General features: G+C 53.9%; 46 protein-coding genes (2 of these 46 cut by a window edge). 11 read left to right on the top strand and 35 right to left on the bottom strand.

All coding sequences use genetic code 11. From position 1 onward, the window contains the following. The 17 genes from sufD to dxs all read right to left on the bottom strand — a co-directional run. Nucleotides 1-881, bottom strand: the 5' portion of a protein-coding gene (gene sufD, locus AC1EKS_RS02380; protein WP_481008888.1) for a Fe-S cluster assembly protein SufD. It extends 301 nt beyond the left edge of the window; only the first 881 of its 1,182 coding nucleotides appear in the window; its start codon is at nucleotides 879-881; its stop codon lies off the left edge, out of view. Then, nucleotides 881-2,335, bottom strand: coding sequence for a Fe-S cluster assembly protein SufB (gene sufB, locus AC1EKS_RS02385; RefSeq protein WP_481008886.1), 1,455 nt, complete (start codon nucleotides 2,333-2,335; stop codon nucleotides 881-883). The genes sufD and sufB overlap by 1 nt, the downstream gene beginning before the upstream one ends. Before the next feature lie 37 nt (nucleotides 2,336-2,372). After that, the gene (locus AC1EKS_RS02390; protein WP_481008884.1) at nucleotides 2,373-3,065 is read right to left on the bottom strand and encodes a helix-turn-helix transcriptional regulator; all 693 of its coding nucleotides are present in this window, start codon (nucleotides 3,063-3,065) and stop codon (nucleotides 2,373-2,375) included. 191 nt (nucleotides 3,066-3,256) lie between these two features. Beyond that, complete coding sequence (locus AC1EKS_RS02395) at nucleotides 3,257-3,925, bottom strand: NUDIX domain-containing protein (RefSeq protein WP_481008883.1); 669 nt, start codon at nucleotides 3,923-3,925, stop codon at nucleotides 3,257-3,259. Nucleotides 3,926-3,956: 31 nt separating this feature from the next. Continuing rightward, nucleotides 3,957-5,621, bottom strand: a complete 1,665-nt coding sequence (gene murJ / locus AC1EKS_RS02400) for a murein biosynthesis integral membrane protein MurJ (protein ID WP_481008882.1) — start codon at nucleotides 5,619-5,621, stop codon at nucleotides 3,957-3,959. Then, nucleotides 5,618-6,532 carry a hypothetical protein gene (locus AC1EKS_RS02405; RefSeq protein WP_481008881.1) on the bottom strand — a complete coding sequence of 305 codons (915 nt, stop codon included), beginning with the start codon at nucleotides 6,530-6,532 and terminating at the stop codon, nucleotides 5,618-5,620. The genes murJ and AC1EKS_RS02405 overlap by 4 nt, the downstream gene beginning before the upstream one ends. Next, the gene (locus tag AC1EKS_RS02410; RefSeq protein ID WP_481008880.1) at nucleotides 6,533-7,462 is read right to left on the bottom strand and encodes a copper transporter; all 930 of its coding nucleotides are present in this window, start codon (nucleotides 7,460-7,462) and stop codon (nucleotides 6,533-6,535) included. It abuts the gene before it with no gap. Nucleotides 7,463-7,478: 16 nt separating this feature from the next. Then, the gene (gene steA / locus AC1EKS_RS02415; protein WP_481008879.1) at nucleotides 7,479-8,675 is read right to left on the bottom strand and encodes a putative cytokinetic ring protein SteA; all 1,197 of its coding nucleotides are present in this window, start codon (nucleotides 8,673-8,675) and stop codon (nucleotides 7,479-7,481) included. A gap of 9 nt (nucleotides 8,676-8,684) precedes the next feature. Then, entirely contained in the window at nucleotides 8,685-10,370 is a 1,686-nt protein-coding gene (gene recN / locus AC1EKS_RS02420; protein ID WP_481008878.1) for a DNA repair protein RecN, read from the bottom strand. 3 nt (nucleotides 10,371-10,373) lie between these two features. After that, nucleotides 10,374-11,207: an NAD kinase gene (locus AC1EKS_RS02425; RefSeq protein WP_481008877.1), complete on the bottom strand. Its 834-nt coding sequence runs from the start codon at nucleotides 11,205-11,207 to the stop codon at nucleotides 10,374-10,376. Then, nucleotides 11,200-12,066 carry a TlyA family RNA methyltransferase gene (locus AC1EKS_RS02430; RefSeq protein ID WP_481008876.1) on the bottom strand — a complete coding sequence of 289 codons (867 nt, stop codon included), beginning with the start codon at nucleotides 12,064-12,066 and terminating at the stop codon, nucleotides 11,200-11,202. Before AC1EKS_RS02430 ends, AC1EKS_RS02425 begins: the two co-directional genes overlap by 8 nt. Nucleotides 12,067-12,068: 2 nt before the next feature. Next, on the bottom strand, nucleotides 12,069-12,272 hold the full coding sequence (locus tag AC1EKS_RS02435; RefSeq protein ID WP_481008875.1) for a hypothetical protein: 204 nt from the start codon (nucleotides 12,270-12,272) through the stop codon (nucleotides 12,069-12,071). After that, nucleotides 12,256-14,808 carry an HAD-IIA family hydrolase gene (locus AC1EKS_RS02440; RefSeq protein ID WP_481008874.1) on the bottom strand — a complete coding sequence of 851 codons (2,553 nt, stop codon included), beginning with the start codon at nucleotides 14,806-14,808 and terminating at the stop codon, nucleotides 12,256-12,258. The genes AC1EKS_RS02435 and AC1EKS_RS02440 overlap by 17 nt, the downstream gene beginning before the upstream one ends. 234 nt (nucleotides 14,809-15,042) lie before the next feature. Beyond that, the gene (locus AC1EKS_RS02445) at nucleotides 15,043-16,104 is read right to left on the bottom strand and encodes an NAD(P)H-dependent glycerol-3-phosphate dehydrogenase (RefSeq protein WP_481008873.1); all 1,062 of its coding nucleotides are present in this window, start codon (nucleotides 16,102-16,104) and stop codon (nucleotides 15,043-15,045) included. A 53-nt stretch (nucleotides 16,105-16,157) separates the two neighbouring features. Further along, nucleotides 16,158-17,696 (bottom strand): FGGY-family carbohydrate kinase, encoded by a 1,539-nt coding sequence (locus AC1EKS_RS02450; protein WP_481008872.1) that lies wholly within the window; start codon nucleotides 17,694-17,696, stop codon nucleotides 16,158-16,160. 36 nt (nucleotides 17,697-17,732) lie between these two features. Then, nucleotides 17,733-18,695, bottom strand: coding sequence for a sugar-binding transcriptional regulator (locus AC1EKS_RS02455; RefSeq protein WP_481008871.1), 963 nt, complete (start codon nucleotides 18,693-18,695; stop codon nucleotides 17,733-17,735). A 146-nt stretch (nucleotides 18,696-18,841) separates the two neighbouring features. Continuing rightward, nucleotides 18,842-20,713 (bottom strand): 1-deoxy-D-xylulose-5-phosphate synthase, encoded by a 1,872-nt coding sequence (dxs, locus tag AC1EKS_RS02460; protein WP_481008870.1) that lies wholly within the window; start codon nucleotides 20,711-20,713, stop codon nucleotides 18,842-18,844. A gap of 96 nt (nucleotides 20,714-20,809) precedes the next feature. Between dxs and AC1EKS_RS02465 the strand changes: the two genes are divergently transcribed. Then, entirely contained in the window at nucleotides 20,810-22,606 is a 1,797-nt protein-coding gene (locus AC1EKS_RS02465) for a chloride channel protein (RefSeq protein ID WP_481008869.1), read from the top strand. Nucleotides 22,607-22,943: 337 nt separating this feature from the next. Here AC1EKS_RS02465 and acnA read toward each other — a convergent pair whose 3' ends face one another. The 7 genes from acnA to AC1EKS_RS02500 form a co-directional block, all read right to left on the bottom strand. Then, on the bottom strand, nucleotides 22,944-25,646 hold the full coding sequence (gene acnA / locus AC1EKS_RS02470) for an aconitate hydratase AcnA (RefSeq protein WP_481008868.1): 2,703 nt from the start codon (nucleotides 25,644-25,646) through the stop codon (nucleotides 22,944-22,946). 416 nt (nucleotides 25,647-26,062) lie between these two features. Beyond that, nucleotides 26,063-26,542 (bottom strand): ABC transporter permease, encoded by a 480-nt coding sequence (locus tag AC1EKS_RS02475; RefSeq protein WP_481008867.1) that lies wholly within the window; start codon nucleotides 26,540-26,542, stop codon nucleotides 26,063-26,065. 30 nt (nucleotides 26,543-26,572) lie between these two features. Next, nucleotides 26,573-26,761 (bottom strand): type II toxin-antitoxin system RelE/ParE family toxin, encoded by a 189-nt coding sequence (locus AC1EKS_RS02480; protein WP_481008866.1) that lies wholly within the window; start codon nucleotides 26,759-26,761, stop codon nucleotides 26,573-26,575. Continuing rightward, nucleotides 26,758-27,063 carry a type II toxin-antitoxin system RelB/DinJ family antitoxin gene (locus AC1EKS_RS02485; protein WP_481008865.1) on the bottom strand — a complete coding sequence of 102 codons (306 nt, stop codon included), beginning with the start codon at nucleotides 27,061-27,063 and terminating at the stop codon, nucleotides 26,758-26,760. Before AC1EKS_RS02485 ends, AC1EKS_RS02480 begins: the two co-directional genes overlap by 4 nt. A gap of 470 nt (nucleotides 27,064-27,533) precedes the next feature. Next, nucleotides 27,534-28,589 carry a hypothetical protein gene (locus AC1EKS_RS02490; protein ID WP_481008864.1) on the bottom strand — a complete coding sequence of 352 codons (1,056 nt, stop codon included), beginning with the start codon at nucleotides 28,587-28,589 and terminating at the stop codon, nucleotides 27,534-27,536. A 42-nt stretch (nucleotides 28,590-28,631) separates the two neighbouring features. Then, nucleotides 28,632-30,284 carry a class I SAM-dependent RNA methyltransferase gene (locus AC1EKS_RS02495; RefSeq protein ID WP_481008863.1) on the bottom strand — a complete coding sequence of 551 codons (1,653 nt, stop codon included), beginning with the start codon at nucleotides 30,282-30,284 and terminating at the stop codon, nucleotides 28,632-28,634. Nucleotides 30,285-30,286: 2 nt separating this feature from the next. Continuing rightward, on the bottom strand, nucleotides 30,287-32,455 hold the full coding sequence (locus AC1EKS_RS02500; RefSeq protein WP_481010180.1) for an APC family permease: 2,169 nt from the start codon (nucleotides 32,453-32,455) through the stop codon (nucleotides 30,287-30,289). A 47-nt stretch (nucleotides 32,456-32,502) separates the two neighbouring features. Here AC1EKS_RS02500 and AC1EKS_RS02505 point away from each other — a divergent pair, with 47 nt between their 5' ends. Both AC1EKS_RS02505 and AC1EKS_RS02510 read left to right on the top strand, forming a co-directional pair. Next, on the top strand, nucleotides 32,503-33,210 hold the full coding sequence (locus AC1EKS_RS02505) for a potassium channel family protein (RefSeq protein WP_481010182.1): 708 nt from the start codon (nucleotides 32,503-32,505) through the stop codon (nucleotides 33,208-33,210). Continuing rightward, nucleotides 33,211-33,912, top strand: a complete 702-nt coding sequence (locus tag AC1EKS_RS02510; RefSeq protein ID WP_481009588.1) for a potassium channel family protein — start codon at nucleotides 33,211-33,213, stop codon at nucleotides 33,910-33,912. Here the strand turns inward: AC1EKS_RS02510 and AC1EKS_RS02515 are convergent. The 4 genes from AC1EKS_RS02515 to AC1EKS_RS02530 are packed head-to-tail and all read right to left on the bottom strand — an operon-like array spanning nucleotide 33,909 to nucleotide 36,038. Next, complete coding sequence (locus tag AC1EKS_RS02515; protein WP_481009587.1) at nucleotides 33,909-34,649, bottom strand: DUF3159 domain-containing protein; 741 nt, start codon at nucleotides 34,647-34,649, stop codon at nucleotides 33,909-33,911. The two genes, AC1EKS_RS02510 and AC1EKS_RS02515, sit on opposite strands and share 4 nt — an antisense overlap. Then, the gene (locus tag AC1EKS_RS02520; RefSeq protein WP_481009586.1) at nucleotides 34,639-34,995 is read right to left on the bottom strand and encodes an OB-fold nucleic acid binding domain-containing protein; all 357 of its coding nucleotides are present in this window, start codon (nucleotides 34,993-34,995) and stop codon (nucleotides 34,639-34,641) included. Before AC1EKS_RS02520 ends, AC1EKS_RS02515 begins: the two co-directional genes overlap by 11 nt. Beyond that, nucleotides 34,992-35,726 (bottom strand): DUF3710 domain-containing protein, encoded by a 735-nt coding sequence (locus tag AC1EKS_RS02525; protein ID WP_481009585.1) that lies wholly within the window; start codon nucleotides 35,724-35,726, stop codon nucleotides 34,992-34,994. The genes AC1EKS_RS02520 and AC1EKS_RS02525 overlap by 4 nt, the downstream gene beginning before the upstream one ends. A 9-nt stretch (nucleotides 35,727-35,735) precedes the next feature. Further along, a complete protein-coding gene (locus AC1EKS_RS02530) occupies nucleotides 35,736-36,038 on the bottom strand; it encodes a DUF4193 domain-containing protein (RefSeq protein WP_481009584.1) in 303 nt (100 codons plus the stop codon). Nucleotides 36,039-36,206: 168 nt separating this feature from the next. On the opposite strand from AC1EKS_RS02530, the gene sepH reads away from it, so the two are divergent. Then, on the top strand, nucleotides 36,207-37,520 hold the full coding sequence (gene sepH / locus AC1EKS_RS02535) for a septation protein SepH (protein ID WP_481009583.1): 1,314 nt from the start codon (nucleotides 36,207-36,209) through the stop codon (nucleotides 37,518-37,520). 28 nt (nucleotides 37,521-37,548) lie between these two features. Here the strand turns inward: sepH and AC1EKS_RS02540 are convergent, their stop codons facing one another. Continuing rightward, nucleotides 37,549-38,718: an alkaline phosphatase family protein gene (locus tag AC1EKS_RS02540; RefSeq protein ID WP_481009582.1), complete on the bottom strand. Its 1,170-nt coding sequence runs from the start codon at nucleotides 38,716-38,718 to the stop codon at nucleotides 37,549-37,551. Between the two features lie 292 nt (nucleotides 38,719-39,010). Between AC1EKS_RS02540 and AC1EKS_RS02545 the strand changes: the two genes are divergently transcribed. Beyond that, nucleotides 39,011-41,380 carry a DNA gyrase/topoisomerase IV subunit A gene (locus tag AC1EKS_RS02545; protein WP_481009591.1) on the top strand — a complete coding sequence of 790 codons (2,370 nt, stop codon included), beginning with the start codon at nucleotides 39,011-39,013 and terminating at the stop codon, nucleotides 41,378-41,380. Nucleotides 41,381-41,453: 73 nt separating this feature from the next. On the opposite strand, the gene AC1EKS_RS02550 is transcribed toward AC1EKS_RS02545, so the two are convergent. Genes AC1EKS_RS02550 through AC1EKS_RS02560 form a run of 3 tightly spaced genes read right to left on the bottom strand, consistent with a single transcriptional unit; the run spans nucleotide 41,454 to nucleotide 45,692 of the window. After that, entirely contained in the window at nucleotides 41,454-42,437 is a 984-nt protein-coding gene (locus AC1EKS_RS02550; protein ID WP_481009581.1) for a hypothetical protein, read from the bottom strand. Beyond that, nucleotides 42,437-43,525, bottom strand: coding sequence for a GNAT family N-acetyltransferase (locus AC1EKS_RS02555; protein WP_481009580.1), 1,089 nt, complete (start codon nucleotides 43,523-43,525; stop codon nucleotides 42,437-42,439). The genes AC1EKS_RS02550 and AC1EKS_RS02555 overlap by 1 nt, the downstream gene beginning before the upstream one ends. A 40-nt stretch (nucleotides 43,526-43,565) precedes the next feature. After that, nucleotides 43,566-45,692 carry a DNA gyrase/topoisomerase IV subunit B gene (locus tag AC1EKS_RS02560; protein ID WP_481009579.1) on the bottom strand — a complete coding sequence of 709 codons (2,127 nt, stop codon included), beginning with the start codon at nucleotides 45,690-45,692 and terminating at the stop codon, nucleotides 43,566-43,568. A gap of 209 nt (nucleotides 45,693-45,901) precedes the next feature. Between AC1EKS_RS02560 and AC1EKS_RS02565 the strand changes: the two genes are divergently transcribed. The 3 genes from AC1EKS_RS02565 (at nucleotide 45,902) to AC1EKS_RS02575 (ending at nucleotide 49,935) form a co-directional block, all read left to right on the top strand. Next, nucleotides 45,902-47,026, top strand: a complete 1,125-nt coding sequence (locus AC1EKS_RS02565) for a hypothetical protein (protein ID WP_481009578.1) — start codon at nucleotides 45,902-45,904, stop codon at nucleotides 47,024-47,026. A 123-nt stretch (nucleotides 47,027-47,149) separates the two neighbouring features. Then, a complete protein-coding gene (locus AC1EKS_RS02570; protein ID WP_481009577.1) occupies nucleotides 47,150-48,460 on the top strand; it encodes a hypothetical protein in 1,311 nt (436 codons plus the stop codon). Between the two features lie 683 nt (nucleotides 48,461-49,143). Next, on the top strand, nucleotides 49,144-49,935 hold the full coding sequence (locus AC1EKS_RS02575) for a hypothetical protein (RefSeq protein ID WP_481010184.1): 792 nt from the start codon (nucleotides 49,144-49,146) through the stop codon (nucleotides 49,933-49,935). Between the two features lie 146 nt (nucleotides 49,936-50,081). On the opposite strand, the gene AC1EKS_RS02580 is transcribed toward AC1EKS_RS02575, so the two are convergent. Continuing rightward, nucleotides 50,082-50,315, bottom strand: coding sequence for a DUF7455 domain-containing protein (locus AC1EKS_RS02580; RefSeq protein ID WP_481009575.1), 234 nt, complete (start codon nucleotides 50,313-50,315; stop codon nucleotides 50,082-50,084). A 149-nt stretch (nucleotides 50,316-50,464) separates the two neighbouring features. Here AC1EKS_RS02580 and AC1EKS_RS02585 point away from each other — a divergent pair, with 149 nt between their 5' ends. Further along, entirely contained in the window at nucleotides 50,465-51,904 is a 1,440-nt protein-coding gene (locus tag AC1EKS_RS02585; protein WP_481009574.1) for a hypothetical protein, read from the top strand. Nucleotides 51,905-52,014: 110 nt separating this feature from the next. Here AC1EKS_RS02585 and AC1EKS_RS02590 read toward each other — a convergent pair whose 3' ends face one another. Next, entirely contained in the window at nucleotides 52,015-54,189 is a 2,175-nt protein-coding gene (locus AC1EKS_RS02590) for an RNA polymerase sigma factor (RefSeq protein ID WP_481009590.1), read from the bottom strand. Between the two features lie 260 nt (nucleotides 54,190-54,449). Here AC1EKS_RS02590 and AC1EKS_RS02595 point away from each other — a divergent pair, with 260 nt between their 5' ends. Beyond that, complete coding sequence (locus AC1EKS_RS02595) at nucleotides 54,450-55,520, top strand: polyprenyl synthetase family protein (RefSeq protein ID WP_481009573.1); 1,071 nt, start codon at nucleotides 54,450-54,452, stop codon at nucleotides 55,518-55,520. Between the two features lie 10 nt (nucleotides 55,521-55,530). Here AC1EKS_RS02595 and AC1EKS_RS02600 read toward each other — a convergent pair whose 3' ends face one another. Continuing rightward, on the bottom strand, nucleotides 55,531-55,872 hold the full coding sequence (locus tag AC1EKS_RS02600; RefSeq protein ID WP_481009572.1) for an Rv2175c family DNA-binding protein: 342 nt from the start codon (nucleotides 55,870-55,872) through the stop codon (nucleotides 55,531-55,533). A gap of 84 nt (nucleotides 55,873-55,956) precedes the next feature. On the opposite strand from AC1EKS_RS02600, the gene pknB reads away from it, so the two are divergent. Next, a protein-coding gene (gene pknB / locus AC1EKS_RS02605; RefSeq protein WP_481009571.1) for a Stk1 family PASTA domain-containing Ser/Thr kinase crosses the window boundary here: on the top strand, nucleotides 55,957-57,671 show its 5' portion. The gene runs 397 nt beyond the window's last position; 1,715 of the gene's 2,112 nt are visible here — the first part of the coding sequence; its start codon is at nucleotides 55,957-55,959; its stop codon lies beyond the right edge, outside the window.

The following is a 57,671-nucleotide window of genomic DNA, read 5'->3' on the forward strand; positions in this document are numbered from 1 at the left end:
TCAGTGTTAAACCCGTTTTTGCCGATTAGCACGTCCCCGATCCAAACCGCGTGTGCCTGCTGGCCTTGCAGCGCCCCCTTGTAATGCACATCCGAGCGGCAATTTTCAGCGCTGTGATTAACGAATAGGCGATGTTCCTGATGCTGCCGGGTGTCCGTGAAATAGACACCGTACATCTCCACATCCCCACCCGGTTTATCCAAGTCAATATCGGGACAAATCCGCACCAGGTCGCCGCCCAGAGTAATCGCAATATGCTTAAGCTTCGCGTCTTTTTCTACGCTCATGCGATGGTTACTGGCGTGAACTGCCGCTCTATCCCATTCTTGGATAGATACGAACTCTAGCTGCGCGCCGGATTCCACATCGATTTCAATCCCCTGGTTCAACTGGGCATTGCCGGTGTGTTCCAGGATTACCAAGGCTTTCGCATCTGGTTTCACGTCGATACAGATATGCTGGGCAGCTGGTTCCGGGTTTTCCCCGATCACTTTGATGCGTAGCGGTTCGCTGAGCTGCTCGGTGATCACTACGTTTACCAGGTCACGGTGATTGTTCCACTCCACCACGGCGGCGCGATCTCCCGGAGCCCCCACTTTTCCGTGAATATCGCTGCCGGTAGCTATTTCCACATAGGAGGAGGCGCCCAGATTTATCCGATTATCAGCCCCTAAGAGCTCTCCGCTGACCTCAACCCGGGGAGCTGCCCCCTCTAAAGTATCCGTGAGTAGCATCTTTATCCGGTCGAGAGGAGTGAATCGCCAATCTTCCTCGCGTCCGGTAGGCATCGGGATATCTGCAAGGTTAAACGAGGTGGGACGATCTGCCCGGGAAGGAGCCGCAACTACTTTATGGCCTGTCTGCTTTACCATCTCGGCCATTACCCCACCGATCCTTCCATTTGTAGTTCGATTAGGCGATTAAGCTCCAGGGCATATTCCATCGGCAGCTCCCGAGCAATCGGCTCGATAAAGCCACGGACAATCATCGCCATCGCCTCAGTTTCACTCAGTCCCCGGCTCATCAAATAAAAGAGCTGGTCAGCACTAACTTTAGAAACGGTAGCCTCGTGCCCCATCTCTACGTCATCGGTTTGAATATCCACATACGGATAGGTATCAGTGCGAGAAATCTGGTCAACTAGCAGTGCATCGCAAACCACGGAGGCCTTTGAATGTTTAGCCTCCGGCGTAATCTGCACTAGTCCCCGATAGGAGGAACGCCCACCGTTACGGGAAATAGATTTCGAGACAATTGAAGAGGAAGTATTCGGCGCCAGGTGCAGCATTTTCGCCCCGGTATCCTGGTTTTGTCCCTCACCAGAAAACGCTACCGACAGAGCTTCTCCCCGGGCGTTCTTGCCGGTCAAATAGACAGAGGGGTACTTCATATTAGTTTTTGACCCCATATTGCCATCTACCCATTCCATAGTGGCGCCCTCTTCACAGATCGCGCGCTGAGTCACCAGGTTATAGACATTGGTCGACCAGTTTTGAATGGTGGTGTAGCGCACCCGGGCATCTTTGAGACAGAAAATCTCTACAATCGCAGAGTGCAGCGAATCCGATTTATAGATTGGAGCGGTGCACCCTTCCACGTAGTGTACGTAGGAACCCTCGTCAGCGATGATCAGGGTGCGCTCGAACTGCCCCATGTTTTCGGTGTTAATCCGGAAATAGGCTTGCAGTGGAATCTCTACATGTACTCCTTTTGGCACATAGATGAAAGATCCCCCGGACCACACGGCGGTGTTCAGAGCCGCGAACTTATTATCCCCGGCAGGCACCGCTTTTCCGAAGAACCGTTTAAAGAGGTCTTCGTGTTTGCGCAGGGCAGTGTCGGTATCTAGAAACACTACCCCTTGTTTTTCCAGGTCACCACGGATTTGGTTATAGACCACTTCCGATTCGTACTGGGCAGCCACCCCGGAAACCAGGCTCTCGCGTTCGGCCTCGGGAATCCCCAGCCGGTCATAGGTCTTCTTAATGTCCTCGGGCAGATCTTCCCAAGAGTTGGCCACTTTGTCGGTGGAGCGCACAAAGTATTTAATCTGATCCATATCCAGATCTGATAGATCCGGCCCCCAGTTCGGCATGGGCTTGCGCTCGAAAATCTTCAGTGCTTTGAGGCGCCGCTTGAGCATCCATTCGGGCTCGTTCTTCTCGGCAGAGATAAAACGCACCACGTCCTCGTCAAGGCCGCGCCTGGCGCTTTGTCCCGCCGCATCTGAGTCGTGCCATCCGTACTCGTATTGAGTGCCGATCGAGTCGATAACGTGCTGGTCAGCGGCCTCTTTTTCCTCTTTTGTGGCAATCACCGGCGGTGATGATGTCATTTGTGTTTATATCCCTCTATTGTCGTTTCTTCCTGCCCTATTCTGTCATGTTCAACGGTTTACGGAGAATTTTGGGGGTAGGTAACGCTACCGGCACCGAAGTGGTGCACACATGTTCCCCATCCGCCAAAGTCGCCAACCGTTGTACATGCACGTCGAGTAGACGTGAAAAAGCTTGGGTTTCTGCTTCACATAGTTGCGGAAACTCCCCGGCTACTTCCTGTACCGGGCAGTTGCCCTGGCACAGTTGCACCGCAAAACCGCCGTTACCAACCTCGCGCACAGTAGCGGCGTATCCATCGGCTGTTAGAGCATCGGCGAGGGCGCGCGCGCGAGCCCGGGGATCTGGCCCGGCTTCTTTAATCAAGGGAGCGTAGCGCCGTTCAATATCGCGCGAGTGCGCAGCAGCAAAAGTATCGATTCCGCCCGGTCCGGCCACCTGCTCGATAAAACCGAGAGCCCGACTGGCCAGTTTGGAGTAATCTTCACTGAGTCCTTCGCGCCCTTTACCCGTCGCTATATAGTGACGAGCCGGGCGACCTCGACCCCGTTTAGCCTGGGAAGACGTTTCATAAACGGCAATCATCTGCCCGGACTCTAACGCAGTTATATGACGACGCACTGCTGCGGTAGTCAGATTAAGAATTTTAGCGAGATGGGCGGCAGTGACCGGCCCTTTTTCGACAATTAAATCCAAAACTGTTTGCCGAGTCGGTTCCGTTTCACTCACGCTTCCCCTCCTTAAAAATAGACCTTAATCAGTCTAGCGCATTTTAGAAACAGGTGTCTTGCAAAAATAACCAACGGTCGCCAAGTGTGGCGGGGGCAACATGTATACCAGGTGCACACGGGAGTGAAAACCCGCCTCCCCGCGGCAGATCCGCTGACTCTTACCTGTTCGCGTTTAGCGGATTTTTTTAGCTAGATTTCATTTTTGAGGGGATCGGGCGTGAAGGGGACGTCCGCTTCTCGCAGCCCTTCCCACCCCTGACGTAATGCGGCGATTGCCGCTAAAATCGAGGCCATCGCAGACGGGTTGTGTAAACTGCCCGCAAACAAAGCATTCCGCGCTTGCTCTAAAGTAAACCAGGCGGTTTTCATATCCCGTTCTTCCTCAACTGCTTCAAAGCGTTTACCAGTGGCAACAGAAATATCCCGGGCTAAGAAAACCCGTAGATGTTCGCTACTGCCTCCCGGGGAAGTAAAGAAATCCACTAGCACCTGCCAGGTTTCGGCCTCCAGATTGGCTTCTTCCCAGAGCTCCCGCCGCGCTGCCCCCAGACGATCTTCGCCCGCGTGATCTAAAAGCCCGGCAGGTACTTCCCAGAGAAAAGCGCGTACCGGATGACGGTATTGGCGCACCAATAAAATTTCCCAATCCGAGATATTTTGGGAACTTGGATCGGCGCCGGGAATCGGGCGCACCGCGGCAATCGCTACTGCTCCGGGGTGGGCTAGATAGTCACGGCGCGCAGCGGGCTCATCAGCATGTAGACGCACGCTATCAGTGACAAAATCGAATACTTTCCCCTGGTAGATCAGTTGATGATCTTCCACCGGGAAGCTAAAGTTTTCGTCACGCAGTTCCATGGTTCTCCTTTTCTTCAAGATTTGATAGCAGCTAATCGCTGCTTTCGTTGTCCGGGAGGGCCCCGCCTTTCGGCTCAAGTGGTGCAGTTTGTCCCGCCTTACTTCGTTTTTGTTCGCGAAGCTGTTGCAGCAGCAAGGGGCTCATAATCGCAATACTGGCTATTCCCGCGATCGCGGCCGCGGCGAAAGTTCCGACTATGTTTGGCCATAGTCCCATAAAATATCCGGACACAAACCAGCCGGCCACCCCGGCTACTAGCGCCAATAGCGCCGCTTTCAAAGCCGCCAGCGCTACGCCGCTAATTGCCTGCCGGCCGGCTAGGTGGCGCAAACCAATCAGCAGCCCCAACGCCCCTACGCTCATCCCTACTGATTGCGCGATTCCCAAGGCTAAGAGGATTCCGTTTGCCCGGCTACCAAGCAGTCCGGGCAGGGTTGCCCCCAGCATCCAAGAAAGTCCGGCGACGGTTAACCAACCACTAGAGGCGGCAATCACCGCTTGGCGAGCGCCTCCCAGAGCATAAAGTACCCGGGAAACATGGTAAACCAGCCCGTAGCCTACGATTCCGGGAGCCATAGCCACCAGCGCCCAAATCATCCCTGGTACCGGATTGATGCGAGTAAAAATATCGGTAACCGGAAGCGCCAAGGCTCCCAGCAGCGCCGACCCCAGCATTCCCACCACGGTCACCAGTCGGGTAGAGGCTGCACATTCGGGATTAAAGGCAGTTTTTCCTCCCCGGTGCAGCAGGCCAGACAGCCGCGGAAACATAGCGGTCGCGATCGGAACGGCTAGCACCGCATAGGGCAGCATATAGACCGATTGCGAATACTGATAGATGGGAAGCGAACCTTCCGCACCATAGGTGCGGGTTACCAAAATGATGACTAAGACTGAGAATTGCTGGGCGATTAAAGAGCCCACGCCGGCTCCTGCCAGTCGCAATGCCTGACGCCCGCGTCCTTCCCCTAATTTCAAAGTGGGACGCCAACGAATCCCCAGGCGGTAGATAGGGATAAACAAGGGCAGGCTCATCGCCGCTACCCCGGCAGTCGTCCCCCAACCAAGAATCAAAATGGCATTATGCGCCACCTGGGCAGGATCGGCAACCGAAGGGGTGAGATAACCAAAAATCGCATAGGTAGAGATAACTACCAGGGAGTTTAAGAGCGGCCCCAAAGCAGGTAGCAGAAATTTTTCGTGCGCCTGCAAGATTCCGGTGCCTACTACGCACAACCCGTAAAGCGGTACTTGTAGGGCAAACATCTGTAAGAAAACACTGATTAGGTGGGCTTGCAGCTGAGGATCTACCCCTTGTGGACAGGGCATTACCTGCCCGATCCAGGGAGCCAGTAAGAATACAGCCAGCCCGACCGGAGTCAGCAGCAATAACGCCCAGGTGATCAGCGCAGATGAAACCCGCTGAACCTCTTTATGTATCCGATCGGCGATGGGACCGGCCAAGATAGGAATGGTTACTCCCGCGAGCGCTCCCCCCGCCACTACCTCAAAAAGTACGGTAGGGAGCTGATTAGCGGTGGAGTAGGCATTAGCAAAAGCGCCAGTACCTACCCAGGCTGATTGGGTGAGCCAGCGACCGAAACCAAAAATTCGCGAGAGTAAAGTAAGGACGGAGATTAACCCCACCGCCGAAGCTAAGGCAGGCAGCTTCCTTTTTACCCTCGGGTTGTTCAACGCTTACGTCCTAATTGATCAATAGTTCGCAACCCCGGAGTATTCGCGATTACTCGGGAAAACGAAATCTTTTCACTAGCGGCAGTAAGCGCTACTATCCCGAGGACTCCGATCAGTTTTCCTGGGGTGCCGGTCTTTTGCGCCCAAGCTGATCCCAGCAGCGCCCCCAGCGCATTAGCTCCGGTATCGCCCAGCATTTCTCGCTCCCCCAGATCGGCAGGTAAAGCCAGCAGGCTGGTAGCCACGGCCCCGCCAGCTAAGGTAGCCTCCACCGCTTTCGAGCTGGTCAACGGAAGGGAAGCTAAGGCCGCCACTTTCAGGCAGCGTCCCGGACGCAGATCAAATAGATTCGCCAAGTTAGCGCTGCCCGCAATCAACATAGTGTCTAGGATCCAGGATGCTAGCCCGGTTTCCCGGGAGCGGCCAATCCCAATAGCTCCCAGGGCGGCACCCGCGCCAATCCCCACAATTTTTAAGGCACCAGTAGTAACTTCTCCCTTAGAAAGGGCTTGCAGATGTCCATGGAATCCCTTGGGGACAGCTGGTTTGTCTGCTTTTGCTTCTGCGCCCTGCGAGGATGATTCGGCAAGCTGTTCTGGCTGTTCATCCGAGCTATTTCCAGAATTATCGCCCAGATCAGCGCGGGTATCATCTAAATAGCCTAGGGCGGCACCAGCTGCCACCGGCAGCACTGTTCCCACCTGCGCGGCGCGATCTCCCGCGAGACAGGCTCCGGTTGCTAAGCAAGCAGCTGCAACTTTGATTCCTCCCGTGAGAGATACGGTTTCCCCGTGAAAATTTTGCCGTTGATACCGCTTCTGGTTCTGGGGGGAAAGATGGTGAAGCAAGTATTTTCTAGCTAAGAAAAACCCTGCTCCTGCGGCTAGAGCTCCCCCGATCGCGCGTGCCACTTACTTTGCCTCCACTCCAGCCGGCGAAGGAATCGGGGGAATAAGCTGAGTAGCATAATGCTCGGTGCCATATGCCTGGTTCGTGCCGCCCTCATCAGCTAAAAGCGCAAAGGGAGTAGAAACTTTACTCATCACCGACCCGATAGCGTCGATCGTGGTAACCGCTAGTTTTTCTGCGCGAATTTGGGCGACATAGTCGCTTTCGTTCTTAGCGCTGCCCACAATGACCGTCCCTTTAGGAAAGGCCGCATTGATACCTTTCACGAACTCTAAATCTGCTTTGTCGGACGGCTTCTGGTTCTCTTTTTCGTTGCTTTCCGGACTCGCTACCACTATCAGCTGCACCGGTTCCGTTACCGCCGAAGCGGTAATCAAAGGGGTATCTCCGGCCGAAAGGTTACTCACCAGTGCTTGTATCTCTTTATCTGCACTAGTGAGCCCCATCCCTAGAGCGGTTGCCAATACTTGTTGGGAGGAGACTTTGGCATCGACCTTATCGCCCAGTTTGCTAGCTAAAGTCGAAGCCAAGGTATCCCGATAAGACTGAGAATCTTCGTTAAACCAGGAATCCTTAATGGTAACTGAGTTGGCAATAGCGGCTCCCGCCATCTTTAACTGAGCGTTTATTCCGTTCACGGCCTCATCGCTAACCCCAGGCATTTTCACTATGGCGATTTTCTTGCCCGTCAAGGTGCCCGGAGTTACCTTGCTTGCTAAAACTCCTATATATTCATTGGAATTATTTGCCTGTTTAACTAATTCCTCATTAGTTGTCCGCAGCTCAGATTGCTGCTTGGACAGTACTGTAACTTGCCCCGAGAGGGTGTCTGAAATTTTACCTTGTAGGGGGCCAGCTCCCAGCACCACCCCCATCGTGAGCGCAACCAGTACGGCCATCAGTGATACTAAATGGTAGCGAAAATCAATCATTTCTCTCCTGCCTTCGTTAGCCCTTTAGTGAGGGAGCAACCCCGAATAGTTGCCGGAAAAAGTCAATCAAATCATTTAGATAAATACCCGCAATGCCATAAAACGTCTGTCCCACCGGGGTTACTGCCAGCGAAATCGCCACTGCCCCCACCCCTACCAGTACTAGTAACAGAGTCTGCCAAGTAGATATCCGAGGCTGGTAGAGTCGCGATACCCCTTTGGCATCCACCAGTTTCGACCCCACCCTAAGGCGAGTTAGGAAAGTAGATGCCATCCCCGAGCGGCCCTTATCCAAGAATTCCACCAAAGTTGCGTGAGTTCCCAGGGCCACGATCATTTCCGCACCTTTATCATCGGCTAGCAGCATGGCCACGTCCTCGGAGGTACCGGTGGCGGGGAAGAGTACGTGAGGGATGCCCTCTCTTTTCAAGCGTTCGGTGCCGGGAGCTTTACCGTTGCGATAGGCATGAACCACGATTTCTGCTCCGCAGCGCAAAGCCTGGTCAGATACGGAATCCATATCGCCAATAATCATATCCGGGGTATATCCCTGTTCCAGGATGGCGTCGGCTCCCCCATCTACTCCCACTAGCACAGGTTTATATTCGCGGATATAGGGTCGCAGAGAACGTAAATCTTCTTGATAGTGGTACCCGCGCACCACGATTAGGGCATGTTTACCTGCGAACTTGGTTTTCACCTTGGGGACTCCCACCCCATCTAGGAGTAGATCGCGTTCGCGGCGCAAATACTCCATAGTGTTGGCCGCGAATGCTTCTATCTGGGTAGAGACCCCTTTCCGCGCCTCTTCCAGGTCAGCAGCGATAGTTCCGGGAGTCTGCAGTACCCCCTCTGCCACCAGTTCTCCCTTTTGGTAGACCGCATTACCTTCCACGGTAACCTTGCTACCTTCCTTCAGGTTCATGATCCCGCTGCCGAGATCGTCAATCAAGGTAATGCCCGCATCTACGATAATTGAAGGCCCCATGTTGGGGTAGCGGCCGGTAGTGGACTTGGCGGCGTTAAGGACCGCGCTCGGGGCCGCCGCCACCAAGGTTTCTGCCGCAATCCGGTCAATATCAGCATGGTTAATAACCGCAATTTCACCGGCCTGGAGCCGCTGGGTCAGGTGCTTGGTTTTCTTATCTACCCGCACCCGGCAGCTAGAAGCTGGTTCTGCTGCGGTCTTTCTGCTCCGTCTAAAAAGTCCCACGGGTCAACATTACCCCACGCGACACGCGCTAATCAGTTCCTGAGCATGCTCGAGGGCAGATTTAGAGTCCGCTTTGCCGGCCAGCATCCGCGCAATTTCACGTTCTCGCTCACTACCTGCGACTTCTCTCACCTGAGCAGTATCGTTATTTTTCGACACTACCAGTTGTTTATCTGCCCAGGCTGCTACTTGCGGAAGATGGGTTACTACTATCACTTGTGCATGTTTTGCCAACCTAGCCAGGCGCTGGCCCACCGCGAGCGCAGTTGTACCTCCGATCCCGGCATCTACTTCATCAAAAATAAAAGTATGAGTACCTTTAGCTAGAGATTTAGCGGCGAGAGTAACCTCCAAAGCCAACATAATCCGTGATAGTTCACCCCCAGAAGCTCCTTGCCCCAAGGGGCGCAGCTTAGCCTTACGACCTGCCCTCAGACCAAAAGTTACCTGGTCAAAGCCATGAGAGTTGGGCTGTGGGAGGGATTCTAACTCAATATCGAACCCGGCATCGGGCATCTGCAGGGCACCTAGCTCTTCCGCAACTTCCTTTTTTAAGTCTTTGGCAAGGGTGAGGCGGGCGCGGGACACTTTTTTCCCTAGGGTTTCTAACTGCGAACTGGTTTTAGCCAGCTGTTCTTTAAGCACAGTACCCTGGTTTTGAGGTCCAGAGAGCTGGATAATTTTTTCTCTCGCCTTATCTGCCCAGCTTAACCAACTATCTAAATCTTTTGCCCAGGGACGATAGGCATGGCGCAACTCTGCCAGGCGGGCCTGGTCTTGATCTAACTGTCCCGGGTCAGCTTGAAGATCAGCGAGATAGGCTCCCGCCTCCGCGGAGATATCCAAAATAATTGAGGAGGCATCCCGCAGTCCCTGCGCCAACTGCGATAATTCTTCGTCGCTTTGGGCTCCCTTTTCTAGAGCTTGAATAGCCGCGCTCACCAGCGAGGCCGCATCAACCCCTTGCCCGGCGCTATCCCCTGCAAGATAGCTATAGGCGCTCTGGGCCGCTTCCCTCAGTTCTTCTACATTCCCCAGCCGCTCAATTTTGCGGAGTAGCGCTTCCTCTTCTCCCGGCTCCGGCTGTAGCTTTTCCTGTAGCTTTACTCCCTCTTTTAGACGAGAAACTTCTATCTCCCGTGCTTGCCGCTCGTTTTCCCACTGCTGGAGTTGGGATTGCAAATCACGCCATGACGCATAGGTTTCTCGAAACTGCTTTACTAGTTCTAGGTGCGAAGCTGAACCGAAAGAATCCAATAAAGTTAACTGCCGTCCCCCGCTGCGCAATCTCAGCTGCTCGGATTGTCCATGCACCGTAACCAATTCCGTTCCGATCTGGGCTAACACTGTGCTTGGAATGGTGCGTCCTCCGCCGTGACATCGCGAACGCCCCTGGGAGGGAACCGTGCGGGCGAGAATGATCTCTCCGTCCTCAACAAATCCGCCGGCCTCGGTAAGCGTCAGTGCCACCGGAGAAGAGCTATCGGAGATAAAAATTCCCTCCACTGCCAGTTCTTTTTCTCCGTAGCGCACCAAAGCCGGGTCGGCTTTTTTCCCCAACAACAGACCGATAGAGGATAAAACCATAGTTTTTCCCGCTCCGGTCTCTCCGGTGAGCACCGTTAATCCAGGGGAAAAGTTCAGTTCTGCCCGCGATATTACCCCGAGGTTAGTGATACTAAGCTGGTCAATCATTATTTATCCCAGCGAACGCCAGCCTTTAACCGGCAATTGGAATTTATGTACTAGGCGCCCGGAGAAGGGAGTGTCTAGAATCTGCGCTAGGAGTACTGGCGATTTTCCTTTCGTCGCCCGCAGGGAGGATGCCGGTGGTACTTCATGGCAACGTAACCCGTCCAGCCACAGCTCCATCGGGGTGCGTTGGTCCGGCAGCACCGAGATTTCCATAGTGGATTCGGGGGACACTACCAAGGGGCGGGTAAATAGTCCGTGCGCTCCCAGGGGGGAAACCACTACCGCTTCTACATCTGGCCAAACGATCGGACCGCCGGCAGAAAAGTTATAGGCAGTAGAACCAGTGGGAGTAGCCACAATCAGACCATCTGCCCCGTAGGTGGTGATGCCGCGCTGATCGATCCCTAATCCCAGGTGTGAGGGGTGGGCGCGATCGGTAGATAAAATCGCCGCCTCGTTGAGCGCCCAATCAGTTATTTCACTGCCATCAGGCAAAGTAACCGTCACATCCACGGTCATTCGCGACTGTACCGTGTAAGAACCAGCCACAATATGGTTAATAACTTCTGAGATTCGATCCGGCTCCACCTCGGTTAGGAACCCGGTGTGCCCCAGGTTGATACCGATTAGGGGAACTGTTTGGGCACGGGCATAGCGGGCAGCTCCTAACAAAGTACCGTCCCCGCCTAGGGCAATCACAATCTCCACCGCACCGGAATAATTTTCATCTACGGGCGTTATCCCATGGCTGCGCAGCTCCTGGGCAACATTATCGGCGGTTGATTCCAAATCTGGGCGCGAAAGGTGCCGGATAACCATCACGTGCCGCTCACCCATGAACTTCTCCCTCTGTTTGGCTGGTTGTCTGGTTTCCCTCTTGCCCGGCGGGACCGGCAGCAATTGCGGTTCGTACCATCCCCCGTACCTCTTCGTCAGGGGGCATAGCCGTCCCACGGCCCAGGTAGATGAAGTACTCTACGTTACCGGCCGGCCCGGGCAATGGCGAAGCCGCCACCTGTATTAATCCTAACCCGTTTTCTTTAGCTGCGACGATCACCTCCACCACTGTACGGAAATGATCCTCGGGGTCGCGCACCACTCCCCCGGCTCCCAAGTCTTCTCGACCGATTTCAAATTGGGGTTTGACCATCAGCAGGTATTCCGCATCTGCACTAGAGGCTCTAACCAGAGCAGGTATCACCAGTTTCAGGGAGATAAAAGACAAATCCCCCACTACCAATTGGGCGGGTTCTCCGATTTCTTGGGGATCAAGGTAACGAATATTCGTGCGGTCATGAACCTCTACTCGAGGGTCTTGCTGCAGGCTCCAACGCAGCTGCCCATAACCCACATCTACCGCGATTACGCTTTGCGCTCCCCGCCGCAATAACACATCGGTGAATCCGCCGGTAGAAGCCCCGGCATCCAGACAACGCTTACCTTTAATAACGGGGGCATCGTTTCCCAAAATATCGAGGGCGCCGGCCAGTTTGTAGCCGCCACGGGAAGCGTATTCCGCATCCGGGCTTTTCGCTACTACCACGGCTTGAGCGGGATCAATTTGGGAGGCAGGTTTAGGCATTACCCGCCCATCAACACTGACCTGGCCAGCGGTGATCAGCCGAGCGGCATGCGCACGCGAAGTCGCTAGATGCCGACGCACCAGTTCGCGATCAAGTCGACGCAGCCTCCCCATGGCTAATTTCTTTCTACCTGCGTATTAAGGGAGTCCAAAGCGGCAGATAATTTAGTTGCCACCGCTTCTAACTCACTTAAAGTAACCTGCGGATAGATGCTGGCACCCTCGGTCGGCCAGCTGTCTAATAGTTGGTCGATTTCAGATTTCCGAGCCGCTAGCTCTAGGTCTTCGGAAGAATCCGGAATACTACTGTTCGCGTTCACCGTCGACCTCACCGGGAAGCAGTAGCTCTAGCTGCTGGTCTTCGCTGTTTGCATCCTCATCGCTGATCGTTTCCGTTTCCGGCTCCGCTGCCGGAGAAGTTTCCTCCGCATCAGCTGTCGGTTCATTCGGGGTAGTTTCTTCTTCCGGTGCCTCTTCCGGTGCCTCCGACACCGGTTTTTCAATCTCCCGCACAACCTCGATATCCGGTAGATGCACAAAGATTCCCTGGTCGCGAGCATCCCAAACCGCGGCCACCAGGGCGCGGTAATCCTCCAGGCTGAGCACCACGCCGTTATCGACCGGTTCATCCTCGCGCATCACTCGCCCATCTTCAGCCACCATAAAAGCGGCGGATTCTCCACTAGTCCAAGCCCCGGTAGGCTGATGCACCGGGCCAGGATGTACCCGCATCAAGTCGGTAAGATCTAGGCCCAGGTAGGAGGGACGCCGATCGGGATAGGCCAACGCCACCGCTTTGGCGTCAGACACCCCGGTAAGGACATGGAAGCTCAACATGTCGGCGGCAACTGCCCCGGCGATATCAGTATCGAGGCGATCGCCTACCGCCAGCGGTTTAGTTGCCCCCGCATGGGCGGTGGCTTTCCGATATATTCCTGCAAAGGGCTTTCCACCGGCAAAGGGTTTTTGCCCGGTGGCATGTTCTACTGCCGCCACCAGGGAACCATTACCTAAGGCGAAACCATTTTCAGTGGGCAAAGTTGCGTCCAGGTTAGTGGCCATGAACAGGGCGCCGGCATTAATCGCATAAGCGGCCTCCGATAGCTGCGCCCACCCGACCTCAGCTCCATAGCCTTGGATTACCGCCGCTGGCTGTTCACTGGCTTTGCTAACGACCTCAAACCCAGCTTCCGCAACGGTATCACGCAATGCCTGGGTTCCGATTACCAGCACTTTTGATTTCGGTTCGATCTTTTCGGTCATGATCTCTACCGCATCCATGGCCGCAGTCATTATCTCTTCCGGAGCGGCGAAAATCTGATGCCCCTTTAGTTTTTCAGCCACCTGCTGCGGGCTACGCGAGGCGTTATTGGTTACGAACTGGAACTTTACTCCCGCTTCCCGCGCCGCCGCTAAACCGGCAGCTGCATTAGGAATATCGCGGGTGCCGGCGTAGCAAACACCATCTAGGTCAATAAGGAGCACATCAGCAGTTTCAACTAGCGGTTTACGACTGCCATGCAGATCAGAGGGCACATAGGGGTTGTCTGCTTCCAATACTTCTTCCAGATCTACGATCGCCACGGTATCGGGAACATCTGGAGTTTCTGCCTCAACTTCCTCGGCTTCTTCCTGCCTGCCGAGTTCGCGCAACAAATCAGCCTTGTAAGACAGCATCCGTGCCAACAGCACCGGTTCTTCCAACTGCTGATTTTCTAAGAAATGATTTAGTACCAGTAGCGCCGCATCGGAATCACCCAAGTCATGACGGGCTCCCGCCTGCACTATCACCAGTTCTACCAGGTCAGAAAGATCGTAGGCCGAAGTATCAGTTTCGGCAATGATCTCTAAAGCTTTTTCCGGCTTGCCCAGTCCGCGTTCACAGTCCGCTTCAATCGCCCGCAAACTGTCAGTTCCAGTCAAGCGGCGCGCTGCCCGCACTTCCCGCAAGGCTTCGCTGTATTTTCCGCACCCGTAGGCTGCGAGCGCACAGGCTTCTCGGACTGCTCCGATGCGACCAGCGCGGCTAACTGCTGCCTTGGCGTGCAAATAGGCTTCTTCCGCATCAACATCTAGCAGTGATCCGGCCATCACCAAATGCCGAGCAACTTTTTCGGCGTTATCAGGATCCAGCGAGGATAGGGCGGCCCGTGATTCTCGATCCAGGTCAGAAGCCTTTACCCCCGCAGGAATCTGCGGCTCGTTATCGTGGCGCCACTCTTTGGCGCGGTAGCGGGAATCATGAACCCCAAAAGAATGCTTTCCCGAGCGAGGCGCTTGTGCTTCCCGCTCCCGGCGATCATCCCGACGATCATCTCTGCGGTTATTCCACCGGTTATCACGGCGGTTGTCGCGATCAAAGCGCCGCCCGCCGCGGTTAAATCCCCGATCCGAACCTGATCTTTGATCTCGGTCTCCCCTGCGGAAAGAGTTGCGTCCCGATCGCTGCCCGGCCCCGCGGTATTCGCGGCGGTCATCTCGGTAGTTTTGGCGTCCTCCGCGATTGTCCTCCCGGTCTGCCCGGTAGGAGCCGCCCTCGCCCCGGAAGCCACCGCCGCGATCATTGCGGTCATAACCAGAGCTGCCGCCGCGATAACCGCCGCGATCATTACGCGAGTTGCCGCCACGCCGATCCTGCCACCTGCCGCCCCGGCGGTTATCCTTCCGGTAGCCACCCTCACGGTATCCACCCTCGGATTTGCCGCGTCCGCGGTAACCATCCCGATCGCCTTGCCGCTGGCCTGAAGAATCTGAGTAACTACGGTTATTGCCGGAGCCTTCCCCGCCGCCCGACTTAGAACGCCGTTTGCGCCATTGGGGTTCGCGTCCGCCACTTTGCTGATTAAAATTACTCAACTCTAGATCCTTATCTTTCCCTATTTCATTAGTCGACTACCCCTATTCTAAGCGTAAACGCCGTCGCAAAGCTGCCTCTAAAAGGTTGTCTATCCTCACTATTTCCCAAACCAGAGCTGACCGGAGCACCCAATTTAGCGAATTAGTTGCTTCTTATACACCAAAAATAGTTCTGGCTGGCAGGACTGCTATAAAGCCGTCCTGCCAGCCAGAAAACTAGTTCCAGGTGTCCCTTTAGCATTCCCCTCCGAAGAAGAGTGACCAGGGCATTTCTAGGGGTGCATCCTCAGCTACTACCGAGTACAGGTAGCGACATAGTGGGAAATCGTCCTCTTTGATTACTCCCCTTTCGGTCAGCGGTTTTAGGGCTGCCCCGATTACCTGAATCGCGGCTACCCCCTCTAGGGTTACCCCTTTCATTAGGGACTCGCGAACTTCGGAGAAGGGCACCCCCGCTCCTACGTAACGACCGGCTTTAACGTTGCGGCCTCCCATCGAGGTTACGAACATATCGCCAACTCCGCCCAGGCCATCAGCGGTTACCGCCTCGCCCCCAAGGAGCTGTACGAATTGCCGTAGTTCTTTCTGTCCCTGTGCAAACACGGCTGCCCCATAGTTGAAGCGCACATATTTGTCATCGGTTTTACCTTCTTTATCCAGCAATCCATTACCGAATCCGGCGGCAAACGCATAGATATTCTTGGTGGCTGCCCCGGTTTCGTGACCAATGAAATCGGTAGAAGTCCACACGTGGTAATAATCTGTCCGGAACATTTCGGCCAACTTGGTGAGCACTTCTTGATCTTCTCCACAGAAGACCACGCAGGTGTCATGATGAACCGCTACTTCACCAGCGATGGAAGGCCCTACAATGGCAGACCAAGAAACTTGTGAAGCTAGCTCTGGTCCCACCGCCTTCTTGAGTACCTCCGGCAAAACGTGCATGGTGCCATCCTCATCGGCGCGCATCCCCTTGGTGATACACAATAGGTCTTGCCCCGGTTTTAGCAATCCGGCCAGCTGTTCGCCTGCCCATTCGATCCCGAAGCTGTTGACTCCACACATGACCACTTCCGCGTCCGCGAAGGCTTCCTCTGCTTCCTCGAGCTGGTAGGCTTTGACCCCCTCGTTAACCTTTAACCCCAAATCCGGGTGAATGCCTTTGGTTTTAATCGAGTCGATAATATCCCGGTCCAAATGGGTGCCTACTAGGCGCACCTCATGACCGTTTTCACTGGCAGGGAAGGAAAGAGCGGTTGCCATAATTCCCGATCCCAGCATTACAATTTTTGCCATTTTGTTTTCTCCTAAAGGTGTTGTTAATAAATTTTTGTAAAATTTGCGGCGGTCTACTGTTGCTGATGTTTTCCGATCTTGGCCACAATCGGAGATACCGCAGCATAAAGTTCTAGATAACGATCCAGGTAGAAGCGGTATTCCTCATGAGCCGCCTGGTCGGGTTCATAGGTCTTAACTGCCCGCACCATCTGTGCGGCAGCCTCCTCAATCGAGGAAAAGATCCCAGCTCCGCAAGCCGCCAACATCGCCGATCCGAACAGCGGACCTTGCACATTTTCAGGAATAATAATCGGTACTCCGGTTACATCCGCGTGCATCTGCATCCACAGTTTCGACTTGGTGGGCGCTCCGGAGGCCATCACTCGTTTCGGGGCGAACCCCTTTTGCCGGAAGGTATCAAAAATAGCCCCAGTACCGTAACAAACGCTTTCTAGCACTGCCCGGTACATATCAGCTTCGGTATGGGACAGGGAGAGCCCAGCAAACAGGCCACGGGAACGCGCATCCACGAAGGGAGTACGATTTCCTTGGAAATGGTCCAGGGCAACTATCCCGTTAGCTCCGATCGGCACCTCGCTGGCGAGTTTATCCAGGTAGACATAGGGATCTTCCCCGGTTAAACGCTCATTTTCAAGGGCTTTCACGCAGTAGTTGCGCACAAACCAACTGAGCATAGATCCGGTAGAAACCTGCCCGGCCTCCAGAGTGTATTGTCCGGGAATAATGGCATCGTAATAGGCGCCCCAGATACCCATCGAGTAAACCGCTTTGTCGGTTTGTCCCAACATCACATGGGAAGATCCGGTGATCAAGGCCAGAGAGCCGGGCTCAACTACCCCTAATCCGATAGCACCCACATGGGCATCGATACCGCCCTCGATTACCGGGATTCCTGCTTTTAGCCCCAAAAGTGCAGCCGCTTCCGCAGTTAGGGATCCGGCTACTTCCCCCATTTTGAGGATGCGCTCGGGGAATTTTTCCAAGGCTTCCGGGATGCCGGCTGCTGCATATAGAGTGGTGGGCCAGCCTCCCCAGTTGGAGTCATAGAAGAATTTACAGGAACAGTTACATACTGATGCTGTCCACTCTCCACTCAACTGGAAAATCAAATAGTCCAGGCAATCGGCAATGACCTCGGTTTTCTCCCAGATTTCTGGTTCATTGCGTTTTAGCCACATTAGTTTGGGGGTACCCCACTCGGCGCTAACAGTATCGTGTCCGGCATATTTTAGGGCGGGATCACCGGTATTGGATAAGTCCTGTGCCTCTTTAATAGCCCGCACATCCATCCACATGATTGCCGGGCTCAGCGGTTTACCATCTTTGGTACAGGGCACTACCGTTGCCGAGGTCGTATCGACACTCAGTCCGCAGATAGCGTCGGGATCAAAATCTGACATCACTGCGCTGGTAACCTCACATACCCCCTTCCACCAGTCATGGGGGTCTTGCTGGGCACGCCCGGGAGCGGGATAGTCAGTGCCCCACTCGGTAGCCACGGTTTTCAATATTTTTCCTTGGGTGTCGACTACCCCGGCGCGTACCCCGGAGGTTCCCAGATCGATCCCAATCATCAATTCGCCGCTCATTTTTCCTCTGCTTTCCTCGTTGAAGGCGTTATATTGTTATTTTTCTATTTTCAGTTCAGTTTCTTTCAATATTGACTGTGCCAGTCCAGAATCCACTATCAGGGTGTCAACATAGCCACCCCTTAACGTTGCCAAAGTAGTATCCGTCTTGGCATTGCCGGACGAGACAGTCACTTTCATCCGTGCAGCCTTAAGAGATTTTAAACTAATCCCAATCGTGCACTTATCTAATTCCGCATCGGCCGGGAGACCATCGGCATTTACGAACCGGCAAAGTAAATCCCCCACTACCCCGTGCGCAAAAAGTTTTTGAAGATCGCCTTCCGACACATAACCAGAACGCACCAAAACCGAATCTGCTTCCAGCTTTCCGGGTGAAAAACAGATTACATCAGCGTTCGCCGCTGCCTCTAGAGTGGCTTTTATCGAAGAATCCCGCCGCAGTGCAGTGGCAATCCGGCTATCGCCCACTAGGGCCGGAGCGGGTAGTACCCGACCAAAACCTCCAGCTTTTTCTGCAATGGTACGTATAGATTCGGCAACAAAGTTGTCTTGGGTGTAACTGGGTCCCCCGTTTGTCTGGATCACCGTAGTGCCACTGGCCCACTGGTCAGGCAGTTCCCGCGCTACCCGCGCGATCGTTTTTCCCCAGGAAACCGCGAGGGTACGTGGTTGGGGACGCAATGACTGCAAATATCGCGCCGCCGCTTGCGCCACTGCGCGAAAGGTAGCGTTTTCCCCAGTTTCTTGGGGGACCACTACTACTCGATCAAGATCAAAATTCTCTTTTAACGCTTGTTCTAACTCATAGTGTTCGGCGCGCGGAGCCTCAATCGTGATTCGTACAATTCCCCGGTCACGGGCTTCCTGAATCAAGCGGGAGGCGGTCCAACGGCTAAACCCCAGCTTCTTACCAATTTGGGCATGAGTCAAAGAATTTTCATAGTACAAACGCGCTGCTTCCACCAGCAGATCTACTCGATAATCCTCGCGTCCCATAACCACCCTTTGCCACTACCTGCTATCCTCAGCCTAAGCCGTTACCCTTGGAAGGATCACCAAAACGATTCTTTTGCAACAAAAGTGCACACTCTGCGGTAAAAACTGCAGATCCTCCGGAATGCGGCAGACTAAAATGTGCACGTCTAGTCCAGCAGCTGCTCCAAGTCAGCTAGCATCGCTTGGGGCGTCATCCGGGAGCTATCCAGCAGGTGATCGCGAGAATCCGTGGGTAGGAAGGCGCGAGGAATTCCGAAAGATTTAATCGGGGTGAAACAGTTTTCGCCTGCGCAGGTGCTGCGTAGCAGCGCTCCTACTCCGTTGGTTACTTCTCCGTCCTCGATAGTGATAGCCAAATCAGCGGCAGCCACCTGCCTTAAAAGCGCGGGAGAAATGGGGATAACCCAACCGGGATCCACGCATCTAACCGCGTGACCTCGCCCGGCGAGTTCCTTTGAAAGCGCGATGGCCTGCCCTGCCATAGCTCCCACCGCTACCACCAGAATATTTTTACCCCGACCTGAACTCTGGAATAGAACATCTAGGCCATCTTCGGTTACTTCTGCCTTGATATCTGGGGGCACACTCCCTTTGGGGTAGCGCACAATTGTGGGTCCATCCGCTATGGATACTGCCTGTCCTAAGAGTTTGCGCAAGGTACTTGCGTCCCGCGGAGCCGCCACCCTAATCCCGGGGACCATGGCGGCAATCGCCAAATCCCACATTCCGTTATGGCTAGCGCCATCGGCTCCGGTAATACCCGCGCGATCTAGTACCACAGTTATTCCCTGTTTATGCAGGGCAGCATCCATTAACAGCTGGTCAAAGGCACGGTTTAGGAAGGTGGCATAGAGGGCGAGTACCGGGTGACAGCCAGCAAAAGATAGTCCGGCGGCCATAGTCATCGCGTGTTGCTCGGCGATTCCAACATCAAAAACTCGGTGCGGGAATTGGGCTCGCAGTGGCTTTAACCCTACCGGCTCCATCATCGCTGCCGATATCCCCACGATCTTGGGGTTCCGTTTAGCCAGTTGCACGATTTCTTCCGCAAACACCGCTGTCCAGCCAAAACGTTCTTTCTTTACCGGCAGCCCAGTCTCGGGATGAATCGGGCCCACGGTATGGAAATGGTCGGCATCATTTTCTTCGGCCGGAGTGTAGCCGCGCCCTTTCTCAGTGATGGCATGCACGATAATCGGCCCGGAAAACTCTTTGGCACGTGCCAGAACGAACTCGGTAGCCACAATGTCATGTCCATCTACCGGACCGGTATATTTGATCCCTAGGTCAGAAAACATTACTTGTTCGGGAGAGACCATATCGGCCATCCCCCGTTTAATCCCATGCAGCGCATCATAGGTGAGCTCTCCGGGCTTGCCCCGCGACTTTAAATGCTGTTTTCCCCAGCGCAGCGCCCGCTCATAGGCGGGAGAAGTACGCAGTGCATCCAGGTGATGAGCTAGTCCCCCAATAGTGGGCTCGTAGGACCGGCCGTTGTCGTTTACCACAATAATCAGGCGCAGATCGGGACGTTCAGAAATATTATTCAGAGCTTCCCAAGTCATGCCGCCGGTCATAGCGCCATCACCGATTACTGCCACCGTATAGGAACGGTCTCCTTTTAGGGCTTTGGCTTCCGCCACGCCCTGCGCCCAAGATAGGGCGGTGGAAGCATGGGAGTTTTCTACTACATCGTGTACTGATTCTGCGCGGGAAGGATAACCGGACAGTCCTTGCGCCGTGCGCAGATTAGTAAAGTCCTTGCGCCCAGTGAGGATCTTATGGACATAGGCTTGATGCCCGGTATCGAAAATAATGGTGTCGGTGGGGGAAGAAAACATACGGTGGAGCGCAATAGTTAGCTCGACTACCCCCAGGTTGGGCCCCATATGCCCCCCGGTTTTTGCCACATTCTCTACCAGGAATGACCGGATCTCACCGGCCAGATCCGCCAGTTCCAAGCTGGAGAGCTTCTGCAAATCTGCCGGGTTATTTATCCGATCGAGTATTTTTGCCACCCAGCCAGTTTAGCCGCATTTCAGATCTATAAGGGCGAAGATGGATTTATCGGCAGTTACTTGCGTTAGCGACGCCCAGCGCGTCAAACTAAAACCATGAGTAACAAGCGGTCACGGTTTGCCGGCTCCTTCGCGGGCTCGCGTGCCGGTCTGACCGCGCTTTCTATCGCTATTGGGGCGCTAGTGGGCCTGGTCTCAGTAGGTTTTTACTATTTAATTGAAAGCTGGAGTTATCTACTCACCGGCTACACTGACTACCCTGCCCACGCAGGTGCCCCCCACGGATTCCTGGGACTACCCCCGGTTTTCCTCATCGCGGTCCCAGTGATTTCAGCTTTGCTTTATGGGCCGGTAGTTGCATATTTCACCCCCGGTTCTCGCGGACACGCCGTCCCGGAAGTAATGTTCGCCGTACGGCGCAAAGGCGGGAGGATCCCCGGACGCAACGCCCTAGTCAAACTTTTTGCGTCCTCGCTGACTTTGGGAGGAGGAGGAAACGCCGGGCGCGAAGGTCCAATTGTGATGATTGGTGCTGCGATTTCTTCCTGGGTAGGAACCCGCCTGGGCTTAAGTAAACAACGCCTGATGTTCCTGTGCGCTTGCGGGGCTGCCGCCGGAATCGCCGCTACTTTTAATGCTCCCCTGGCAGGCGCCTGTTTCGCGGTGGAACTGGTGCTAGGGGCTCTTAGCGCCGAAGACTTTGTCTTCATCGTGTTTGCCTCGGTATCTGCCTCCCTGGTGTCCCAACAGTTTCTCCCTGACCGAGCCAACGTACCCCTCAGCCAATCCTTGGAGCTGTTTTCGCACAGTGACTATCTGCTGGTAGCCCTGGCAGCCTTGGTCGCAACCCTGGCGGGAATCGGGTTTTCTAAACTGATCTATCTGGTTTGGGATGGCATCGATCTGGTATATCACTGGAAAGCGTGGTTCCGCCCCGTAGCCGGTTCAGTGCTGTTGGGGATTTTCTTGTATTACTTCCCTCTGCTTTACGGTACCGGGGAGAGCGTGCAGCTGCGGGTACTCTCGGGTGATTTCCCGCTTGCGATGGTGGTAGCACTGCTACTAGGGCGCGCGCTGAGTGCCGCTTTCACTATTTCTATGGGGGGAGCCGGCGGAGTCTTCGGACCTACCTTATTTGTGGGCGCCTGCGCGGGCATGGCGGTGGGACAGCTAGTGCAACCCTGGTCGGCTTCTTCAACTGCCATTTATGGAGTAATCGGCATGGGGGCAGCTTTCGCAGCGGCCTCCCGCGCTCCCCTAACCGCAGTGTTTATCATTATTGAGATGACCAGGCAGTATTCTCTGATCCTCCCGATGATGTTGGCAGTAGCGATTGCTACCGGGATTTCTCTATTTATGACCCGTTCGACTATCTATACTCAAAAGCTGCACCGCCGCGGTGAGCGGCTTTCTGACCCGGTCTCCGCCACTCTGCTCGGACGCAGTACGGCGGCGGATTTAATGCATCAACCACCGCAAGTTTTAGATGCAGATATTACTTTGGGTCAGGCCGAAAAAGCCCTGGAAACCTCGGGAGAAGTTTCGCTGGCAGTAGTAGATGCTCAGGGAATATTCCAAGGCTCAGTGAGCGCCCTCTTACTGCGTGAGGAGATCGAAAAACGCGGCGAGGATGTACCCCTGTCAGAAATCCGCCTGGTCTCAGCGTTTTGTTCTCCCGCTGAGCTCCCTAGTCAAATCCTCAAGGAGCTGGCGCAGTCCTCCCTCTCAAATCTGCCGGTGGTGGGGCGCTCCCAAAAAGTTTTGGGGTATGTGCGAGGGCGCGACCTGATCGTCAAGCTGTACCGTCAGCAAACCCAGGCGCTCAGTCAACGCGACTTGGGAGATTCTCTGGGCAAGCGGATTCGCAAACACTGGAAACATCGCCACCGCTAACGCCACTCTGGGCGTGGTAAAAACCGGTTGTAATCACTAACCGAAACATCGGAAACACACCTATTTATCTCAGTGAGTTATTTTCCTCTAGCCGGGTGCAAGCACGGTTAATCCGGGTCCCCCGAGCACTTTTGCCGTGCCGGATACTATGACCTGTTACTTGCTACCTAGTTTTTATAGTGATTTGCACATTATTCGCTTTGATGAAATCCGCTATAGGAGCAAAACTCTGGGCACGGTAAAAGATGCGAGTGGGGGCTTGATTCGAGCGAAGCAAGAATCACCGGGGTCCCCCGAGCGCTTTTACCGTGCCCAGAGCACTAGAGTTATTGCGTTATCAGGCAACTAGGTTGCGCAGTACGTACTGCAGGATTCCACCGTTGCGGTAGTACTGGGCTTCACCGGGAGTGTCGATCCGCACGGTGGCGTCGAACTCTACGGTGGAGCCATCGGTCTTAGTCGCTTTCACCTTCATGGTCGGCGGAGTTACCCCCTCATTCAGCTGGGTAATACCGCTGATATCGAAGGTTTCAGTCCCGTCGAGCCCTAGGGAATCGGCGCTTTCGCCTTCGGGGAACTGCAGCGGGAGTATCCCCATCCCGATCAGGTTGGAGCGGTGAATACGTTCGAAAGACCGAGCGATAACCGCTTTCACCCCCAGTAGCAAAGTACCTTTAGCGGCCCAGTCACGCGAGGATCCGGTACCGTATTCCTTGCCCCCTAGCACTACCAGGGGCACGCCGGCCTGGGCGTAGGAAACCGAAGCATCGTAAACCGGTACCACCGGGGCATCAGCTTTGGTGAAGTCCTTGGTGAAACCGCCCTCAACATTGTCGAGAAGCTGGTTACGGATGCGGATATTAGCGAAGGTGCCGCGCATCATCACTTCGTGGTTACCGCGCCGCGAACCATAGGAGTTGAAGCTGCGCCGTTCCACTCCGTGGGAACTCAGATATTGACCTGCCGGGGTCTTTTCAGCGAAAGCACCCGCCGGGGAAATATGGTCGGTAGTTACCGAATCTCCCAGTTTCAGCAGCACCCGGGCTCCGGAAATATCTTTCACCGGGTTCGGGGTTTCCGGCATTCCTTCGAAGAAGGGTGCCCGGCGCACATAGGTGGAGGCATCGTCCCACGCGAAAGTGGGTGAATCGGGAACCTCCAGGGATTGCCAGCGGTGATCGCCTGCAAAGACGCTCTGATAATCATGCAGATACATATCGCGATCGATAGCCTGACCGATTACTTTTTCTACTTCTTCGGCAGCTGGCCAAATATCGCGCAGGTAAACTTCGTTCCCCTGGCTATCTTTGCCGAGCGGCTCGGTTTCGAAATCGAAGTCCATGGTTCCGGCCAGCGCGTAGGAGATTACCAGCGGCGGGGATGCTAGATAGTTCATCTTTACATCCGGGTTGATCCGCCCCTCAAAGTTACGGTTACCAGAGAGGACGGACACTACCGTCAGATCTGCTTCCGCTACCGTGTTGTGTACCTCTTCGGGCAGCGGGCCGGAGTTACCGATACAGGTGGTGCAGCCGTAGCCGACAATATCGAAGCCCATCTGCGACAGATAGGGCATCAAACCAGCTTTTTCATAGTAGTCCCGCACCACTTGGGAGCCGGGAGCTAGCGAGGTTTTCACCCACGGCTTGGGCTTTAGACCCTTTTCAGCGGCGTTCTTGGCGAGCAAACCAGCCGCCATCATCACCGAGGGGTTCGAGGTGTTAGTGCAAGAAGTAATGGAGGCAATCACTACGTCGCCATGATCCATGGCTACTTCTTCCCCACCAGCTAGTTTCACTTGGGTGGGGCGGGTAGGCCGCATCAGTTTCGGATCAATGGTTTTATCGCCGGCCACATAGTCGGGCAGAATCTTCTTGAAGGAATCTTTGGCCATTGCCAACTCGATGCGGTCTTGCGGACGCTTCGGACCAGCAATCGAGGGCACTACGGTGGACAGATCCAGTTCCAGATATTCGCTGTAACGTGCCTCGTGAGAGGGGTCATGCCACAGTCCTTGCCGCTTGGCGTATTCCCGCACGAGGGCGCAGGCCTCTTCGCTGCGTCCGGTCAGGTGCAGGTAATCAATGGTCACGTCATCGATCGGGAAGATGGCGGCGGTCGAGCCAAACTCGGGCGACATATTGCCGATAGTGGCGCGGTTGGCCAGAGGAACTGCTCCCACGCCCTCGCCATAGAACTCTACGAACTTGCCAACTACTCCATGGTCACGCAGCATTTGGGTGATGGTGAGTACCACATCGGTGGCGGTAGCACCGGGAGCGATTTCACCGGTGAGCTTGAAGCCCACTACCCGCGGAATCAGCATCGATACCGGCTGGCCGAGCATGGCCGCTTCGGCCTCGATTCCGCCAACACCCCAGCCGAGGACACCTAGGCCGTTAACCATGGTGGTGTGGGAGTCGGTTCCTACCAAAGTGTCGGGGTAAGCCAGCGCGCCGTCCTCGTCCTTATCGGCGAAAACTACCCGCGCCAGGTATTCGATATTTACCTGGTGAACGATGCCGGTCCCCGGGGGTACTACCCGGAAGTTTTCAAATGCGCCCTGTCCCCAGCGTAGGAACTGGTAACGTTCCTGGTTGCGCTGATACTCAATATCCATATTCTTTTCTACGGCATCTTTAGAGCCGAATACATCGATCTGCACCGAGTGGTCAATAACCATTTCCGCTGGTACTTGCGGGTTAATCAAGTCAGGGTCTTTGCCCAGGTTCACCACCGCGTCACGCATAGTAGCCAGGTCAACGATGCAGGGAACGCCGGTGAAGTCTTGCATCAAGACTCGCGCCGGGCTGTACTGGATTTCCTTGCTGGGCTCAGCATCGGGATCCCAATTCGCGATCTGCGTGATCTGCTCTTTGGTGATGTTTTCCCCATCCTCGTTACGTAGCAGGTTTTCTGCCAAGATTTTCAAGGAGTAGGGCAACTTTTCAGTGCCGGGTACCGCCTTTAGGTCATAGATTTTATAGCTCTTATCGCCGACACTTAGCTGTGTCGCCGCGCCAAAGCTGTTTAAGCTCATTGCAGCCTCCCATATGGAATCAAGATATTTTCTCTTGACATCAAGATACTTTGCGAGCTGCGCAAGCGCCAGTATTTACAACTCCGATTTTTTCTTTCGCGTATTACCGCTCTATTTTGAGAAGGAAATTCCGGCTTTACCTGCGAGGACGCAAGTGTGGGCAACCAGGCGACCACTGCCCACTCTCAGAGCGTGTTCCGACCCCACTCCCCAAAAGCGTGGGATTTATAAAAGAATTTTGTTACCTAATTTTTCTTTTACGTTACTTTTTACCAAGTATTCCTAGAACTTGTAGGACGCATTATCGGCTGTGACACTAGGTGGGACGCTCCTATGGCGTTACCGATTGGCATGATTGCGAGTGCGTGAGCAAGTTTCCCCCTGCATCCAGAGAAAATACCTCTGGCCGTTATTCGTCAAAATAAACTTAGTAGGTATCCGTCAACTAGTGCAACGAAAAAGTAGAGAACCAGCGCTCTTAAAAATGATTCGACATGCTTTTTCGGATCTTGATAAAGCTCTTTTTGCGGTATTTTCGATAATCTTATCCGCTTGCTATTTCGCCACCACAGCAGATCAATGACGAGCAGGTCAAAAACATTTAAGGTCTGCCCTAGGACTAGCAAACATATAAAGTTATAAGCGAAGTTTTCCTGGCGAATAGGGATTCCCAAAAGCAAAAACAGGACATTAAATACGAAAAAATTTGCTACCCAGATACCGGCTTTCCCCGTTTCTTTAAACTTTCCGCGGTACTCGGCAATCTCTTGGATGCAGTTTTGAACTTTAACCGGATAGGAACTGTAGTTTCTTAAATTTTTCTGATCTGTGCCAGTCCCTAAGTAGCAGACCCCAAAAAATGCCGCACACAAAATGACTGTCTCGATTAAAAGCACACGTATCCCCTAACCCTGAAGCGTACTGGGTCACCTCCAAGGATCCAGATCCACTAACCTATGCCTCATCGGGAACTGATGAAGGCTTTGAATAGCTTTTTCTATCCTGCCTATTTGTCCTCTAGCATTTTTAGGTGACATTAAATTGAAGGTGATATATGCATAAATGCCCCGCAAGTCCTCTTCTGCTTCATGTGATATGCAAACCGCATAGCTCATAAACCAAATTCCTTGTGCAAAGATTCAAATACTTCGTCTGCCGGTTTCACATCCCCAGATAGCACTGACTGATAGCCTTTCCCCAGCTCTGCTTGCAATTCATTTCTTGTCATAGAGCCTAAATCTAGCGGCTCCCTGTAATTAAGCTTTACGTTGAAAGGAAGTCCCTGCTGTAAAACCACCTGCTTATAAAACATGGTAATCGCGCTTGAAGGAGGAAGCCCTAAAGAATTCAAAATATGTTCTGCTTGCTCTTTTAACTCTGGATCAATACGCGTATACAAGTTAGCTGTTTTTGCCATACAATCTCCCCTTGTTTCTTACGACGATCATATAACATTGCATTGGCATTGCAATGACGTTAGCAAGTCACACTCACCCGTAAGATTAAAGCGAAATCGCGCTCAAATCGCACGAGGCCAGCCTAGAGCCACAACAGCTTAATTCTTTTAGCGATAAGCGATAGAACCTTGAGACTCCTGCTGTACAAAGGCAAAATACGCCCAGCTATTACGCGCGTAACATCACCGCAACAGTCTCAACGGTCGATACAATGTATCAAATCCATTGATAAACGAGGTTTTTTTGGCACAGCTGCTGTGTCAAGAATCATGTCCGAACGGAAAAACACCTCACACACCTCGACCCTTACCCGTGCCCGGCTTGTCTTCTTCGTGTGGCGAGCGGCGCGAAAGCACAGTGAGGCACACGTTCTGTCTTTGTTCTTGAAATTAAAAAGACAGAGCGTGTGACCCGCTTAGGTTCAAAGAACTTACTTCTTGCCCGTCTGCTGTTCCCTCAGCTTCTGGCGTGCCTCCTGAATCTCCCACCAATCGGAATTCTTGAATCCATCGGGGCGAACAGAATTTGGGTCGTACGGGTTCCATGTATTCTTCGTATTCTTCGTATTCTTCGTATTCTTCAGTGTGACTTTAAGGTCCTTCGCGATACCCTTTCCCGCTTCGGCGCCCATATACACATACAATCCAGTGCCCGTTTCGCCTAAAATCTTCGTACCTTGTTGAGGCCATGGATTGTCTTTCGCTACGGCAATGCATACTCCGCCACCGTAATCGTTAGGTGGCATGTGACTGAACATCCATGTATGGTCGTTTACCTTCTTCACGCTCCACTCACTGGACTTCCAGCTAGACGGAACATCCACATAGAAGTAGTCCGTCATGAATGAGTGACCGCCGTTCGCTGCCTTGGTCTTAGCAACCTTCTTTTCCTTAGCGGCTTTCTCCTCGGCTGCCTTCTTCTCTTCCTCTGCCTTCTTGGCTGCTACGGCATCGTCCCTGCGCTTCTGTGCCCTCTCTTTAAGCTCATCAAGCTTGGATATATCTATCCCACTGTCCTTCGCTGCGTTATATGCTGCTTCGATTTGCTCGTCTGTCACCTCTTCCGCAGGGATTGGCTCGATAGTGATTTCCTTCTCAACATCGGTCTTGCCATCCTTGGCAATGCTCACCCTCGTAACCGCATCCTTTGTGTCATAGATGGTGCCGTCCTCTGCGATTGGCGATGCCGCAATCGCAAGGCTGTAATCTCCCGGTTTTAGCGCTATGTCAGAGGAACTTGACCCTCCATAGAACATGCTGTCCACATCATTTCCCTTGGAATCTTTTCCAGTAGCATGGACAGGGATTTTTGTGCCCTTCTCCGTATCAAGCCCCTTGGCGTTCACTACCATCGGCACGCCATACGTCTTGGCTTCTTGTGCTGAGAAATACAGATACGCGCCTCCGCAGCAGACCGCAATTGCCGCTATAACGGCTATCACCACTAATAATTTCGTTCGTTTCTTCTTCGCTGATTCATCAACCATTACTTTTCCGCCGTTTCCTTTCTTGCAATGTTCTGAGTGTCTTTATGAAATCATCTTGAAGTGCTTAAATGCCTTGATGATTGCATCGTGTTTGTCTTTCGGGCATTGAGGTCGATTTTTAGCAGCCATCCCTTCTTTTACGTAGGAGAATTGCTTCTCAAGCCCTAGTTCATCTTTCAAAGTTGCGATATATAGCGGCGACACTTTCAGACCGTACTTTTCAAGCACGTATGCCTGAATCTGCTTGTATGTCGGCTTTGGCGGTAGTTTCTCACGCTTCAGGTCTTTCATATCAACATCCACATATAAATGCTCTTTGACATTTTGCCGGGTTAAGAGACATACCGTCTCCACATGGTGGGTGTGGGGGAAAAGGTCGTAGGCCTGCAAGGACGTAATCTGGTAGCCGCGGGATACCGCGACTTTCAGGTCGCGAGCTAGAGCTGCCGGATCGCAGGCTACGTAGATAATCCGCTCGGGCTCTAGACGCGCCAACGCCGCCATCACTTTTTGTCCCGCACCGCTGCGCGGCGGATCCATTACTACCAGGGGCGGCGTCTTCATCTTGCCGCCATAGTCCGCGAGTACCCGGGCATCTACCCTTCCTGCGTGGATCTGCAGGCGTCCGGCCGCCCCTGACAGGTTTTTCCGTGCCATTTTCACTGCCGGCTTTGACCCCTCCAAAGTGGACAGGCAACCTCCCCTGTCCAGGATGTTGGCTAGAGGACGCGAAAACAGCCCCGCACCCGAGTACAGTTCCAGGATTTCTTCCCATTTTCTGTCCCCAAAAGCAGGCGGGCGGTCGCTAGTCGAGTTTGCGTCCCCACTCCCGCCATTGAGAGGGTTTCCTAGACCCTCCCCCTGAGCAGTAGATACCCCGCTACCTACCCCAAAATCACTGGTAGCCGCCGCCATTACTTGCTCGCCTAAAATCCGTGCCGCCTGACGGTGTGCCTGCCAAAAACCGTTCGGTGCCACCAGGTAGTCTCCGAAACCGGCAACCGTTAAACGCACGTTCTTTTCTGCAACCTGCTGAGCTGATTCGTTAAAGAGGGCACGCCCATTCCAAACTCGCAGCCCGTCCGCACTCGCCCAAGCCCGGATACGCCCTCCCGGCTTAAACACCTCGCTCCAGCTGGCGGGATCACCGAAAAAAGACGCATCACTAATCACCGGATCCGCCAGGGGAAAACTATCAATCTCTACCAGTTCTTCCCCGCGGAACTTAGTCATCGCTAGGCGCCCAGCAGCACTGACTTCAAAATCGGCGCGCAACCGATACCCTAAACCGTCCTCACCGCCAGCGTGTCCACTACTTACGCCTAGGCAGCTCAACTCTCCCCCGCTCACCGCTAATGCTTGCGCGAAAACTTCCTCTCCCCCCAGGCGCCGCAAACAATCTGCCAGCACCTGCGCTTTCCAGATGCGTTGGTACGGCAGTTTTACGTGGCAAAGATCCGCCCCGCCCGTGCCTCCCGGACCACCCAAAGCCCACACCGGCGCTTGCCGCTGCTCCGAAGCCTGAACTACCGCGCTCACCTCGGCAAAAATAACTTTGCCTTTTTTAGCGATCGGTACGGCTTTCACCTGCTCCCCCGGCAGTCCGAAACGCACCATATAGGTTTGACCGTCCCTATGCGCCAGGCAGTAACCGCCGTGGACGGGGCGCAGCAGCTGCAGAGAAACTTCGTTCATAGTTAAAAGTCGGTAGCAAAGTCAGGCTGAATATCGTCATGGATTTTAGATTTAGGGTCAGAAGGCGGTGGGTCAATCCCCCAACCACCGTGAACACTATTGAACCAAGGAAGATGGTCCCCCTCACCCACAAACGCGCCTCGGGTAATGTCTTGGACTCGCCCTCTAAATACCGGGGAAGATTGGCGATATTCTTCCGGAGGAAGCAGCGTCTCTACCCCGGCTCGCTGGTCTGCCCGTTCGCGGCTATGGGAAAAATTCCAAGGCACCATTACCACTAGCACTCCGGGTAGATCCCGAAGCTGACGGCGAATACGATAGACAGAGCGATTATGCAAGAGCTTCTGCCAAGGATATTTTACCAGGTAGCAGGGAATATAGATTACTACTAGGTCGCGGGGAGAACGGTTCCGCAAAGAACGCACATGCTGCAGCAACGGGCCGGTAATATCACGAAAAGGCGAAGCTAATACCGTCAGTGGCACTTCCACCCCGCTGTGCTTCCAGGTTTCTTTCAGCTGCTCAAAATCATCGGGCTCAATCTCGACGTGCACTAAAGATAGCGAGGAAGGATGGCAAGCGCGAGCATAGGAGATGGCCCGCATGGTAGGTTTGTACAGGTTAGACACCAATACCAGGCTTTGCACCCGGGAAGGCATCGCCCGGGCGGCCGCATAATCAGCCACTTCAATCTCATCACTGGAGAACTGATAGTACTTACCAATCCTCAACAGCAGCGTAAACACTATGGCCATTAGCGCTAAGGCAACCCAGGCGCCGTGGGCAAACCGAGAGACAGTTACCACCACCAGGACGGTGGCGGTACAGATAAAACCAATAGCGTTTACCGTCCAGCGGCGGCGCAGAATCTTCCGGCTTTTTTGGAAGGTCCGCGAACGTAGTTTTGCATTCCAGTGCCGCAGCATCCCCAGTTGGGATAGCGTCAAAGAAATGAAAACTCCGATGATATACATCTCGATTAGTCTGGGTGATTGCGCACCGGTAAACGTAATTAAAACTGCTGCTACCAGGGCCGGCACGCAAATAACTGGCGACAGGGAACGCCGGTCAGCACGCCGGAAAATTTGGGGCGGCAAAAACCCATCACGGGACAGCACCTGAGTCAGCTGCGAGAACCAGTTGAAAGCGCTATGAGCGGCAAAAACTAGGATCACTGCCGTGATCGCAGTAACCAGGTAGGCCATTACCGGGTAGGGGGCGAATACGATCTGTGCTAGCTGCGCGATTACCGGAGGGATGTCATAGGCCGCCAGGGGGCCATTTGCACCGATTATCTGAGAGTCATAGGCCGGGACTTTGATACCAGTAACTTTCGCTAGGTGCAGCATCGAAAGCATCATTGCTGCACTAATCAGCCCGAACAAGGCCAGGGTGATCCGGGCATTCTTGGAGCGGGGTTTCCTGAAAGCAGGCACCCCGTTACTGATTCCCTCTACCCCACTCAGGGCTACGCATCCTCCCGAAAACGCCCGCAGGAACAGCAATAGTCCCCCTAAGCCATGCAGTCCCGCCTGATAGCGCACCGCGGGTAAAAGCTCCCTACCTGCACTATCTGCTAGCCTCAGGCTGCCTAATGCCTCCTGGACAAACCCGAAAATAGCTAGCAACGCGATGGCTGCCATAAATAGATAGGCGGGGATGGCAAATAATTTTCCCGACTCTCGCATTCCCGACAGATTCAGCAGGGTTAAAACTGCAATTACCGATACGGCCACTAAAACTTGATGGGTATTGAGCGCTGGAAACAGTGCACCTACATAGCTGGCACATACAGAGGTAGAGACCGCGATCGTCAAAGAATAATCAACTAACAGGGCACTGACCGTGACTAGAGCAGCAGTTGGTCCCAGGTTTTGCCGCGCCACCTCATAGTCGCCGCCTCCGCGGGGATAGGCCATCACCACCTGGCGGTAAGAAATAATCACCACTGCCATTACCGCAAAAACAGCCACTCCCACCCACACGGAAATACCCGAGGCGACGATCCCCCCAACCCCTAAGGTCAAAAGGATTTGATCAGGGGCATAGGAAACTGAAGAAAGCGCATTAGAAGCGAAAACCGGCAGCGCGTAGCGTTTAGATAGCCCCTGCCGCATCAGCAGCGCTTTACGCACAGCCGGGCTTTCCCAGCGGTCTTTCACGTTTTTCACACCCTGATCATCCCACTATCTTGCCGAAACCGATAGTTACAACTGATATGAAAGCTGAAAATAGCCAAGAAAAGGTTTACGCTACTTGCATGCACTTCGTAGTTTTAGGATCGGGACGAGTAGGCGCCCGCGTCGCGCAGACCCTGGATGAACAGGGACACTCCGTCGCTATCATCGATTCCAATCCCGATGCTTTTCGCAAACTTCCCACCGATTTTTCGGGACAAAAAGTTTCTGGGATTGGCTTTGATCGAGAGGTACTCGAGCGCGCCAATATCGAGGAAGCCTACGCATTTGCCGCCATCTCTAATGGGGACAACACCAATATATTAGCGGCGCGTATCGCCCGGGAAACCTTCGGGATCGACCGGGTGGTTGCCCGGATTTACGATATTCGGCGCGCAGAAATCTACCGCAAGCTGGGGATCAATACCACTTCTCCGGTGTCTTGGACCGCTTCGGAAATGCTGCGACAAATGCTGCCCGACGACACCCAGCTGGCCTATTCTGATTCTGTCTATCAGGTGAAAATGCTGCGGGTTATTCCCTGCGAAGACTGGGTAGGGGTTTCCTTGCAGCAGACTCAAAAACTTTTGGATATTAAAGTTGCCTATATTGGCCGTGATGGTGAACCCTATTTCAACCTGTCTACCCTGGTGATTCAAGATGGCGACGAATTGATTTGCACGGTTCCTTCCGGGCGAGCCGCGCAAATAGAGCGAGCTTTCAAACGACCCCCGGCACAGGAGGATTAAATGAGGATTGTGATTGCCGGAGCCGGATCGGTAGGGCGCTCGATTGCGCGAGAACTGGTTACAAACGGTTATGAAGTTACCTTGATCGACAATCATCCTTCCCGCATGGAGGTCGCCTCGATTCCACAGGCAGACTGGGTTTTAGGGGATGCCTGTTCGCTAGAAACCCTTTCTAAATCTGAGATAAGTCAAGCTGACGTGGTGGTTTGTGCCACCGGGAATGACAAAGTGAATCTGGTGGTGTGTCTGCTAGCTAAAACCGAGTTCGGGGTGCCGAAAACGGTGGCGCGAGTAAATAATCCCAAGAACGAGTGGCTCTTTGATGATGCCTGGGGAGTTGACGTGGCGGTCTCTACCCCACGAGTAATGACGTCGCTAGTCGAGGAAGTTGTGTCCGTGGGGATCCCGGTACACCTCTTCCGCTTTCACGCTTCCGACACCAACATGTATTCCCTAACTGTCCCCGAGGATTCGGAATTGACCGGGCAGCCCCTGTCTGCTCTCGACCTGCCACCTTCCGTGGTCTTGGCAGCAGTTCTCCGCGATTCCCGTCCCCTGGCTCCTCATCCGGATACTTTATTACAGGGCTTAGATGAACTGCTGATGCTGTTTAGCTCGAAAGCTGAGGACGATCTAGAGCAAATAACCGCTCTGTTCACGCCCCCGCCTGAAGAAATAGCCGATCCGGCGCAAGAAGATTAGTCGGCAGCTTCGCGCAGGTGGCTGGTTTCATCGCGTAGCCACACCCAATTGAAATAACCGACGAGGGCGAATGCGGGCAAACCTAAGATCAGCCGCGCTGCCCCCAGGGGCACCAGCAAATTTGCGTAGTACAAAGGTAGCTCCACCGCTAACCTGAGCGTGAAGAGCCCCACCCACAGCCAGGTGCAAAGCCGGGAAACGAGGTAGAACTTGCGGAAATCTGGGTGGCGCCACCTATCCAGTTTCCCGATAGCACCGGCAACTAGCCACCCGATAGCCGGGCGGCGAGCCAAGATAGTTAACAACAATATCGCTGAGTAAACCCCATTGATCCAAAAACCGAAAGCGAAAAAGTTTTCTACCTGACCGCTGCGCCAAGCCCAAAACACACTGATTAAAGTACCGGCAAGTCCCGCAACTACCTGGCGCAGACTTTGGCGGCGCACCAGGCGAATGACCGCAAAGATTAGGGTGGCTCCCAACGCCAAGATAACCGGCAGCCGCAGAGATTGGGTGAACGGATAGATGGCTACTACCAAGATGGTGGGTAAAGTGGTTTCTAGCGCTCCCCAGGGCCCGCCGATAGCCTCGCCCATAGAGAAATGCTGCGAGCCTAGCTGGGCCCCGAGACCGCCCAGTTGTCCCGAGAGCGAGGCTTCCGAGAGATTTTCAGAAGCGGAAGCATTATTAGCTGCTGTTTTCTCCCTGTCACCTGCTGTTTCTAAACTAGCGTTCATTAGTATAAACAGGCTCAATCTGGAAAGTCGGGTTGATAACGCATAGCCCGTTGGAGCGGGAGATAACCATGCCTTGCACCGCTAGGCGGATTCCGGCTTTTATACCCGGAACGCTTTTGCGCCCTAGCCAAACCACATCTATCGACCCGGTGCCGTCGAACAAAGTCGCGGTAAAAGAACCGGGACCGGTGGGGGCCGGGAAGGTAACAGAACGCAAAACCCCAAATAGTGACACTCTTTGACGCTCAGCTACCTCGCTAACCTTAGAGGCTACCGCAACTTCATCGGTTCCGGCTTGCGCGGTTTCGCTCGCCTCGCTACCTGGTGTCGCCAATTCGCTATTCACTGCTCATCTGCTTCCAGTTGTTCACGCACCTGCTGAGGGAGCAAGATCGGTAACAGTTCGCCGGGAACTCGTGCTTCTTCCCCGCGCACCACCTCCAGGCCATGCAACACGTCCAAAAGTTGCTGCCGAGTATTTTCATCTTCAGCAGCCAGGCCGCGCACGATTACCCGTAGCAACCAACGCTCACCCTCAACGCCCCACAAAAGCAGGGGCAAAGCGCCCTCCCCGGAAGATTTTCCGCCCGGAATCGGCCGCGCCAACACTGCTTCCCCAAAAGGACCAGGCAGGGGAAAAATCTGGTACTCCTGAGATTTAAGCTGTTCCGCAAGCTCTTCGCGGATCTGATCCCAGAGCCCCCCAGAGCGTTGCATCGCGAAAGCAGAAAGCTGCATTTGGCCTGTTCCCGCCACAATTTCTACCGCCAATATATTGCCATGATCATCTTGAACCGGAAACATTTGCAAACCGGCAATCAAGGGAATCCTTATGGCTCCCAAATCTAAGAACTCGCTGCCTTCGGGAGATTCCCCTTCGTTATAAGGCCCCAAGTTCTCTGGGGGTTCTGCGCTCGGCTGCGGGCTGGTAACAGCTGGAGAGCCTTCCGGATCATTTGCGCTAGATCCCGCAGGAAGCTGTGGCTCGACCAGCTTTGGAGAATCGCTCAGGTCTGCCGCGGCTTTAGAAGATTCGCCCTGCAGGACACGTTTACGGCGGGAAGGAAAAAATCTCATGGCACCCGTTTATTCGGCACAGTCCCGGCAGACCGGTTTGCCATCCACGGCTCCCGCTAGGCGGGAACGGTGCTGCACTAGGAAGCACACCGAGCAGGTAAACTCGTCATCTTGTGCCGGAATCACCTGGACAGAAAGTTCCTCACCGGATAGGTCAGCGCCAGGCAGCTCAAAATCTTCTGCAGCTGCGTTTTCGTCCTCATCGACTTCGGAGGAACCAGTGGCCTCTGCCCGGCGAGCCTTCAGCTCTTCCAGGGAGTCCTGTTCCACTTCCTCTTCATTTTTACGGGGGGCGTCATAATCTGTTGCCACGGTTCGTCCCTTCTAAAAGTACTGCTTTGGTCTTCAGTTAAATAAACAATAGACGCGGGGATATTAACACTTCAAGCCCTAAAATGCTAGATACGACAGACACACCGCGCCTAATAGGCAAAAACTTCCCCTAAACGTGGCAATCTCGAAGCAAGGGAACGGAGGAGTATGAAAGACCTAGAGCTGTTGGGATTGCACCCAGATGGTAACCAGCTGATTCTCAATGATGAGGAAGGCACCCGCTATGCCTTGGCCATTACCCAGGAGTTACGCGATAAGCTCCGTCCCGAGCGCCCCAATCTGGAGGCGGTGCCCCAAAGCCCGAAGAAAACAGTGCCCCCACGGAAGATTCAATCTTTGATTCGTGCCGGCAGCACGGTTAGTGAAATCGCAGATAAGTTCGAATTGCCGGTAGCGAAAGTACAGCGTTATGCTACCCCGATTTTGGCGGAACGACGCCACATTGCGAATCTGGCGCAATCATGCCAGGTAGGGGGCGAATCAGATTCTCCCCATCTGGGGGAACTGGTGATAGATCGCCTTGCCGCCCGCGGAGTTTCTGCAGACTCACTGCGCTGGGATGCGGTTCGCGGCGGAAAGGGCCCTTGGGAAATTATTTTGACTTTTACCCAGGATGCTCGGGATTTGACGGCCCGTTGGCATATGGAGCCCGGTGCTTCTACAGTTAGCGCCCTCGATCAGGAAGCTATCTGGTTAACCGAGGCCTCCCAACCAGCTTCGAAGGTGTCGAGTTTCGAAGAGTTCTTCCCGATGCCATCTGCCCAACCTGCTCCGCCCCAACAACCAGATACCGGTACAGAGGCTCTTTTAGAAGCATTGGCGGCGGCACGCGGAAAACGCGATGCCTCCCCCGAAGTACAGCTTGGCGAGGACCAGACCGATTCGGCAGAAATTCCGGATTTGGAGGATGAGCCCGCCGATAAAAATCCGGAGCTAAAGACCCCGGCAGAAATCGTTTCCCTTTCAGGAAAACGTTCCGAAGAGCGCTCAGAAGAAGAGAATCCAGCGCCGTCCTCCTCAGCTTCGCCGCAAAGCGATTTTAGCCCTGTAGATACTGCGGTGCTCGGGAATAAATCCTCGATCCCGCACGCAGATCCTGCCAGTCAATCTCCACAGGTAAAACGCAGCCCGGAAAATGTGTGGGATAGCAGCGAGCCTACTTTTGTGGGGACTTTGTCGGAAACTGAGGCCCTTAATCTGGATTTGACCAGGCGTGCTCCCGCCGCCTCCGCGTCGGAAAACACCTCGGAAGCTCCTTCGCGTCCCGCTCCTCCTCCCCCCAGCTCCGAACCGGTAGAGGCCGCGCCGGTACTGCCGGGAATGGAAAATGTTGAGGAAAACGATAAGACCATTCTCGTCTCCGGGAAAAACGTCCCTAAAAACAAGGGTAGGCATCGGCGTTCCCAGCGTAAGTCCATCCCCAGTTGGGACGATATCGTTTTTGGAACCAAGCCGCGGTGATATCGGTACGGGAGTGCGGGCCTGATCGCTAAACCAGGATTAGGGGGATTTCCATCTCGGCTGGGGTTAGCGAACCATGTACCCCCACCATTTGTAATACTCCGGGGCTATGGAAACGCGAATCCACGAACTGATAGTTTTCTTTGGCGAAAATGGTAAAGTCTCCGATGCGATCTGGTTCGCTAATATCACCGTAAGCCTGGCGGTAATCAGCTATTATTTGACCGCGCCCGCCAACCAGTTTTTGCCACTGCGCGAGCACCATCGCTTTAGGGGCCTTCCGGGAGCGTTTTCCGGCGGGATCCTGCCCTAGATACTGCTCTTTTAGATGGATATGCAGAGCGCGCGGCTCCCCCGAAACTGCAGCTATCTGCGAGGCCAACTCGCAGCTAGCTAAATCAATAGTGGTGTCCGGGGTGAGGTTCACCATGCCATGATCTGCGGTTATCGCCATGACTACGTCATTAGGTAGTTGGGCCCGCAGCTCGCCCAGAGCCCGATCAATCGCCTCAAGTTCTTGCAACCACCGGGGATGAGACCATCCCAGATTATGCCCCCAATGATCTAGCTGCGACCAGTAGAGATACACATAGTCGGCACCCTGTTTGAGAGCTGTCGCAGCTTGGGCGCAGCGCTGAGATAGTTCCGTAGACACCTTGAGATTCGCGTCCCGCAAAGTGATGTCACTAAGTTTGGATCCCACGAAGTCAGGCGGGACTAAGGCTACAGATTCCAGGGCGGCATTACGGGCATAAGTGAAATGGGTTGGCTGGTCGCACCAGGAACGGGCCGTATGCTTAAAGCCTTCAAAAGTAATCAGATTGAGGACGCGCCTAGCAGCCGGATCCCAACACTGATACCCCAGCATCCCGGTTTGCGCCGGTGAAAGTCCCGTGTGCAGGCTAGTTAAGGCAGCCACTGTAGTGGAGGGTACACAGGTTCTGACCGGCTGTCCCCAGGTCTCCTCCGCCTGAGTAAGGTAAGGCCGCATAAAGGGAATATGCCCCCGCCTAGCCGAAAGCAGCTGCTGTCCCATGCCATCAATCGCGACTAGGCATAACCGGCGTTTGTCTTCCCCCATTATCTGCCGCAGCGGGGCAGAAAACTCGGTTTCTTCCTGCCAGTGCAGCGTCCCAAAAAGCGAGGGTAAAATATCCCATATCCGCATTCCAGTCGCAGTTTTCTCACGGTGACTCATACCTCTTATGCTCTCATACCCGCGAGCCGAATCTGACTAGCAGCCCGTTTTTTGCTTTGATAATAAGGTGAGCAAAAAGTCGCATGAACCCGATCAGCCTGACCTGTTTTCTGCAGCCATGCCTGCAGCGGATGCCCTCGACCAGCCAGACCCGAACGAAAAACGGGCAAGCTCCCCCTCAAAGAGTGTTTCTGCGACCTCTGTTACTACCCGCCCGCAGCGGAAAAAGACCTCTGTCTCTCCTCAGGAAATCGCAGAGGAAAAAATTACTCATATTGATGTGTCCGAGGAAATGCGTACTTCCTTCCTGGAATACGCCTATTCGGTGATTTATGCGCGCGCCCTGCCAGATGCCCGGGATGGTCTAAAACCGGTACAGCGGCGCATCGTCTATATGATGAGCGAAATGGGACTGTGGCCGAGCAAAGGCCATGTGAAAAGCTCGCGCGTAGTCGGGGAAGTTATGGGTAAGCTCCATCCCCACGGAGACAGCGCCATCTATGACGCAATCGTGCGCCTAGCGCAAGACTTTAACCTGCGGATGCCGCTGGTGGATGGACATGGAAACTTTGGTTCCTTAGATGACGGCCCGGCGGCGGCGCGCTATACGGAAGTGCGGATGGCTCCGACCGCGCAAGATATGGTGTCCAATCTAGATGAGGACGTCGTAGATTTTGTTCCCAACTACGATAACCAGTTCCAGCAACCGGCAGTGCTCCCGGCGGCTTTCCCCAATCTTTTAGTAAACGGAGCCAATGGGATCGCAGTGGGGATGGCCACCTATATTCCTCCTCATAACTTGGGGGAAACCGTGGCCGGCGCGATTCATCTGCTAGAAAATCCCGAGGCAACTACTGAAGATTTAATGCGTTTTATTCCCGGCCCCGACTTGCCAGGCGGCGGAATCATTGTGGGGCTGGACGGTGTACGCCAAGCCTACGAAACCGGGAGGGGCATCTTCCGCACTCGCGCCAAGACCTCGATTGAGCGAGTTACTGCCCGCAAGATGGGGATTGTGGTCACCGAACTGCCTTATATGGTGGGTCCGGAAAAAGTGATTGAAAAAATCAAAGATGGAGTACAAAAGGGCAGGATAAAAGGTATTTCTGCGGTCACTAACCTAACGGACCGTGACCACGATATGCGCCTAGTGATCGAGATTAAATCTGGTTTTAACCCCGAGGCGGTGCGCGCCGCACTCTTCAAGCACACCCCGATGGAGGATTCTTTCGGGATTAACGCGGTGGCTTTGGTCGATGGCCAGCCGCGCACTCTGGGGCTAAAAGAAATGCTGCAGGTGTTCCTCGATCACCGCATGGAGATCGTAATGCGCCGCAGCCAATACCGCCTGCGCAAACGGCAAGAACGGCTGCATTTAGTGCAAGGGCTGCTAATCGCGGTCCTCGATATTGATGACGTTATTCAGATTATTCGCGCCTCCGAGGATGCTGCTCAAGCAAAAGCCCGCTTAATGGAGGCTTTTGACTTAGATGATGTGCAGTCTGAACATATTTTGTCCTTGCAGCTGCGCCGGTTAACTAAGTTTTCGCGCCTGGAACTAGAGGCGGAGCGTGACCGCTTAACCGAAGAAATCGCCGAGCTAGAAGCCCTAATTGCCTCCCGAGAAAAACGGCAAGAGCTGGTGGTTAGTGAGCTGCGGGAAGTGGCACAAAAACGCTCGGATCCGCGGCGGACAGTGCTGCTGGCAGAAGAGGGCGCGGCTGAGTTAACGGCAGACCAGGATACTCCCTTGGAAATCCCAGATGAACCGGCAACCGTAGTTTTAGGGGCCGGCGGTCTGGTGGCACGCTTCCCTGGGCATGAGGCTTTAGCTTCTGAGGGAGGGCGCGAGCCTTGGGATGCAATTATTGCTACAGCCCAAACTACCGCTCGCGGCCAGGTGGGCGCGATTAGTTCCCTGGGAACTTTATATAAACTTACTGCCCTGGAAGTTCCGGCTTTGGTACGTTCGGCAGCGGCGCCCTCGCTGCGAGGTACCCCTCCAATTTCGCGGCTGCTGAACTTAGAGGATGGCGAGGAAGTAGTGGGGCTGGTTCCCCTGGATGAAGAAGGACCGACTTGGTGGGCCGCCACGGCTGCTGGGGTTATTAAACGGATCCGGCCGCAGGTGCTAGCTACCCAGGATTCTTATTCCATAATCGGTCTAGACAGCGGTGACCAAGTGGTGGCAGCTGGCAGTGGAGGCGATGACGGTGCTTTCGTGCTGATTTCTTCGGCCGCGCAACTGCTGCGCACCCCGGCGGATAAAGTACGCCCCCAAGGACGCACTGGTCAGGGGATTTGCGGAATGAAACTTGCCGATGGTGACCAGCTAATTGCCGCCGCCTTGGTTAGCGCCGAAAACCTAGAGTCTTCCCTGGTGGTAACGGTCGCCGGAATTTCTTCTTCTGGCCCCGGTAGTGGGCAAACTAGCGCGAAGGTCACTCCTGTGCTGCAATACCCCCAGAAGGGACGCGCCGGACAGGGGGTGCGTTGTCAACGTTTCTTGAAGGGTGAAAGCCGCCTGTCTTTGGCGGCCATCACCGCTACCCCGCCGCGTGCCCTCAGCAAAGATGGATCTCCCCTCCCTCTACCGGCGGAAACTGATAAGCGAGATGCTTCTGGTAGCGGGCTGAAGCGACAAATCTATTACCTGGGGTAATGCGGTGATACCGCTTTCGCGTGCCTAAAAGTCTTGAAAGATGAATCGCTGACTTGCTCGCTGAGCGGGTATCCTACTGCAGGGCGGGAGTTTCAATCGCATACTGGGTAGAGGTTCCGATGACTTTAAATCCGGCCTCGAGAAAAAGACGCCGGGTTGCCGGGTCAGCGGCCTCGGGCAATAGCGCCCCAGCGGTGGCGAATCCTTGTTTCTTAAATGCCTGGAGTACGCAGGCGATTAGCGATTTCAAAATCGCCGCATTTTCCCATCCTGGAAGCAGGCCCAGCAGATCTATATATCCTTGACGGTTGCCTACCGCGGTCCAATCTTGCCGGTAGATAGAAGAAAGCACAAAGCCGGCAATCTGGGAACGGTCAGTAGTTTTATCTAGTGCTACGAAGGAACATTCCGGGATAAATGCTCCCCGGCGGGTGGTCCAATCCTCCGAGCTGTATCCCGATCCCGGTTTTTGTTCTTCCAGGATCCGGTTGAGAGCTTGTCGCAACAGGTCATCGAGCTCTTTATCCCAGGTAACGATGTGGAAGGGATGAGAAAGGGCAGGGATCTCGATCGGGTGGGACAGGTCGCGAGATACATCCACGAAAGAATCAGTTTGCGAATAACCCGCTTCTAGCAGCAACTGCGACAGTTCCGGGGCGATATCTTCCACGTAAAATAGGACGCGCCCCGGCCGGGAGTGATCTAACAGGGCACGCGCTTGATCCCGCTGCCAAGAGATGGATATGCGTCCTAGTCCTTGACCACGATAACGCGGATCTACTCCGCCTTCGCAAACCACTTCGTTTGCTAGCAGCCGCGGACGTACCTGTGCGTAGGCGACCAGGTTATTTTCCGGGCCGAAAGCGCCGATAGTGCGCCAGCTGGAGGGGGCGGCAAAAAAATCTGCGATTTCAGAAATCGCGGTCCGAAAGGGGGGATTGTCGAACTCTTCGATCCGATGGATCAGGCTCCCCATTTCCGCCACGTTATCGGGACCTAGGCTACGCCAAGAAAATTTTCCGCCACCGGCCGGCAAAGACCATTCCTGCCCGCTCATTACAGCTCCACCGTATAGATCATGCGCGCCCCCGCCAGCTGAAAACCACAGGCACTGCACACCTGGGAGAGGTCACCAAGTTTGGGATAGTTGTCCTCGGCAAAGACCTGTTCATAGCCCGAGTCCGCGCAGGCAGAAAGCACTTGGGAGAGAGTTTGTTTTAAGACCGCGAACTCTGCGCCGTGGTTATCGGCGTTTTGCCGATCATCACCAAAAATATCTACTGCTACTGCCGGAATAATTTGTTCAGAGGCACCCCCGGATTCTAAGCAGCTGCTTTGACACAGATTCCGGTATACCACCAGGCAATAGGCAAGAACGCGACCCGAACTCATCGAGATAGCCGCAAAGGAAAGATTGGGAGCCAGATTCGCTACTACCCGCCCCCACCAGCGGGAAGCATCTCCTTTATCGGCATATAGGCGCGCGGAGTTAGCTACGTGGAGGGTTTTTATTTCTTCCCATTGATCGGGAGAGAGCCGCCGGGCAGAAACTATGCGTACATCCTTAGTGGGGAACTTTCCTTCCAGGGTAGCGAGATCAGCGGGGTCCAAGCCATGAGAAAAAACTTTTATAGTGCGTTGAGCAGAAAAACCCGCGGCTGCATACAACATTCGGCGGTCCCCGGCGCGCTCATCTACTACGTTGCGGATCTGAGCGGGACGGTCATAGTCTTCGCCATAGTAGCCCAGCATCAGTTCCCGGGCGCGCACATCTTGCCAGGCCAGCAAAGCTCTGCCGATTCCACGTCCGCGCCAGTGCTCGGCAGTAACTGCGAACAGGTCCGCGCGGGCATAACTTTTTTCGTCCGGCTGTAAGGTGACTGACCCGAAAGCTGCTAGGTTTCCCCGCGAATCCAATCCGATCAGGCAGTCTTGCAGTTCCGGATGACTCAGTGCCTGGGTCAAGCGGGTGATTTCAGCCTCGGAAGTTGGACGTGCCGGGCGGGAGCGCTGCTCGGTCAGGTGGATTAGTTCCCGGATTTTCCAAGAATCAGTTTCGCGCGAGGGACGCCAATATAGCCCCAGGTGTACCGGGGGCACCGGGGCAGCTGGTAGGTTTCCCAACCTTTCGCGCAGAGTTGACATGTTTTTATCTTAACGGGGAAAAAGGAGCAAACTGAAACTGTTAAGCATCTATTTGTTCAGCTGCCAGTTGGTCTGCGCCTGCCACAATGAACTCGCGTCGCGGCGCTACCGTAGAACCCATTAGCAGCTCGAAAATATTTTCTGCTTGTGCCAGCGCGGCTTCATCGGCAAAAGTGATTTGTCGCAGCATCCGTTTGCCCCGTTGCATCGTGGTTTCCGCGAGCTGGGAAGCATCCATCTCGCCCAAACCTTTATAACGCTGGATGGGTTCTTTATATTTGCGTCCACTCTTGGCGAGGGAGCGCAGGCGCTCATGCAGTTCGTCCTCGGAATAGGTATAAATAATTTCTTTCTTTTTCCGCCCCTGAGCTGGCACTTCGATCCGATGCAGTGGGGGTACTGCCGCGTAGACCCGCCCGGCAGCAATCAGGGGGCGCATATAACGGAAGAATAGGGTGAGCAGCAGAGTGCGAATATGGGCTCCATCCACATCGGCATCGGTCATCATAATTACTTTGCCGTACCTAGCCGAGTCCAAGTCGAAGCTGCGCCCAGAACCGGCCCCGATTACTTGGATAATCGCCGCACATTCGGCGTTGGATAGCATATCGGAGGTCGAGGCTTTTTGGGTGTTGAGGATTTTCCCGCGAATCGGCAGCAGCGCTTGGAAATCTGCGGAACGTGCCTGTTTGGCGGTGCCTAGCGCCGAGTCGCCCTCTACGATAAATAGTTCGCAATCATCGACTTTATTGGAGCGACAATCCGCTAGTTTTGCCGGCAGCGAGGAAGTTTCCAGGGCATTTTTGCGCCGGGAAATCTCTTTTTGATGCCGCGCGCTCACTCGCGCCCGCATCTCCCCCACTACCTTTTCCATCAGGGCAAATACTTGCTGTTTATCGTCACGTTTAGAGGAAGCAAACTTCTTTTCCAGCCACTGGGTGACTGCGCTGGAGACTGCCTGGCGCACTTGGGGAGTACCTAAAACTTCCTTAGTTTGCCCCTCGAACTGGGGTTCGGGCAGTCGCACGGTCACTACCGCGGTCAGCCCCGCCATCACGTCCTCTTTTTCGATTCTGATCTTCGATTCTTTTTGCGTGAGTTTCAGGCGCTTCGATTTCTTATTCTTATCAATCTGGCTGCGCAACACCCGCACCAGGGCGTTTTCGAACCCCATGATGTGGGTGCCGCCCATCGGGGTGGCCACGATATTTACGAAAGACCGCTCTACGGTGTCGTAGCCGTTGCCCCAACGAAGCGCAATATCAATATCGCAGGTGCGTTCGACTTCGACCGGACGTAGATGTCCGCTTTTTTGGTCTAACTGTTGAATAGTTTCACTGTAGGTGCGCTGGTCACGGATACACCAGGTGTCGATAATTGCCTGATCGGGGGCGAGGAAATCTACGAAGTCTTCGGTTCCGCCCTCGGCCTTGAAAGATTCCTCTAGGGGTTCTTCGGGGCGTTCATCTCGGCAAATAATAGTTAGTCCCGGCACTAGGAATGCGGTTTGGCGCGCACGTTCTAAAAGGTGTTCCCAAGAAAATCCGGTGGAGGCGGTTTTGGGGAAAATCTGGAAATCTGCCCAAAAACGCACCCGGGTTCCGGTCTTTTTCTTGGGGGCTTTCCCTACTACTTTCAGTTTCGATTCTTTAGTGAAGGGCTTAAACGGCGAGGTCGGGGTGCGGGATTCGCTATCATCAAACTCCCCGGGTTCTCCACGCAGGAAAGACATTTGATAGGTTTTCCCACCCCGATCTACCTGCACATCTAGGCGCGCAGAAAGAGCGTTGACTACCGAAGCGCCCACTCCGTGTAGGCCGCCCGCGGCCCCATAGGAGCCAGTGCCGAACTTTCCACCCGCATGCAGCTTGGTGTAGACGACCTCTACCCCAGAGAGTCCCACCCCGGGGACTTTATCAACGGGGATACCGCGGCCATTGTCCGCTACCGATACCGAATGATCATCGCCGATAGTGACCTCGATCTGGTCACAGTAACCTTCCAGGGCTTCATCGACCGAGTTGTCGATGATTTCCCATAGGCAATGCATCAGCCCGCGGTGATCGGTGGATCCTATATACATTCCGGGACGCTTGCGAACTGCGTCAAGTCCTTCTAGTACCGACAGATGCCGGGCGGTGTAGTCCGATTTCGTCTTAAGTGCCACCCTCCTAGTTTAAAGGGTGGCGCTTTTAGGGTGGCGAGCGGCTTTCCGAGGGCGAGTTATTGTGAGGGACTTCCCGTCGGGTTTTTGGGGGCGTTTCCTCTGTTTTACAGTGTTGGTTTTAGCTCCGGCGGAATGAAGATATGAGTTAATAAAGGTAAAGAAAATGCCTAAGTAACTGACTCTAGCTAGTCGGGGAAGAAGGAACCGCCTTGAAACGCCTAGCAAAGATGCTCCTCGGTGCACTATTAGCTGTACTCGCCCTGCTGATACCAGCTGAACCCGCAAATGCAGCCAACGATTATCTGCTTGACATGTCTATAGATGCGGATTTAGAGGTTCACGCATCTATGAACATTCCACTATCCGAGGAATTAGCTACTTTACTGGGGGGTGCTTTAGATTGTGGGTTGATAAAAGCATGGGATGAGTTCTTCCCCGGAGGGGTCCGCGATCTGAGTAACTTCAAAGTTGAAAGCTGTGACCAGCAAGGGAACATTCTTTCCTTCGAATTGTCGGGGCAGGCCAGAGAGGGCGCTCAAAGCACTAACGGCTGGAAAATTACCAAAGATGAAATTATCTTGTCCTTTTCTCCTGGCATTGGTGCGGCATCTGACGCAAACGAAACTGATATCGGCGGAATCCGAGTTACCTTCCCCGGAACAGTTAAAAGTGTAGAGCCCAATGTGGGATCCACTTCTGGCAATATTTGGTCAGTAGATAATCCTAGCGAAATAGACAGAACAGTAACTATTACCGCTGAACGTAATAAACCCTCCTTTTTCTCTGGTTTGAGGCCGGTGCATCTCATCATCATCACTACGTTACTACTGATAACTATTGCAGCGGTTATTGTGGCGGTGCTGGTGATAAGAAACCGCAAGAAGAAGCCGCAAAACTCCAGCAGGTCTAAACCCGATTCCAGCATCTATCCCCCATCAGCCTCTATGTCTAAGGATTTGGGAATACCCGGGGAGCAGCCGCACGTTGTTGGCTCTCCACAAATGCCGGGATATCCTACAGCTCCAGGTGCACCTGGTATGCCAGGAGCGGCGCCCTATCCCCCGAACGTCCCCCCGCAAGGGCAGCCAGCTGTGCCCATGCCCGGCGGGAACTATCCTTATCCGTATCCTTACCCGCCAGCCAATCCCCAAGGCTCGCAAGCTGGGTACCCGATGCCACCACAAAGCTACGGCTCCCCCGCACCGGGATTCCCCCCACCCCAAACACCCCTGCAACCCGATCAACCTACAAATTCACCCATGACTGCGCAATCTCCCAGGCAAGACAATAGGAAGAAACCTGGATTCGACGAACAAGAAAACCCAGATACCTAGGACAGGATCTATTCCTGACCATTTATAAAACTGCAATAGAAATTTACCATCAAGACCTACGACTATAATCAGGCACACAAAAAGCTCAAGAAATCTACTTATGGACTACCAAGAGGAACCGCCTTGAAATACTTAACAAAGATGCTTCTCGGCGCGGTAATAGCTGTACTAGCCCTGCTGATACCAGCCGCACCCGCGAATGCTGATGATGACTACCTACTCGATATGTCCATAGATGAGAATCTGGCAGTTCACGGATTTATGAATCTCCGAGTACCGGATAGACCTGTTTCTGATTCTGGGGACTATTTATCTTGTGAACTGCTGAAAACGGAGACTCAATATCTTCCCGGAGAGGTTACAGGGCTTAGCGGCTTCCAGATTGAAGACTGTGAACAGCACGGACATCAGATAAGTCTCGAATTCTCTGGGCATTGCCAAGAGGGCAGTCAAAGCAATCATGGCTGGAATATTACCGACGATGAAATCATATTGTCGTTTCCTCCCGGGATAAGTGGGAAAACTTCTTTCGAGGATAGTGATAGTGCCAGTGATATCGGCGGGTTATACATAACTTTCCCCGGAAAAGTTAAAACCGTAGAACCCGGTTTTGGACATACATATGACAATACTTGGTCGATAGAAAGTGCTAGCGAAATCGAGAGCTCGGTAACGATTACTGCATCACGTCATGCTTCTATCTTGGGGACGACAGGAATGATTATCCTCGCTTTGCTGATTATTGTGGCAATAATTGTGGCAGTGATAGTGGCGAATATCCGCAAGACGAAGCCAAAGGACTCCGATAAATCTAAACACGCCTACGGGACCTACCCGTCGCCACCTGCTGTGCGCGAAAATCCTGCGTCTGCAGCCAGCGATGAGTCCGGGGCTCACTCACCCGCGCCTAGGACGGCTAGGATGTCCACCGCACAGCCTCCTCTGCCTTCGACGCAGTCTTCCCTGCCTGACGCTGAGGGAATCCCGACCGGGCAGCCCGACATGGCTGAAACTCCCGACATGCCCATCGGACAACCTGTGATGCCGGTCCCTCCACAACCCTCTATGCTTGAGGGTTCCCCCCAAATTAGCTATCCGCCCCAATACGGTTACTTCCCACCGGCGCCCTATCCCCCGAATGTTCCTCCGCAAGCACAGCCGGGAGCGGCAAGGCAGAGTGGCCACTACCCCTACCCCTACCCCTACCCCTATCCTTATCCGTATCCCTATCCGCCAGCTAATCCTCAAAACCCAAGTGGCGGATATTATCCGATACCAAACCAAGGCTACGGCGCCCCCACCCCGGGATTCTTTCCGCAGCAAGCTCCCCCACAACCCGGACAAACTGACCAATCCGGCAAGCCTTGGCATCCAGAAGAGTCAACGCCAGGCATTGAGGAAGAAAATAGGAAGGAACCGGGCTCCCATCGATAAGAGCACTTGACGAGCAAAAACGCTGTTGTCGCCTGGAATAAATAAAATTCCCCTCTACGCCCCTTACTCGAACCTAGGAAATATAATCAGGAATACATACAGCTAACCGAGTCAGCTGCTGGACTAGTAAAGGAATCCCCATGAAATGCCCAATATTCGCCAAAGGACTTCCCCACCTTTTACTAGGGGGACTGCTGACCGCACTACTGGTCGTTTCTTCGGTGGTTCTACCCTCCGCACCCGCACACGCCACAAATCAATACCTCTATGACTTTTCCATTTCCGAAGACCTCAGCTTTAAGGCTTCTGTTTACGAGGGTGAAAAAGAAGATATGCCCAGCCAAACAGACGCAACAGATCCCAAAAAAATATGTGAGGGACTAAAATTAGATCGAAATAGGATGATAAATAATAAGCTCGAAAGAGACGGAGAAGATGAGGGTATTTCCAGCCTCCAGGTAGAAGATTGCAGGTTTATAGACTCGCACGTTTTTCTCGAATACACGGGTAAATGGGACGAAAAATTACTTGAGAGAGCCTCCTCAAAAACGAGTCCAAAAATCACTGATGAGGGTGTCCTTATCGTAAAACCCGCCTGGATGGGACCGATATCTTCAGAAGAAATAATTAAGGGGCACGATCTTGGACTTATACGGTATGTGTTCCCCGGAAAAATTAAAAATGTGACTCCAAATATTGGAAAAATATCCGGCAATACCTGGACACTGGAGCACCCTTCAACAGATGAACAGAAAGAGAAAGTCATTGAGAGTTGGAGCCAGCTTACTATTACTGGTGAACGTTACAGCTCCAAGTTAGGGCTGATTTTAGGGATTACGATTCCGGCGGCGCTGATTATTGTGGCAGTGATTGTGCTGTTGATCGTGAGAAGTAAGCGCAAGAAGAAGCAGGAAAACCTGCCTCCATACCCGGCAGGATACGGCGCCTACCCTCCGCCTCCTTTTACCCCGGGAAACTCCGCATACCCACCCCAGCCTCAGATACCGGGATATCCTGCGGCACCAGGGGTTCCCGGCATCCCAGGAGCGGCGCCCTATCCCCCGAATGTTTCCCCGCAAGGACAGCCAGGAGCGCCAATGCCAGGCAGCTGCAACCCCTACCCGTATCCTTACCCGCCAGCCAATCCCCAAGGCTCGCAAACTGGGTACCCGATGCCGCCTCAAGGCTACGGAAGGCCCACCTCGGGATTCCAACCTCCTGCCGCTCCCCCACAACCAGCAGCAGGACAACGGGGAAATCTTGACGACTCGAATCAAGCTACCGAATCCCACCGCGGAAAACATGCAGCTAGCTCGCCGCAGCCTGGACAGTCCGGGCAACCCGCACAATCCTTCGAACCTACCCAATCGGGAGAGGCAGAAGGAGCGGGGAATCCGGACGGATCAAATCAAGATAGCGATTCCCACAAGCCCAAGCACGTAGCCGAAACAGAGCAATCTACTCAGACAGATTGAGCTACGGTTTTTCTGTATCGACACCACCTGAGCCTAAAATCCCAGGCATCCAACCAGAACCACCCCGACAGACTATCTAATCGGGAAAAATCAAACCCAGGGATTAGCGCAGCTTAGAAGCTGATAGCTAGTACGGTAACCCGCCCCTAGCGGGCGCGAGAAAGTGAAGTCAGAGGCGCGTTTTGGGCTTCCTCTAAATGCAGCTGCTCGGTGTTATCTACGATTTCGGCGCCGCTTTCCCGCAAAGCCGGCACTAGGACGTGGGCGTGATGGGCGCAGAAAAATAGATTGCCGGCCTCCAGGCGGGCAAGAACCCACGCCTGCGCTCCGCAGGTATCGCAACGATCAGTCGCGTCAAAAACATAGGTTTGCTCACTCATGCTTTCATTGTCCACTGCCCACCTAAGGAAGTCACGCCCACTGCTCATCCTTTCGCGTCTGGCAAAATCCCCCAGCGGCTAGTCTGAATATTAGGACTTTTATTTAAAACGATAGACAGTGCCCTCATGTCGATGGATATTCTTTGAATGTGAATAGTTTTTCTCCCGCTGATCGCGGTAATAAACAATTCCCAGATGACAAAGACGTGACTGGTGACATTAAGGAAACAGTGCCTGTTTATCCAAATAACGCTGCAGTTCAAAACAACTTTGGTGACACGGGTAAGAAAACCAAAAAAACCAAACTATGGCTATTCCTCGCCATAGCGGTGTTGCTAATTGTGGCCCTAACTATTCTGGGAATATTGGTTTCTAAGAAAACGGTTTCTCCCCCCGAAAAAGCTTTAGACCAGGATACTTTAGACCAAGGCATCAGCAAATCTTGGGATAAGGAAGCCACCAACCTGGCAGCAGTAACCGGCGAAATCACCAGCACCTACGCCATGTCACTCAGTGACAAACAGATTGCGTTAATTATGCTGAATCAAAATCAAGCTGGAAAAGTGCAATACCTGTCGACTAAAGATGGAAAAGCCCAAGGCACTATCAAAGATCTCCCGGCTTGCAACAACGATTTACTCCGTCCCTACCTAGTCAAAGATTCCAAGATTATCTGCGCTAAAACAGATCAGGTAACGGAAAATAAAGACGATAAATACCGTTTCACTCACCAAATCTATAAAGATGAAAACGTTATTATTGGGGCGGCGCCCAGCGCCGATCAGGCAAGCATTATCGTTGCCTACAGCCCCAAAAATAATAAACCCCTGTGGATGGAAAAACTTCCGGACAAGCCAAGTGTTTACGCTGATAAACATGGGGTTTACACTAATACTACCTCCCCTGAAGAGGGCGGAGTAGTTAACAAGACAAACTTCTATATTCCAAGTGATAAAGCCGATAAGTCTCCTATTGCGGACTCTGATATTCCTCAGGTAGCAAAACCAGATGCCATCAAAGACATTGACTTTGAAAATCTGTACTTCCCTAACGGTAATTTTGGTTATGTCCCTAGCGAAAAATGCGCTAAATCCTACTGGCAGGATGACCAAGGAGCTCCCCAGTTCCAAAAAATGCCAGATGGCCCAGCAGATTGCTGGTTAGAGCTTAGAGATGGCCTCTCAATTGAGACAGCACCCGGGATGGTGGAAGGCACTTCTGATCCCTTAGTAGATATTTCTAATAACGGCGCTCATCAAGACGATAAAGGATTCACCCCCGATCCGAATCACAGCAGATTCTCCTATGCAGACGTAAATCAAGACGGGTATCTCGACGCTTTAATCTACGACAATGTGGGGATGGGGTGGCAAAAGGTGCTGTGCATCTTTGACCCGGAAGATTCTGCTCACCCCTACTGCGCGCATATTGTGGGAGGCGCCGCTCCCTACAATCTCAACTATTCCGGTAACGGGAAAATTTCCCTCTACCAGCCGCCCGAAGGGAAAACCGAAGTTGAAATGACCATCGGCACCCAAGACGGAAAACCGGTAGTTACCGATTACCAAAAGCTATCGGCGGCCTGGTAAATCTGCTGGATTCCCGGAAAATAAGCTCGCTTACTTTCCGTAACTCCCATTTTTGCAGCTTCCGCCCCTAACCGGGAGGCTAGTCGCGGTGAGGTTAGCGCCGCAGGCAGCTAGTCGAGGTAGTCGCGAAGCACCTGGCTACGGGAGGGGTGACGCAACTTCGACATAGTTTTAGATTCAATCTGGCGGATACGTTCGCGAGTAACCCCATAAACTTTGCCGATCTCATCCAAGGTTTTCGCCTGGCCGTCACCCAAACCGAAACGCATCGACACTACCCCGGCTTCCCGCTCTGACAGGGTGTCGAGGACGCTGCGCAACTGTTCTTGCAGGAGGGTAAAGCTGACCGCATCGGCGGGTACTACCGCCTCGGAGTCCTCGATCAGATCCCCAAATTCGCTGTCACCGTCCTCCCCCAAAGGCGTGTGCAAAGAAATCGGTTCCCGACCGTACTTTTGCACTTCCACCACTTTTTCAGGCGTCATATCCAGCTCTTTAGCGAGCTCCTCGGGAGTAGGTTCGCGCCCCAGATCCTGCAGCATCTGCCGCTGTACCCGGGCCAGCTTGTTGATTACCTCGACCATGTGAACCGGGATGCGGATAGTGCGGGCCTGATCGGCCATCGCACGGGTAATCGCCTGGCGAATCCACCAGGTGGCGTAGGTAGAGAACTTATAGCCTTTGGTGTAGTCGAATTTTTCGACTGCCCGGATTAGCCCCAAGTTCCCCTCTTGAATCAAATCCAAGAACAGCATTCCCCGTCCGGTGTAGCGCTTCGCTAGCGATACCACTAGCCGCAAGTTAGCTTCTAGCAGGTGATTCTTGGCATGCTGACCATCGATCGCCAAAGAATGCAGATCCCGGCGCATCTTAGAAGTCAGGTTTTCCGATTCAGTTTCTAACTTATGCTGGGCAAAAAGACCGGCCTCAATGCGCCGTGCCAAATCTACCTCTTCTGCCGCGTTTAGCAGCGCAACTTTACCGATCTGTTTCAGGTAGTCCTTTACCGGATCGGCGGTTGCACCTGCGACCGTGACTCGCTGTGCCGGCTCATCGGTTTCATCAGAATCAGAAACGGTGAAGGAATTGCCTTTTTTCTTCCCCTTCGCATTGGCTTTTGCCTGAGCAATCGCCTTATTTAAGCCCTCGATCGCATTGGCGGAAGCAGGTTCCTCTGCTTCCTCTTCTTCCTCATCCTCGTCTTCTTCGGGTTCGCGATCTTCACCGTGCTTTTCATCGTCCTCTTCATCCTCATCGCTATCAGCTAGCTCCGATTCGAGGTCGATTTCTTCTGCGTCGCTGAGATCCTCTTCGCCCGGCTCTACCCCGTCCTCATCAAGCTGGGCATCTTTTGCCGCTAGTTCTTGATCATCACCTGCAAGAGTGCTCTCAGTTTCCTTTTTTGTTGCTTCCTTTGCCTCTTCTGCGCTGGTTTTCTTGACTGCTGGTTTCTTAGCGGCAGCTGTCTTCTTTGCAGCGCTAGTCTTGCTGGAAGCAGTAGTTTTCTTGGCAGCAGTCTTCTTAGCTGCCGGTTTCTTAGCTGTTGATTTAGCCTCGGTTTCTTTAGCCTTCTCCGAAGCCTTAGCAGCGGTCTTAGGCGCAGCCTTGGCCGCCGCAGCAGCCTTGGCAGTGCTGGTCTTCTTGGCAGCAGTCTTTTTCGCGGCAGGAGTCTTCTTAGCCGCTGGTTTGGAGGCTGCGGTCTTGGCGGTAGTTTCGGCCTTTGTCGAAGCCTTGGAGGCAGTCTTAGGAGCCGCTTTAGCGTTGACAGTAGTGGTTTTCTTAGCTGCAGTAGTCTTTTTGGCGGTGGTAGCCTTGGTGGCCGTCGCGGCCTTCTTAGTCGCCGTAGTCTTCTTGGCAGGAACCTTGGCCGCTGTTGTCTTCTTGGCAGCAGTAGTAGTCTTCTTGGCAGCACCGGTCTTGCTGGCCGCCGCAGTTTTCTTAGCCGCCGTGGTCTTCTTGGCAGGAGCCTTGGCCGCTGTTGTCTTCTTGGCGGTAGTTTTTGCCGCCGCAGCGTTCTTGGTGGCAGTTTTTGCCGCCGCAGTCTTCTTGGCAGCAGTAGCAGTCTTCTTGGCGGCACCGGTCTTGCTAGCCGTCGCAGGTTTCTTAGTTGCCGTCTTCGTGGCAGTCTTACTGGCCGCCGTTGTCTTCTTAGTAGCGGCAGCCTTCTTGGCAGGAGTCTTGGCAGCTGCCGTCTTCTTGGTGGCAGTTTTTGCCGCTGCTGTCTTCTTAGTAGCAGCAGTCTTCTTGGCGGTAGTCTTCGCCGCTGCTGTTTTCTTTGCCGCCACCGTCTTGCCAGTGGTCTTCTTGGCAGTGCTTTTAGCGGTCTTCTTATTAGCAGATTTTCCGGCGGTAGTAGCCTTCGAGGAAGTTTTCGCGCTAGATTCAGATTGAGCAGGTTGAGGAGTCACAGCGACCTTTCCTGATTTCTAAACGATTTCATAGAGAATGCTCAATAATTATAATTCAATACCACACCTTCTAGCACAAATCCAGGTCGATTTTCGCGGCTAGAGGAGAGCTTAAGAGGAAAGAGAGTAAGCAAGCGATGCCCACTGCACAGGATTTTCCCACCCAGATTGACGAATTATTGCCGCAGGCTTGGAAAACCGGGGTATCTCTCTGGCGTGACCTGGAGGGATTCGAAGAATTATTCCAAGTGGGATTAGCGGCTCTTTCCGGAGGTAAACGCACCCGAGCTCTCCTCGCCCACACCGGGTGGACAACTATCACCGCGAGCACCTCTACCCCACCAAAATCGGTTTTTGACCTAGGGGTAGCTCTAGAGATTTATCAAGCTAGCGCCCTGGTACATGACGATATTATTGATAACTCCCCGCTGCGACGCGGTAAAGATGCCGCCCATATTCATTTCTCTAAGCAGCATCTGTCTGGGCAGCGCCGCGGTGACAATCAGGAATACGGACGGCTCGCGGGAATCCTCTTAGGAGATCTGCTACTAGCGGTTGCCGACCAGTGCGCTTTCGAGGTATCCGCCAGCGCTAAAGATCCTGAAGCTTTCTTCACTAACTGGACTGAAATGACCCGGGAAGTGGCCGCCGGGCAATATCTGGATTTGCGGCTAGAAACTGATGAGCTTGATCCCGCAGCGGCGCGGGAACGAATTTTGACGGTTATTCGCCACAAATCTGGCCGTTATTCGGTTGCTCACCCCCTCACTTTAGGTGCGCGCCTAGCCGGTGCCAGCACCAGCCAACTGAAAACCTTGTTCGCGATTGGGGAATATTGGGGCATCGCCTTTCAACTTTGCGATGATGAACTCGGAGTTTTTGGCGACCCTAAACAAACAGGTAAACCCGCAGGTGGAGATCTAACTGAGGGAAAGAAAACGGTGCTCTGGTCCCTAGCGGAGCAGTTGCTGAGCGATTCCGCCCGCGAGGGGCTACATTATGTTTTCGGTAATCGGGCAGCCACTGCCGGGCAGATTTCGGCGGTAACCGAAGCCTTAAATGAGCAGGGGGTAAAAGAGCGGCACCGCCAGCTAATCGCAGAATACGCTGCTAAAGGTGACGCCTTAGTAGCAAATGGCGATTTCGATGAGCGGGGACGCGAGGCACTTTTGCAGCTGGGACGCTCTCTAGTTGAGCGAGATTCCTAAGGGCCTTGCCCTAGAGAGCTTGCATCGCGGCCACCGCGTTAACCTTGCTGTGCGTGCCGGCACGCAATAGGTCTAGGGGGCGCTGGTCAGCCAGTAGAGGCTGGGGCGACAACACCCAGTCGGTTGCCTGTTGAGTAGTAAAACCCCCGTCTAGCAAGGTGAGCATAGTTCCTGGCAAACGCTCGATTAAGGTCCATCCCTCGGGGGTGTCCAGCAGCGAGTCGGCTACTACCTGTAGTTTTTCCTGCTCATCCGGTAATGCAAGCAGGCGATGCTCATTTAGGAGGCGGTGGACGCGGGTAACTTTTACCCCGAGGCGCTCGGCGGCTTCCGCGAAACTGATCATATCCATGTTCTTAGCCTATCCGAGAGGGCAAGCCAGCTCCTATCCGCGCCGCTTCGCGGTAATGGAGCCAGCTCCCGCTAGGATTGCCTTATGAGAATCGATCCGGAAGCTAAAGGACGCGCCAGCGACACCCCGCAGGATTCGTCTATTCCCCACGCCAAGGGTAAAAATACCGGGCAGATTCCGGACGGAGAGCAAAGCGTTACCAGTGAAGACCAGATGCTAAAACGCCTGATCGATGGACGCTACCGCATCGTGAAGATCATCGATACCGGGGGGATGGCCAGCGTTTACCGGGCCCACGATGAACGCTTAGGGCGCGATGTAGCCCTAAAAATTATGCATCCTCATTTAGCGAATACCGCTTCCCTAGTGGAACGCTTCGAAGCGGAAGCCCGCTCTGCGGCCCGCCTGATGCATCCGGCAATTGTACAGATTTTTGATCAGGGAACTTGGCGACGCCGCCCCTACCTGGTGATGGAGTTTATCAACGGCTCCAACTTGCGACAGGTTCTTTCCAAAGAAGGCACCTTACCGCTGGGGCGCGCCCTTAAAATCACGGAACAGGTTTTACAAGCTCTGCAGGCTGCCCATGAAATGCAGATTATTCACCGGGATATTAAACCGGAAAACATTCTGCTAACCCCCTCGGGACAGGTAAAAGTGGCGGATTTTGGGCTCGCCCACGCGGTGAATCAAGCTACCGGCACCACTACCGGATCGGTGATGGGGACGGTTACCTATCTGGCTCCGGAACTGATTTCCGAGACTACTTCGGATGCCCGCTGCGATGTTTATTCCGTGGGAATCATGGCATACGAGCTGATCAGCGGGGTACCTCCTTTCCAAGGAGATACCGCGATTCGCACTGCCTGGCAACACGTAAGCGAGGACGTACCTCCCCTGTCCGATTCGGTACCTTGGATTCCGAGCGAGGTTGATGACTTAATTGCGGCGCTGACCGCTCGCAATGCCCAGGATCGGCCTACTGATGCCGGTGCGGCTCTGCAACTGGTACGGGCGGTATCGGATTGCCTTAGTCCCGAGCTTTGTAAGCGTCAAGCTGAACGTCCGGCAAATGCTCCGCAAGAAAAAGAAACTGAACGTACCCCGCTGGGGAAAGGGGGCACCGCCCGGCTACCGGTCTTGCCGGTTGCCTCCCCGCAGGTCCCCTCGGCCCCACGTCGTCCTCACAGCTCCCCTCCTAGCACTGATTATTCCGCTCCAACGGTTACTTCCCACCCCGGAAAATCGGTATCTATGGTCGAAGCTGCAGACGCCATCCCTTCCCCGACACCCACTCCCGGGCACGGAAAGAAGAAACGCTGGATAGCAGCAGTTATCACCCTTATATTCGTGCTGGTGGCGGCAGTGGCAGGCTGGTATTTCACCCTGGGACCAGGAGGGCGAGTAACAGTACCTAACGTCGAGGGTAAAACTGTCGCCCAGGCCAGAACCCTGCTAATAAAAGCTCACTTCAAAGTGGATACCAAGCGAGAGTACTCCGACACTATCGCTGCCGGAAAAGCCACTCGCACCGACCCGAAGGCCGGGGACAAGGCCAAAAAGAATTCACTGGTGAAACTGTATATTTCCCGGGGAATTGAATATGTGAAAGTGCCAGATCTTGCGGGTAAGGAGGGTGCTCAGGCGGGCAGACTCCTCAAAGAAGCCAAATTGAAACTAGCTTCCACCAGCGAGGAATACTCTGACGAGGTAGAAAAAGGGAAAATCATAGCTACCGTTCCGCAAGCCGGAACCACTTTGCGCCATCACAGCGGGGTGAAGGTAACCATTTCGAAAGG

The sequence above is a fragment of the Varibaculum sp. C0165D1 genome (assembly GCF_056590355.1).

What these genes read in the sequence shown, in the direction of transcription:
- AC1EKS_RS02450 (WP_481008872.1), bottom strand. Translation starts at nt 17,696, where the DNA reads ATGAGCGGCGAATTGATGATTGGGATCGATCTGGGAACCTCCGGGGTA.
- sufB (WP_481008886.1), bottom strand. Translation starts at nt 2,335, where the DNA reads ATGACATCATCACCGCCGGTGATTGCCACAAAAGAGGAAAAAGAGGCC.
- AC1EKS_RS02430 (WP_481008876.1), bottom strand. Translation starts at nt 12,066, where the DNA reads ATGGGGAGGCTGCGTCGACTTGATCGCGAACTGGTGCGTCGGCATCTA.
- AC1EKS_RS02445 (WP_481008873.1), bottom strand. Translation starts at nt 16,104, where the DNA reads ATGGCAAAAATTGTAATGCTGGGATCGGGAATTATGGCAACCGCTCTT.
- AC1EKS_RS02395 (WP_481008883.1), bottom strand. Translation starts at nt 3,925, where the DNA reads ATGGAACTGCGTGACGAAAACTTTAGCTTCCCGGTGGAAGATCATCAA.
- AC1EKS_RS02600 (WP_481009572.1), bottom strand. Translation starts at nt 55,872, where the DNA reads ATGGATATGATCAGTTTCGCGGAAGCCGCCGAGCGCCTCGGGGTAAAA.
- AC1EKS_RS02495 (WP_481008863.1), bottom strand. Translation starts at nt 30,284, where the DNA reads ATGAACGAAGTTTCTCTGCAGCTGCTGCGCCCCGTCCACGGCGGTTAC.
- AC1EKS_RS02550 (WP_481009581.1), bottom strand. Translation starts at nt 42,437, where the DNA reads ATGAGCGGGCAGGAATGGTCTTTGCCGGCCGGTGGCGGAAAATTTTCT.
- AC1EKS_RS02595 (WP_481009573.1), top strand. Translation starts at nt 54,450, where the DNA reads ATGCCCACTGCACAGGATTTTCCCACCCAGATTGACGAATTATTGCCG.
- AC1EKS_RS02455 (WP_481008871.1), bottom strand. Translation starts at nt 18,695, where the DNA reads ATGGGACGCGAGGATTATCGAGTAGATCTGCTGGTGGAAGCAGCGCGT.
- acnA (WP_481008868.1), bottom strand. Translation starts at nt 25,646, where the DNA reads ATGAGCTTAAACAGCTTTGGCGCGGCGACACAGCTAAGTGTCGGCGAT.
- AC1EKS_RS02580 (WP_481009575.1), bottom strand. Translation starts at nt 50,315, where the DNA reads ATGAGTGAGCAAACCTATGTTTTTGACGCGACTGATCGTTGCGATACC.
- sepH (WP_481009583.1), top strand. Translation starts at nt 36,207, where the DNA reads ATGAAAGACCTAGAGCTGTTGGGATTGCACCCAGATGGTAACCAGCTG.
- recN (WP_481008878.1), bottom strand. Translation starts at nt 10,370, where the DNA reads ATGATTGACCAGCTTAGTATCACTAACCTCGGGGTAATATCGCGGGCA.
- AC1EKS_RS02515 (WP_481009587.1), bottom strand. Translation starts at nt 34,649, where the DNA reads ATGAACGCTAGTTTAGAAACAGCAGGTGACAGGGAGAAAACAGCAGCT.
- AC1EKS_RS02410 (WP_481008880.1), bottom strand. Translation starts at nt 7,462, where the DNA reads ATGATTGATTTTCGCTACCATTTAGTATCACTGATGGCCGTACTGGTT.
- AC1EKS_RS02555 (WP_481009580.1), bottom strand. Translation starts at nt 43,525, where the DNA reads ATGTCAACTCTGCGCGAAAGGTTGGGAAACCTACCAGCTGCCCCGGTG.
- AC1EKS_RS02505 (WP_481010182.1), top strand. Translation starts at nt 32,503, where the DNA reads ATGAAAGCTGAAAATAGCCAAGAAAAGGTTTACGCTACTTGCATGCAC.
- AC1EKS_RS02425 (WP_481008877.1), bottom strand. Translation starts at nt 11,207, where the DNA reads ATGGGTGAGCGGCACGTGATGGTTATCCGGCACCTTTCGCGCCCAGAT.
- AC1EKS_RS02480 (WP_481008866.1), bottom strand. Translation starts at nt 26,761, where the DNA reads ATGAGCTATGCGGTTTGCATATCACATGAAGCAGAAGAGGACTTGCGG.
- AC1EKS_RS02510 (WP_481009588.1), top strand. Translation starts at nt 33,211, where the DNA reads ATGAGGATTGTGATTGCCGGAGCCGGATCGGTAGGGCGCTCGATTGCG.
- AC1EKS_RS02485 (WP_481008865.1), bottom strand. Translation starts at nt 27,063, where the DNA reads ATGGCAAAAACAGCTAACTTGTATACGCGTATTGATCCAGAGTTAAAA.
- AC1EKS_RS02465 (WP_481008869.1), top strand. Translation starts at nt 20,810, where the DNA reads ATGAGTAACAAGCGGTCACGGTTTGCCGGCTCCTTCGCGGGCTCGCGT.
- AC1EKS_RS02540 (WP_481009582.1), bottom strand. Translation starts at nt 38,718, where the DNA reads ATGAGTCACCGTGAGAAAACTGCGACTGGAATGCGGATATGGGATATT.
- AC1EKS_RS02490 (WP_481008864.1), bottom strand. Translation starts at nt 28,589, where the DNA reads ATGGTTGATGAATCAGCGAAGAAGAAACGAACGAAATTATTAGTGGTG.
- AC1EKS_RS02545 (WP_481009591.1), top strand. Translation starts at nt 39,011, where the DNA reads ATGCGTACTTCCTTCCTGGAATACGCCTATTCGGTGATTTATGCGCGC.
- AC1EKS_RS02525 (WP_481009585.1), bottom strand. Translation starts at nt 35,726, where the DNA reads ATGAGATTTTTTCCTTCCCGCCGTAAACGTGTCCTGCAGGGCGAATCT.